The sequence below is a fragment of the Citrobacter sp. Cpo074 genome (assembly GCF_030332745.1).
Lineage (GTDB): Bacteria > Pseudomonadota > Gammaproteobacteria > Enterobacterales > Enterobacteriaceae > Citrobacter > Citrobacter portucalensis.
Genome location: NZ_JAOWHG010000033.1, coordinates 112,419 through 167,537 on the forward strand (window position 1 = coordinate 112,419; position 55,119 = coordinate 167,537).

Below are 55,119 nucleotides of genomic sequence, written 5' to 3' on the forward strand. Positions count from 1 at the left end.
GCCGCCGGGCATCATACCGGGAAAACACAATAAAACCACCCGTAGGTGGTTTACTGTTGTTCAATACGGTTGAGCGTTGCGGTATAGCCCGTTTTCGCTACCGCGTTAAGTAACGTATCGGTTGGGAAACCTTCTGGCACAATCGCTTCTGCTTGTCGGGTTTTTAGGGAGGATTTTGCTTTAATCACACCATCGGTTTCACGTAGCGCCTGATTGACCGAAATAACGCACAGCGAGCAGGTCATATTTTGTATATCCAGCACCACTTTTTGATTGGCCGCCTGAGCCCACAGCGGCAGCAACAAGCATGCAACTAATGTGAAGATTTTCATTCAAATACCTCATAAAACCAGGCAACGAGCGTTGGATAAAATAGCACCGGCAAAATCAACGCCAGCGCGCACCAGTAGAGAACGCGCGCTTGCTTCAACGTTAACCATCCGGAGCACCACAGCCGCCTGGAAAAATAGAGCCGCCAGAAGACGCGCAGTAATAAGCCCAATGACACCAGCATCAGGGGAATTCGCAAAAACTCAAACTGGGTGAAAACAGCAAAGCTCGCCGCCGAAATACCAAACAACAGATAGAGCAGCGGTCCAACGCAGCATAAGCCCGCGGTGACAGCAGCCGCAGCGGCCGTCAACAGGGTGAGTCCCGCCCCTTTAGCGTTGTTCTGTGGCGACATAGCTGTAGGAGAACGCTTTAGGATCATAGAAATTGATCGGGTCACCATCGACTTCAGCGTAAGGATAGCCAAAGTTGTTCATGGCTCCCTGCTCCGTTGCTGGATACAGCTCGAAATCACGCCCGTAGTTAAATCCAACCCAGTTCATTTCCCAGTTACCAAACAGGTAAGTGTTTACCGCCTGGACATCGGCGTCCTGATGCGACTTTTTCTCTGCCAGACGCATTTTGGTCACATCAGCAGGATCGCACGGTAACCAGCCGTAACCGGCCAGATAGAATTCGGCGCGGCAATGTTGTCCGCCGCTCACATCGGCGACGCCTGCACTGTCTGCTTTGCCAAAAGCGCTTTTCGAGTAACGTTCGAGCTTATTGGCTTTGCCCAGACGGATGCCAAACAGTTCGCGCGCCGGAATGCCGCTGGCCCGCGCCAGAGCCACAAAAACGGAGCTCATGTCGGTGCATTTTCCTTTGAGCTTACCGCTTTTTAAGATCTCCGCCACATCCCCCGTGCCGCAGCCAATGACGTCGTTATCGCGCTCCATATGGCTACTCACCCATTCGTAAATCAGGCGCGCTTTTTTCAGCGGATCCTGCTCATTACCGGTGATTTTACGCGCAGTTTCCAGAACAAGCCCATCAACTGGGGTATGTGTCGTCGGCAGCAGGTACGGTTTTACATCCAGCGGATAAATAATCTGCTCCGGCGCTTGCCAGGTTTTCAGCGCGTCCTGCTTCAGCGGCTCCCAGTCGGCGGTTTCAATGTCGATATCAACGTTAATCAACAGTTCGCCCTGCGAGTCAGGCCAGGTGGCAAACAGCGTTTTCGCGCCATAAGTATTATTAGTGGTAACGTACGCCTGCTTATAGTTTCCGCTAAAGGCAAGCGCCGTCATTTGTTGAAACGCGGTATCTACCGGAAGCGGGATCCACAGTTTTACCACGCCGCTCGATCCCTTAGGAGGGTTAAGTTTATACGTCTGGGATAACACAAAGCGCCGACGCGCGACTGGTGCAACGGATGGTTCAGCGGCTTGAACCGTCTGGCTAATAACCGCAGGACCGACTAAACCGGCGGCGGAAAGGAGAACGCTATTTTTGAGAAATTGTCGACGTTGCATTGCTGTCTGTCCATGTTGTAAGAGTTGGGCTACGGCTAAGAAGGCAAAAACCGTATGCGATCATCACAGCAGACAGACGCTGACATAAAAAGGTGAGCCGATGGAGGTTATTCATCAATAACAGACCTGTTAACTGTGAATGAAATAAGAAACTGCGCGACAGATAGTAAGCCATAGGCAGGCAAAAAGTACAGCAGTGAGGGCGAGTTCAGAAAATATAGACATTCGTTGCCAGTTTGCGGGCTAACCCTCTTGCCCCTTCGCGCATAACCATATCGTGATTCCAGCGAAAAACGGGTGCCGCCAGCGGAGCCAGGTAATTCATCCAGCGGATCGTGGTACGCACATTCCAGTCATATCTGACGATGGTTTCTGCGCCACTGGCAGAAAAAGACCACACGCCTCGCCCTTCAACCGCCCCGCTGGCTTGCCCCTCAAGCAGCGAGCAGGGCAGAATATTCAACACGTTGATATCAAAGGTTAAGCGATAAGGAAGCGCTCCTTTCCAGGTATAACGATGCAGCGCCCCAATGCCCTGTATATCACCTTTTTTAATCTCAACAATGCGTTCCAGACTTTCCCACCATTCTGGCCACTGATCGGGATGAGAAAAAACATCCCATACCTCCTGAATTGAAGCCTCAACCCGCCAGACGGTGGAAAACCGATAGTTAGCCATAATACAGACTCCCTCAAGGCGAGAAGAAATTGGCGGGAAAACGGATGTTAATGGCCATAGCATCCAGAAGCACGGTTTCTAATCGCTGCCCATCTGGCGCATAGCTGATCACTTTGGCAGGGAGTCCGTGATAATTATCCAGCCAGACGTCATAGCGGTGAACACCATCAACCGCCATTGTTCCTGGCCCAACCACAGATACGCGCGTCGTCGCCCGTCCTGCAAGGTTTTCATTACCAACTGTGGTTGTTGTCCCTTCGCGTTGCAGATGACGAATATTGCCCAACAACACGCCGATATCAGAACGATCCACCCGATGACCGCGCTCATCCTGGATCAATGAATTAGTAGGCGACAGGTGCAAAATGGGCAACGAACCCACACCAAATGGCCATAACGTCACTTTACCGCTGACAGGATTAAAAATAAGCACCGCACCTGAATGCGGTTGGGTAAAATCCATCCGCACATACCCAGGCTTTTGAAAGCTATAGCGAATAATTTTGCTTTCATCGGATGGCGACGAGGAGCGCATCATAACCTGATAAGATGTCAGGTTATTAAATGACTGTTGAGAAAACGCGATGGGATCCGTAGCCCTGGCATTCTGCGAAAAGATATCCCCTTCTTCCACCGAATATGCTGCACCACTAAAGGTAAGCAATGCTGCGAACATAACTATCGGAAAAGATGAAATGTTCATAGCAGCCCCCTGAATCAGCACTGTCTGCCAACAGAAGTAATCATCTGTTGGCTGTTTTTATTATAGTTCTTAACTGCGCGGCACTACTCTTCCGGACTTTTAAACACAGTATGGATAGCAGGTTTAAATTATTGGTTTTCTTTTCAGTTAAGATGACAACATAAAGCTATACTTTAATAGCCATGTTTTTTATAGGTATTAATCATGAAACTGCCATCGGTATTTTCATGCGCCGTTCTCATATTACTGCTGCTGGCGTCATCGTCTGCCACAGCCAGCGCGTTACAAAACCAGGCTGTCAGAGAGCAAGAGTTGAGCGAGGCACTTCGAGCTGGTAATGGCGTGATCATCATTGGCGGGACGGATGATTTTGTTTTCACGTTCAGGGCACGAAACCGAATCCACAGACAGCTGGCGATACAGGATGGCTTTGGCGATCCCATCCTGATGAATGGTTTCCAGGACCACAACTATAATCCCGCCCGCGATGGGTTTATCAACAACCCTGCCCGAGGGGGCTTTATGTTTAACGCGCCGATTCGGCGATAGATTGATTAGCAATAGTGAGTATATAGAGGGCAGTTTACGTTTCTGGCAGGTTGCTTGACGCAAGGTATCTATGCTTGTAAAAAAACAGGCACAAAAAAACCACCCGGAGGTGGTTTCACGACACTGCTTATTGCTTTGATTATTCTGTTCTTTCCCATGGTACCCGGAGTGGGACTTGAACCCACACAGCGCGAACGCCGAGGGATTTTAAATCCCTTGTGTCTACCGATTCCACCATCCGGGCTCGGGAAGAAATTGGAGGCGCGTTCCGGAGTCGAACCGGACTAGACGGATTTGCAATCCGCTACATAACCGCTTTGCTAACGCGCCGAAATCTTCTGGCTTTACAGCCGACATCCGCTATTGCCGATGTCTTAAATTTGGAGCGGGAAACGAGACTCGAACTCGCGACCCCGACCTTGGCAAGGTCGTGCTCTACCAACTGAGCTATTCCCGCATCATCAAGTAACTTTGTTAATCACTTGATTTTGTTATCGTCTGGCAATCAGTGCTGCCGTTCGATGCGTTGCATTCTACTTACCTGACGCAATGAGTCAACGATATTTTTCACCACTGACGATCGTTTGCTGAAATTTGCGTCGAAACGATCACTGATCAAGCAAATCTCCACGTGCAGCGCTCAAATACTGGAACATTGACCACAAAGTCAGTATCGCGGCGACGAAGAAAAGTGCGATCCCAGCATACTCTACCCAGATATTTGGACGCCACAGCAGCCAGGCCAGCGCGGCCATTTGCGAAGTGGTTTTTACTTTGCCGATCCAGGATACGGCTACGCTGCTGCGTTTACCCAGTTCGGCCATCCATTCACGCAGTGCAGAGATGATAATTTCACGCGCAATCATTGTTGCGGCAGGAAGCGTCACCCACCAGCTGTGGTAATGCTCTGTCACCAGGACCATCGCGATAGCCACCAGCACTTTATCAGCGACCGGATCGAGGAAGGCGCCAAAACGCGTGCTTTGGTTCCAGCGGCGCGCCAGAAAACCGTCAAACCAGTCAGTGACCGCTGCAATACAGAAGATCAGCGCACAAACAAAGGGAGCCCAGGTGAATGGCAGGTAAAAAGCCAATACAAAGAATGGGATCAGGATGACGCGAAACAGCGTGAGCAACGTAGGGATATTAAATTGCATATGACGGATAACTATCTGTTGTCAGTGAAATTACCCCTATGTTGCTACAGAGGGCCTAATGTTTCAACGAGTAGAAGATCTTTTCTGCCAGAGCTTGCGAAATACCCGGCACTTTTGCAATTTCTTCGATACTTGCGTTACGAAGGCCTTGCAAACCTCCCATATATTTCAACAACATCTGGCGACGCTTTGGCCCGACACCTTCGATGGTCTCAAGCGTGCTGGTGCTTTTCACTTTCGCCCGCTTTTTACGATGCCCGCTAATCGCATGATCGTGAGATTCATCGCGGATATGCTGGATAACGTGCAATGCAGGCGAATCCGGCGGCAGGCTAAAGCCCTCACCTTCCGGCTCAAAGAACAGCGTTTCCAGGCCTGCTTTACGATCGGCCCCTTTTGCCACCCCCAGCAAGAGTGGGTGCTGTTTGTCCCAGGGAACATCCAGCTCAGCAAAAACGGCTTTCGCCTGCCCTAACTGACCTTTACCGCCGTCGATCAATATGACGTCCGGAATCTTACTTTCTTCAATCGCCTTACCATAACGCCGACGCAAAACCTGATTCATCGCCGCATAATCATCACCCGGCGTAATGCCGGTAATGTTGTAGCGGCGATACTCTGCGCGCAGCGGGCCATTGGCATCAAAGACCACGCAGGAAGCTACCGTCTGTTCACCCATCGTATGGCTGATGTCGAAGCATTCCATACGCTTCACCGCAGGTAACTTCAACACCGATGCCAGCGCCGTCAGACGTTGCGTAATCGTCGACTGCTGAGAAAGTTTTGTGGTGAGCGCCACTGCCGCGTTGGTCCGCGCCAGCTTGAGATAACGTGCGCGATCTCCTCGCGGTTTCGTCTGCACGTTAATCTTTCTGCCGGCCAGTTCAGACAGAGAGTCTGCCAGCAGGGTTTTATCGCTAAGATTAAAATCGAGCAGGATCTCCCCGGGTAAGGTACGCATCTGGCTCCCCTGCAGATAAAACTGCCCGACAAAGGTTTCGACGACCTCGCCGAGTTCCGTGCCACCGGGTACTTTCGGGAAATAGCTGCGGCTGCCCAGCACTTTACCCTGGCGAATAAACAGAACGTGCACACAGGCCATACCGGCGTCAAACGCCACGCCAATGACGTCCAGATCATCTCCGGTATTAGAGACAAACTGTTTTTCTGTCACGCGGCGTACGGCCTGAATTTGGTCACGAATGCGCGCAGCCTCTTCAAACTCGAGATTTTGGCTGGCCTTTTCCATGCGGGTGATCAGCTGCGTTAATACCTGATCGTCTTTTCCGGACAGGAACAGACGAACATACTCGACCTGCTGAGCATACTCTTCCTCACTCACCAGACCCGCGACACACGGACCGAGACAGCGGCCAATCTGATATTGCAGACAAGGTCGAGAACGGTTGCGATAAACGCTGTTTTCGCACTGGCGGATAGGAAATATTTTCTGCAACAGCGCCAGCGTTTCACGCACCGCATAACCGTTAGGGAACGGTCCAAAGTACTCGCCTTTGGCATGCTTTGCCCCGCGATGCATCGCCAGGCGCGGGTGGGTATCGCCGCTAAGGAATATAAAAGGGTAGGATTTATCATCGCGCAGCAATACGTTATAGCGCGGCTGATACAGCTTGATGTAGTTGTGCTCAAGCAATAACGCTTCGGTTTCAGTGTGCGTCACCGTGACATCAATCTGCTGGATTTGCGTGACCAGCGCTTCGGTCTTGCGTGACGCAAGATTACTACGGAAGTAGCTGGAAAGCCTTTTTTTCAGGTCTTTCGCTTTCCCGACATAGATAACCGTCCCGGCGGTATCATACATACGATAGACGCCGGGCTGACTGGTCACGGTTTTCAGGAACGCTTTGGCATCAAACTGATCGGTCACTGGCTTGTTAATGTCTCCGCATTACACAGGCCATGGCGAATTGCCAGGTGAGTCAGCTCAACATCGCCATGAATGTTTAATTTACTGAACATTCGATAGCGATAGCTGTTCACCGTTTTAGGACTAAGATTCAGCTGTTCTGAGATCTCATTGACCTTCTGACCTTTGGTGATCATCAGCATAATCTGCAACTCGCGTTCAGACAAACTGGCAAACGGGGTTTCCGTTTTCTCAGGCTCAATCTGGCTGAGCGCCATTTGCTGAGCGATATCGGAGGCAATATAACGCTGCCCGGAATAAACCGAACGAATCGCACTCACTACTTCCTGGGGGGCGGCGCCTTTGCTGAGATACCCTGCCGCACCTGCCTGCATAACTTTTGCAGGTAATGGGTTTTCGGTGTGTACCGTCAGCATGATCACTTTAATGTCTGCCGTGGAACGCGCAATTTTGCGGGTTGCTTCCAGACCGCCAATACCGGGCATATTCATATCCATCAGCACAACGTCAACGGAATTTGAGCGGCACCATTTTACCGCATCTTCACCGCAGCACGCTTCGCCGACAACTTTTATGCCTTTTATATCTTCCAGAATGCGTCGTATCCCTGCGCGCACCAGTTCGTGGTCATCAACAAGAAAAACGTTGATCAAAGGAATATCTCCAGAATAGGGATAACGCTACCGATAGTTAATCGGCCCTATGTTAACGGGTTTTATCTCAACTTTGAAATGTAAAAAACGTCCGACTTTCGATTTTGCTCTCGTTTTTGGAAATTAGATTGTACGACGAGTGGAAACTTTCAGTCCTGACAGCCTTCTGCCACGGTTATATCTGCATAGCTGTTTCAGAATAGTGACAAAAAATTCATATTCCCCCGCTGAATGCAAAATAGGCAGTCAAAGTTGTAACAATAATTAACGAGGAAAATACTCGAAATAAACAACATGTGGAGAAAATATATGCACTGCAACATGTTGTTTATTTTAATGTCCACAACATTGGTCCGCGCAAAAAACAACCACAGATATTTTTAGCCTCGCTTATGGTATACTCCGCCGCCTTAAGATTTGACATCGCACTTTTTCATTGAAACATAACGAGGAAAATAAATGAGTACGCCTGACTTTTCCACTGCTGAGAATAACCAGGAACTGGCCAATGAAGTCACCTGCCTGAAAGCCATGTTAACGCTGATGCTGCAGGCAATGGGTCAAGCCGATGCAGGCCGCGTGATTCTTAAAATGGAAAAACAGCTCGCGCTGATTGAAGATCAATCACAGGCGGCGGTATTTTCCAACACGGTTAAGCAAATTAAACAAGCTTACCGCCAGTAAAAAGAAACCGGCTGATAGCAATGCTCTCAGCCGGTTTTGCGTCTGACACTCAGAACGATAATTTACTCAGATAAGCCCGGTTGCCGCGGCATAACAGGCTATCTGCGTTTTGTTTGGTGCATTGAATTTCTTTTGCATATTCTTCTGGTGGAAGTTTACGGTATTTTCAGAAATAGACAGAATGATGGCTATCTCTGAAGAGGTCTTCCCCTCCGCCGTCCATTTCAATATTTCCTTTTCCCGCTTGCTAAAGCGCATTTCTGGCGCCATAACCATGTCATCTTCCAGCCGCGTCAGTACAGACAGGCTTTCCCGCACCAGAAGCTGCATCCTGAGCTCCACTTCATCGCTCGCAAGGCGACTGTTACGGATACTTGCACGCGATACCGATAAAAAACCCAACGCCCGATTAGGCAACATTAAGCATTGCGTCATCCCTTTGCGTAAACCGTGATTGCGTGCGGCGTCCCACAAAGGTTGCGCATCGCGAAACAGAGTATCGTTCCAGGGTAAATGCCCCTGACTGAAGTTTTCAGGTTTCAGCACCGGATCAATGGCGAAATAATTTTCGGACTGATAATGCGCCACCCATGCTTTGGGATAGGTCGTATGAAGAGACGTTTTAGGTCGGGTAAAAGGTACCGGATGACGAACACAGAGCGCGTAAAAATCGAACTCTAAGTGCTGCGTCTGTTGTTGTAATTCCGTATAGACATCCTCTGCCGTCGCCATTTCCTGAAAGCGTAACAGCATGCTCCGTCGCCAGGTGAAGAAATCATGATCCTGCATACTAAGTGGTAATGCCCCTGAGATTGATAATCATCCAAACATATGAAACAAGCTAACACATAAATGTATTTTATATATGCAAATTATCGGACAAATGAAGAATTACTTGAGTATTACTCAACAGTGGAAGGAAGTAACAGATTCAAGCATTAATAATAAAGCAATAATTATAAATAGTTATGCGAACAGCACTCGCCTGAAACAATTCCGACGAGTGCTATATGCACTATTTATTGCATCAAAAACTTCTCAAGAAACTGACGGGTACGCGGCTGCTGCGGATGCGTGAATAAGGATTTTGCTGGTCCCTGCTCCACTATCCGTCCTTGATCCATAAATATCGCTCTATCGGCAACATCGCGAGCGAAGCTCATTTCATGCGTCACAATTACCATGGTGCGTTTTTCCTGCGCCAACTGGCGAATGGTATTCAGCACCTCGCCAACCAGTTCAGGGTCAAGCGCTGAGGTAGGTTCATCAAATAAAATAACCTCAGGTCGCATCGCCAGTGCCCGGGCAATCGCTACGCGCTGCTGCTGTCCGCCCGATAAACGCCGCGGATAGCTGGTTTCTTTACCTGCGAGCCCGACTTTCGCCAGCAATTCACGCGCACGACCTGTCGCTTCAGCTTTTGGTTCACCTTTGACTATCACTGGCCCTTCAATAATGTTTTCCAGCACCGTCCGATGCGGGAACAAATTAAAGTTCTGAAACACAAAACCGACGTGCTGACGTAACTGACGAATCAGCCCTTTCTGCTGGGTCAACGAACGCGCGGTATCAATGGTAATCTCACCCACTTTAATAGTGCCCGCCTCCGGTTGCTCCAGCAAATTAATGCTACGCAGCAGCGTGGTTTTGCCCGATCCGCTCGGCCCGATAATCGCTACTACTTCACCAGGTTTGACGTCAAGATCGATCCCATGCAGCACCGTTTGCCCATGAAATTTTTTGACCAGGTTTCTGACTTCGATAGCACTCATTTCGGCTCTCTCTCCTGGCGGTTCAGTTGTTCTTCAAAATAGTTTTGCAGCGCAGAAAGCACCGTCGCCATCACCCAGTAAATCAACGAGGCCGCCAGATACATCGTAAAGACTTCCAACGTACGCGAGGTAATCAGCTGCGCCTGACGGAACAGTTCCGGTACCTGAATAGTGGCGGCCAAAGAGGTATCTTTCACCAGACTGATAAAGCTGTTGCTCAGCGGCGGCAACGCAACGCGCGCAGCCTGCGGCAGGATTGCCCGGCGCATGGTCTGCCAGCGCGTCATACCAATACTGGCACCTGCCTCCCACTGCCCTTTATCGATGGAAGAGATTGCCGCACGCAGAGTTTCCGCAGCGTAGGCCGCCGTATTCAGCGACAAGCCAATCATCGCCGCCGGGATGGGATCAAGCTCAATACCAAACTGCGGCAGACCGTAATAGATCATGAACAGTTGGGCAATTAGCGGTGTTCCGCGAAAAATAGAGATATAAAAACGCGCCAGCCAGCGCACAGGCAACAGCGGCGACAGACGCATCAACGCCAGGATAAACCCCAGCACGAGGCCAAAAAACATCCCGCCGATACTCAGTTGCAGCGTAAAAACCGCGCCTTTGAGCAGATACGGCAGAGAATCAATTACCAGTTGGATACTTTCATGCATTAGCGTTTTTCGACCTGGTTGTTACACGTGAGGATGGTAGGCAAACAGTGCAGGTGCCCCACCGGTATGAATAAAGAGGATTGGTCCTTCGTCTTTAAAGCGCTTCTGGCTGATACCGTCAATCAAACCCGCCATCGCCTTACCGGTATACACCGGATCCAACAAAATGCCTTCCAGGCGCGCCAGCAGTTTTACCGCCTCCATGCCCTCTTCGTTTGGCGTACCGTAGCCCGGCGCAAAATAATCATCCCATAACAGGATATCCGCCGAGGCCGTCAGTTCCAGTTCGCGGGCAATATCCTGCTGCAACGTTACAACTTTGGGCTTTTGATCGGCAACGCTGCGCGAGACGGTCACGCCGATCAGCTCGACGTCTGGCATCAGTTGTTCCAGGCCCACGGCCAGCCCGGCGTGCGTTCCCGCGCTGCCCGATGCCACCACAACGGAAGAAAGCGCAACGGCCCCTTCACACTGCTGGGCAATTTCCAGCGCGCTTTCCACATAACCCAATGCGCCCAGGGCGTTAGAACCGCCAACGGGGATCACATACGGGCGGAAGCCCTGTGCTTCAATGCGCGTCGCCAGTTCCTGAAGCTGCGCATTCGGGTCTGTCAGCGCATCGCACATTTCGATTTGCGTATTAAACAGGTCCAGAAGCAGACGGTTGCCATTGGTGAGATAGTTTTCCGCAGTAGTGCCAATCGGATTTTCCAACAGCGCCACGCAGTGCAGGCCAAGCTTAGCCGCTACCGCCGCCGTCTGGCGAACGTGGTTAGACTGAATCGCACCTGCGGTTATCAGCGTATCAGCGCCTTCACGCAGTGCGTCTGCGGCCAGGAATTCCAGCTTACGCAGCTTATTGCCACCCATGGCCATCGGCGTGACGTCATCGCGTTTGATGAAAATATCGCGCCCAAGGTGGTCGGAGAAGCGTGGAAGATATTCGAGCGGCGTTGGCGCGCCAATAAATTCCAGACGTGGAAAGCGCGTTAAGTTATGCAGCGGCATACAGCCTCCGGTATTCGTTGTTGTGATGTTCTTTTTATTATGCACGCTCAGGCGCAATGAAATAAAAAAAGGCGCTGTTAAAGGCGCCTTTTTTCGTCGAATGCCGATTATTTCGTCACATCCGCTCCAAACCATTTTTCAGACAGAGCTTTCAGCGTACCGTCTTTCTGCATTTCAGCAATGGCCGCATCAACCGCTTTCAGCAGATCTTCATTGCCTTTGCGCAGCGCCACGCCGGACTCCTGGCGGGAGAATGCTTCACCGGTCACAGCCAGCGTATCCTTGGTTTTCTTGACCAGATCCAGCGCTGCCAGACGGTCAACCAAAATGGCGTCGATACGGCCTACACGCAGATCCTGGTATTTGGTCGGGTCATCATCATAGGTACGAATATCCACGCCCTGCACGTTCTGGCGCAGCCACTCTTCATAGTTGGTGCCCAGACCAACGCCGACTTTTTTACCTTTCAGATCGGCAGCGGTCTTAATAACGCCTTCATTACCTTTCTTCACCAGCGCCTGAATACCAGAAACCGTATACGGGGTAGAGAAATCGTATTTTTTCTTACGTTCGTCAGAGATGGTCACCTGGTTGATGACCACGTCAATGCGCTTGGAATCAAGAGAGGCCAGCATACCGTCCCACTTGGTCGGCTTCAGGTTAGCTTTCACCCCAAGGTGCTTGGCCAGTTCCTCAGCAAACTCCACTTCGAAACCGGTCAGCTTACCGTCGTCACCCTGAAAACTAAACGGGGGATAGGTCCCTTCCAGGCCCACCAGCAGCGTGCCGCGCTCTTTAACTTTATTTAACAGACCTTCATCTGCATAAGTCTTTACGCTCATTCCGGCGACAAGTGCAACAGCCATTACACCCATCAGAGCCTGACGTCCCAGAAGTGCTAATTTCATAGTTACCCCGAATATTGTCATTAGTGACTATCATTTATGACTACAGTGTAAAGCGTTTACTGTGTTCCATAAACACGACTCTGTTACACCTTATTCGTTTTTAATATATATCAGAACTGGCTGTCCAGGAGGATTTCTGCATATGTCCCATATGGGTATGGGCTTTGAACTGCTCATACTTACGTAAGGCGATGCGGTAATTGTTGGTGCTGGTTTCCGGCAGCCACGGGGCAAGGTTTTCGTCGAGGAACCCTTCCTGCAGCAGGTCATGAGAGATATTTTGTTCGGTCAGGTGATTCCCGAGGCGACGCAGGCGGACAACGTATTCACGTACCGTGCCGTGACTCATTTCGGTCTGCTCAAATAAAAATTGTTTAAAACCAATGATGTCGAAAAAGTCGCTCTGCTCTTTGCAATGCAAATCACCGCAAAAACGACACAGTGCCACCCACTCTTTTTTCTCCTGCTCCCACTCGGCTTCATCCAACAAAGTGTCCAGGCGGGCGATGGCGATTTTATTCACAATTTGCCCGCGACGAACCAGCGTGATCCGGTCGAGCAACTTAAAGCAATGGGCGCAATGCGTCTGGCTGTGTTTGAAATCTTTGAGGTAGCGGCTTAGAGGCCGTCTTTTTGATTGCTGCACCGTCATGAGAACTCCTGGTAGTCAATTCGTAATGCGGCATTGTTCAGGGGTAATAATGTACCCCTATAGCTTACCCAGCTTGGTGCGTAGACGTTTGATGGCCTGACTGTGCAACTGGCTGACCCGTGACTCCCCGACTTCCAGTACCGCGCCGATCTCTTTCAGATTCAGCTCTTCCTGGTAGTACAGCGTTAACACCAGCTTTTCGCGCTCCGGCAACGCCTCGATCGCGTCCATCACGCGCTGGCGGAGGTTACCCTCAAGAAGCTGTTGTAACGGGTTTTCCTGCTGATGTTCTTCCGTCACCAGCTCAATACTATCGCCATGCTCTTCCCGCCACTCGTCGTATGAGAAGAGTTGGCTGTTATTGGTATCGAGCAACATCTGACGATACTCTTGCACAGGAATAGCCAGACGCTCCGCCACTTCGGTTTCCGTCGCGTTGCGCCCTAATTCCTGCTCCAGTTGTCCCATCGCCTGTGCCACTTCGCGAGCATTGCGCCGAACGCTACGCGGCACCCAATCCCGGCTACGTAGTTCGTCCAGCATTGCTCCACGAATACGCTGCACTGCGTAAGTGGTAAATGCCGTTCCTTGCAAAGCGTCATATCGGTCAACGGCATTCAATAACCCGATGCCGCCCGCTTGTAGCAGGTCATCCAGTTCTACGCTCGCCGGCAAACGCACCTGAAGGCGCAATGCTTCGTGACGCACCAACGGTACATAACGCTGCCACAGCGAGTGTTTATCCATTACACCTTCAGCGGTATACAGTGAATTCACGATAAACAGCCCTGCGTTAAATGAGTTATCGGCATGATTATCCGTTTCTGCAGGGGGTTCTATCGGAGGAATAAGGCTATAAAAGAAGGGTTATTTCACTTATGTAGCTGATGGCGTTATTTCGCATCAGAAATAATCAAACATAAATCAAATGGTTAGCTTGCGAGGGATGCGATTTAACGCATCCCCGTTAAAATTATGTCAAGAGATGAATCATCGACAGGTCATCCCCTGTGCGCACGGTCTCGATATGCTTTTGAAAATTCTCATGTACGGTAGGGTTATGCTGACTTAACGAATGGAAGCTGTAGACGATATTGATGGCGTCCTCCTTCTCTAGGTATGTTCTTTCGAAGGCACTTGCAGCAATCAGCATTTTGATGAAATAGTATTCGACACTTATCATATATAACGTACGAAGCGGGTCTACGTTCTTTTGATTGGGAAAGTTGTTTTCCCACATTTTATACAAAATAAGATTTTTAAGATCGAATCCAGCCTCATCCTGTTGTTCGTAAACCTTCTGCCAGGTCGCCTCTAGTCTGACGAGCCTCTCATCTACAGACTGCGTATCGTCCTGAGTTAACGTTCTCAGTAAGCACTGAATATAATAATTCAACACACCACTCGATCTGCTCCCTGAATTACTGCGAAAATAGTCCTGCAACAAAAGCGCTAAGGATAATTTGATATTTCGATCAGCCGAGAAATCTGACAACTCTTTTCTTAACTCTCCCGATTGAAGTTGAGTCAACAGCGCATGATAAACGGGTTCAATCTCTGCCAATGCGGTATTATCAACCACCTTAAATTTCTCGATAAATAGCGTAAACTTAATCAGCGCATAAAGCCCGGCGTTGATATCACGCCCAGCCTGATCCACCAGGCTTAAACAAAAAAGATTCAACAACTTTTGCTGTGGTGTAAGCGCGGGTTTAACATTAGCCTGCGGTTTAACGATGTTTTTTTCGTTTAACATCATTGCATTAGGGTCTGTTAATACAATGCTAACAACCTCAGGGCAGGATAAATTTAGCGATTTTCTCACATCATTTCTATAAACGCGTTCAATACGCGGGAATGTCTGGCAGGTCGTACTTAACACCTGGGCTCCCAATGTTTTTTGTACCTGACACAGACTCTCTTCAGTGAGGTATGGGCAGTTCCCTGTGTCATCCGCAAGTTTAATTATCCCCCACTGCGTAATATCTTTCTTAAGCAGAATAATATTCTCTTTAGCAATGCTCTTAATGATCTCATTTTTACTGGAGACATACTTATTCACCGTTGCCTTATCCAGATGTATGTTCCAGCCTTTACAGCAATGGTCGCGACATTGCGTGCCGGTGCACTGAAAAGTAGTCACAAAATGGGGTTCAGTAACGGTAATTTCTTGCATTCTTCAGACTCCAGTATAGAAAAAAGGCAGCTTTCGCTGCCTTTATTGTCTCTAATGACTGAGTAACCCAATCGATGGATTAACGCAGTAAAGAGAGGACGTTTTGCGTCGTCTGGTTAGCCTGTGCCAGTACAGAAGTACCTGCCTGCTGCAGAATCTGCGCGCGAGACATGTTAGACACTTCGGTCGCGTAGTCGGAATCTTCGATACGGCTACGGGCAGAGGACAGGTTGTTCACGGTGTTACCCAGGTTGGTCACTGCAGATTCAAAACGGTTCTGCACCGCACCCAGGGAGCTACGGAATTTATCAACATCAGACAGCGCATCGTCGATTTTCTTCAGCGGGTCAAGGCTGATATCAGGAGTAACTACATTGGTACCTTTCGTTACAGCACCAGTATTTGCATTTATTGTTGCGTCTTTATAATCTCCATTAGATTCCTTAATCGCATACTTAGTCTCACCAGATTCTTTATATGAAATAAGGGTATCGCCAGCAGCCTTAAGAGCTTGCGTATCTAACGTTAAATCTCTACCTACTGTGGCCGGCTGTGCACCTGTGACTGTAACCTTATTAGCCGCAGTGCTGTCGAACGTAACTTTACCAGTTTTGTTATCAAGAGTTGCCGCGAAATAATCATCAGCGCCAGCGCCTGTTTTCACAAAATATTTGCCATTACCATCTTTAACTAATGATGTACCAGTAGTAATAGCACCACCATTAGTATCCGTAATATCAGCAGCCGATGGTGCGATCTGGATATTAGCTTTTGTTCCATTAGTGACAGTAGTTGCAATCTTTGTCACATCCAGATCGTTCAGCTTCAGCGTTTCACTATTGATTTTTTTCAGATCAATAGTAATAGTTTCACCATCTTTTGCACCGACCTGAATAGTCAGTTGACCATCCTGGTTCAGGACTTTTTTACCGTTGAAGTCGGTCTGCTGAGAAACACGGTTTATTTCTTCCAGGCGCTGATTAATTTCGTCCTGGATGGAAGACAGGTCGGAATCAGAGTTAGAGCCGTTCGCTGCCTGTACAGACAGTTCACGAACACGCTGCAGGTTGTTGTTGATTTCAGACAGCGCGCCTTCCGTGGTCTGGGCAACAGAGATACCGTCGTTGGCGTTACGGGAAGCCTGAGTCAGACCTTTGATGTTAGCGGTGAAACGGTTTGCAATCGCCTGACCAGCAGCATCGTCTTTCGCGCTGTTGATACGCAGACCAGAGGACAGACGCTCGATAGCGGAGCCCAGAGCGGACTGAGATTTGTTCAGGTTGTTTTGGGTCAACAGCGACAGGCTGTTTGTATTGATGACTTGTGCCATGATCTTTTCCTTATCAATTACAACTCGATGTTATTGGGCTGTTGCCCACGGTTTCTGACCGTAACCCATGTATCGGCACCTTAAATTCGAACTTTAGAAAATTTTTAGTTTCCGTCGTTTTTTTTCTTAGCCCGCGAAATACCCTCTATATGCACCACTATTCCAGGCATTATTTTCACAAAACTATCATTAAACTTTGCGCGCAAATTGCCGATAACCCGCATAACAATTGTTTGCAATCACAAGGAATCGGGCATGGCTTCATTTACATCATTAGGCGTAGGCTCAGGCTTACCACTGGACACGTTGCTAAACAACCTGACTATTGCTGAGAAAAAACGTTTAAATCCAATTACTCAGCAACAGACCGATAATACCGCCCGCCTGACGGCCTACGGTACGCTTAAGAGTGCGCTGGAAAAATTCCAGACGGCCAATACCGCGTTAAATAAACCGGAGCTGTTCAGAAGCAGTAATGTCACCAGCAGCACCGAAGACCTGAAAGTCACTACTGAAGCTGGTGCAGCACCGGGTATTTATACCATCAGCGTCACGCAACTGGCGCAGGCACAATCTTTAAGTACTGCAACGGTTGGCTCAAGTAAAGAAGCTCTGGGTGATGGTTCTGGTACTCGTACTATTATAATTGAACAGCCGGGTCGGAAAGAGCCGCTGGAGATTAAACTCTCGCAAGATAAGACCACGCTGGATGATATCAGCAAGGCAATTAACGATACCGACAGCGGTATCTCCGCCAGTATCGTCAAGGTGAAAGATGGCGAGTTCAAACTGGTGCTGACTGCAGCAGAAGGTATGGACAGTAAGATGACTATCTCCGTTGACGGCGACAGTAAGCTGAACGATCTGCTGGCCTACGACAGTAAGACCGGTACTGGAAAAATGACCGAGCTGGTTCAGGCCCAAAACTCCAAGCTCACGATGAACGGTATCGATATTGAACGTCAAAGCAACAAAGTCACCGATGCGCCGCAGGGCGTCACGCTGGAATTGACCAAGAAAGTCACTGATGCGCGCGTGACCGTGACCAAAAGCAATGACAAAGCGACAGAAGCAATTAAAGGCTGGGTGGATGCTTATAACTCGCTAATTGATACCTTCAATACGCTGACCAAGTATAAAGCGGTTGATGCCGGGGCTGAAGGTCAGGATAAAGATAACGGCGCGCTGGTCGGGGATAGCGTGGTAAGAACCATTCAGACCGGTATTCGCGCGCAGTTTGCTAACTCCGGTAGCGAAGGTGCCTTTAAGACCCTGAATGAAATTGGCATCAAACAAGATGGCAAAACCGGCAAGATGTCCATCGATGATACCAAACTGAAAAAAGCGCTGGACGAAAATACCGCCTCTGTTCGTGAACTGCTGGCGGGCGATGGAAAAGAAACCGGCATCACCACCAAGATTGCCGCTGAAGTAAAAAGCTATCTCGCTGATGACGGCATTATCGACAATGCGCAAGACAGCATTAACGCCACGCTGAAAAAACTGACCAAACAGTATCTGTCAGTTAGCGCCAGCATTGATGACATGGTTGCGCGCTATACGGCGCAGTTTACCCAGCTCGATAGCATGATGAGCAAGCTGAATAACACCAGTACTTATCTGGGCCAACAATTTACAGCGATGAATAAATCCTGATAACACGAGGTAAGCATGTATACCGCGAGCGGTACCAAAGCCTATGCACAGGTCAGCGTGGAAAGCGCCGTGATGAGCGCCAGCCCACATCAGCTGATTGAAATGTTGTTTGACGGCGCGAACAGCGCCCTGGTGCGCGCTCGCCTGTTTATGCAACAGGGTGATATCGTCGCCAAAGGTGAGGCCTTAAGCAAAGCCATTAACATTATCGACAATGGTCTGAAAGCAGGCCTGGATCAGGAAACTGGCGGTGAAATCGCCACCAACCTGTCCTCGCTGTATGACTATATGATCCGCCGTTTACTGCAAGCTAACTTGCGTAATGATTGTCAGGCCATTGAAGAAGTCGAAGGGTTACTCGGCAACATTGCAGATGCCTGGAAACAGATCTCACCGAAAGCGTCGTCCCAGGAGTCTCGTTAATGACCTCAGCCGTGGAGTTTATCAACCGTTGGCAGCGCATTGCGCTACTCAGTCACTCACTGCTGGAACTGGCGCAGCGCGGTGAATGGGACCTTTTACTGGAACAGGAAGTTACCTATCTGCAAAGTATTGAAGTGGTCATGGAAGAGCAAACTCCACCGGGCATTACGCGAAGTATTCAGGACTTAGTGGCCGGGTATATTAAACAGACGCTGGATAACGAACAGTTACTCAAAACGTTGTTACAGCAGCGCCTGGATGAACTCAGTAACCTCATCGGTCAGTCGACACGCCAAAAGACGCTGAATAACGCTTATGGTCGTCTTTCCGGCATGCTGCTGGTACCCGACGCCCCCACCTCGCCACAATAATTTCCCGTCTCGTCTGAATTATCTTCCATACTCCAGAGGTCGGCCAAACGACTTCTGGAGCACGGAAGATGAAAAATCCCACGTTATTGCAGTACTTCCACTGGTATTACCCTGATGGCGGTCAACTCTGGCCCGAACTTGCCGAACGCGCAGGCGGACTCAATGATATCGGCATCAATATGGTATGGCTGCCCCCCGCCTATAAAGGCGGGTCCGGCGGCTATTCCGTTGGCTATGACTCCTACGATCTGTTTGACTTGGGCGAATTCGACCAAAAGGGAACCGTCGCCACCAAATACGGTGATAAAAACCAGCTGCTGGCGGCGATTGACGCACTTAAGCACAATGATATTGCCGTACTGCTGGACGTGGTGGTTAACCACAAAATGGGCGCTGATGAGAAAGAAAAGATCCGCGTCCAGCGCGTTAACGCCGAAGATCGCACGCAAATAGATGATGAGATTATCGAATGTGAGGGCTGGACGCGCTATACCTTCCCTGCCCGCGCAGGCCAGTACTCGCAATTCATTTGGGATTTTAAATGCTTCAGCGGCATTGATCATATCGAGAACCCAACCGAAGACGGGATTTTTAAAATCGTTAACGACTACACCGGCGAAGGCTGGAACGATCAGGTTGATGATGAGTTGGGTAATTTTGATTATCTGATGGGCGAGAACATCGATTTTCGTAATCACGCGGTGACTGAGGAGCTCAAATACTGGGCGCGCTGGGTGATGGAGCAAACCCATTGCGATGGTTTTCGTTTAGATGCCGTGAAACATATTCCGGCATGGTTTTATAAAGAGTGGATTGAGCACGTGCAGGAGGTTGCGCCCAAGCCGCTGTTTATTGTGGCGGAATACTGGTCCCATGAAGTCGATAAGCTGCAAACCTACATTAATCAGGTGGAGGGGAAAACCATGCTGTTCGACGCCCCTTTGCAGATGAAATTCCACGAGGCCTCCCGTCAGGGCCGCGATTACGACATGAGCCAGATTTTCACCGACACTCTGGTGGAGGCCGATCCTTTTCATGCCGTCACGCTGGTGGCCAATCACGACACCCAGCCATTGCAGGCACTCGAAGCCCCCGTCGAGCCGTGGTTTAAGCCGCTGGCCTATGCGCTGATCCTGTTACGCGAAAACGGCGTACCGTCGGTGTTTTACCCTGACCTCTACGGAGCGCATTACGAAGACACCGGCGGCGATGGAGAAATCTATCCTATCGACATGCCGATCATTGAACAACTTGATGAACTGATCCTCGCGCGCCAGCGCTTCGCGCATGGGGTACAGACGCTCTTTTTCGATCATCCTAACTGTATCGCTTTTAGCCGCAGCGGTACGGATGAGGATCCCGGCTGTGTGGTGGTACTGTCTAACGGCGATGACGGAGAAAAGACCATCAATCTCGGTGCCAATTATGGCAATAAAACCTGGCGGGACTATCTGGGAAATCGTGAAGAAAGCGTGGTCACCGATGAAAACGGCGAAGCGACGTTTTTCTGTAACGGCGGTAGCGTCAGCGTGTGGGTGATTGAAGACGTGTTGTAATGTTCAACCCCGGTGGCCGCTGGCTACCGGGGCGTACGGTTTATGGCAGCGGTGTGGCCAGCGGCGTTTTCTTTAACGCGTCAGCACATTCCTGCGTCGGGCGATCCACCCGTTGCAGCGTCATACCGTCATATTCCAGCGTATTGCCTTCGCGCTCGATCTCGTACAGCTCGCGTTTCACCGTCACGTTGGTGAGATCGCCAGAGAGCATCGTCAGTTTCCCTGGCAGCGCGATCACCCGCTGCCACTGGCGACAATCCAGCGTATCGCCCTCTTTCGTTATCACCAGGCTGGCAATGGCTTCCGGACTCACCAGACTGCGTTGCGGACCTTTTGACTGCCAGTATCCTTCCAGACCGGCTGGCGCTGGCGTTTTCACCACGTCGTTATAATTTTCTACTTCGGCGCATCCGGTAAGCGCCAGAAATACACCAACGATTGCTAATTTTTTCATCATTCATCCTGCATGCGAAGAAAATGGGATTGTGGCATTAAAGGCCTGATGTCGCCAGCCTTTCGGCAGCGTTGAGAAAGATTGATCCAGACGGTGTTACCTCTTATTACTCATAGTCAAAAATTCTGAACGGTGTAGTATCCACACTTCTTGTTACATACCTTCTGAGTTCAGAGGCACAACGCATGTCATGGCAACACTTCAAACAGGCCTGGTTAATTAAATTTTGGGCCCCCGCCCCTGCGGTCATCGCAGCGGGTATTCTCTCTACTTACTATTTCGGCATTACGGGAACCTTCTGGGCCGTTACCGGTGAATTCACCCGCTGGGGTGGTCAAATCCTGCAACTGTTTGGTGTGCACGCCGAAGAGTGGGGATACTACAAGCTGATCCATCTCGAAGGCTCTCCCCTGACTCGCATCGACGGCATGATGATCCTCGGTATGTTCGGCGGCTGTTTTGCTGCCGCACTGTGGGCCAACAACGTCAAGTTACGCATGCCGCGCAGTCGGGTGCGCATTATGCAGGCGATAGTCGGCGGGGCAATCGCCGGATTCGGCGCACGGCTGGCAATGGGCTGTAACCTGGCCGCATTCTTCACCGGCATTCCGCAGTTCTCGCTACACGCCTGGTTTTTTGCGCTGGCCACGGCCATTGGCTCCTGGTTTGGTGCACGCTTTACCCTGCTGCCAATGTTTCGTATTCCGGTCAAAATGCAGAAAGTCTCCGCCGCCTCGCCGTTAACGCAAAAACCGGATCAGGCCCGTCGCCGTTTCCGCCTGGGCATGCTGGTGTTTATCGCCATGATCGGCTGGGCGCTACTCACGGCGATGGATAAACCCAAGCTCGGTCTGGCGATGCTGTTCGGCGTCGGGTTTGGTCTGTTGATTGAACGGGCGCAAATCTGCTTCACCTCCGCCTTCCGCGACCTGTGGATTTCCGGTCGCACCCATATGGCAAAAGCGATCATCTTCGGGATGGCGGTCAGCGCCATCGGTATCTTTAGCTACGTGCAACTGGGCGTCGAGCCTAAAATCATGTGGGCGGGTCCAAATGCGGTGATCGGCGGCTTGCTGTTCGGGTTCGGTATTGTTTTAGCGGGCGGATGTGAAACCGGCTGGATGTATCGCGCCGTTGAAGGCCAGGTGCATTACTGGTGGGTTGGTCTGGGCAACGTTATTGGCTCGACCATTCTGGCCTACTACTGGGATGATTTTGCTCCCGCGCTTGCCACCAACTGGGACAAAGTGAATCTGCTCAACACCTTCGGTCCGCTCGGCGGTCTGCTGGTGACCTATCTGCTGTTGTTTGCCGCGCTGATGCTCATTATCGGCTGGGAAAAACGTTTCTTCCGTCGCGCAGGGCTGACGCTTGCCAAGGAGTCTGTATGAAAAATATCGTGCCTGATTATCGCCTCGATATGGTCGGTGAACCGTGTCCATACCCGGCTGTAGCCACGCTGGAAGCGATGCCGCAATTGAAGAAAGGTGAAATTCTGGAAGTGGTGAGCGATTGCCCGCAGTCAATCAATAATATTCCACTGGATGCGCGTAATCACGGCTATACGGTGCTGGATATTCAGCAGGATGGTCCAACGATCCGCTATTTGATTCAGAAGTAACTGGTTGCCGGATGGCACTGCGCTTATCCGGCAAACATTCTCTGCATATTTTCCCTACACCTGCATCGACATCACTTCCTGATACGCCGACACCAGTTTGTTACGCACCTGAATACCCATCTGCATCGATACCGACGCCTTTTGCATATCGGTCATCACATCATTTAACGCAATACCCGGCTCACCCAGGGTAAATTTCTCCGCCTGCGTACGGGACGCGGTTTGCACATCGCTGATTCTGTCTAACGCCGCATGCAGTTGTCCGGCAAAACTCACGGTCGGTTGTGGCTGCATATCCTGCATTTTTGCTGACATCGCCGTGGCCTGTAACTGGCTGATGACCCCTTCAATCCCCTGTATTGCCGACATTCTGATCCCCTGGATGATTTTTTACGTAGCTGAGATTACCAGTTAGTCAATAAGATAAAGGCGTTAAATAACGATAAAAAACCACGGTTTTTAACGCATAGAAAAATTCGAAACCGCAAATAATGAGACCGTCAATTTTTCGAGTTTGCTGACCCGGGAGTGAGTCTTGTTCCACTTTGCAAAAAACGCCGTCCACGATAAGCCACGAGGTGCGAGATGAGTGCGACAGCATCGACTGCAACCCAGCTTAAACCTCTCGAGTGGTTAAACCGCCTGCGCGCGAATCCCAGAATTCCTTTGATTGTGGCGGGAGCCGCTGCCGTCGCTATCATCGTGGCGATGGTCCTGTGGGCCAAAGCGCCTGACTATCGCACGCTGTTCAGCAATCTTTCCGATCAGGATGGTGGCGCGATTGTCACCCAACTGACGCAGATGAACGTTCCCTATCGTTTTACTGAGGGAAGCGGTGCTATAGAAGTTCCTGCCGATAAAGTCCACGAACTGCGCTTACGTCTGGCGCAGCAAGGCCTGCCGAAAGGCGGCGCCGTTGGTTTTGAACTGCTGGATCAGGAAAAGTTTGGTATCAGCCAGTTTAGCGAGCAGGTCAACTACCAGCGTGCGCTGGAAGGTGAATTAGCCCGTACCATTGAAACGCTGGGACCGGTAAAACGCGCCCGCGTGCATCTGGCAATGCCGAAACCGTCGCTGTTTGTGCGTGAGCAAAAAGCGCCTTCAGCCTCCGTGACCGTTAACCTTGAACCGGGCCGTGCACTGGATGAAGGTCAGATCAGTGCAGTTACGCATCTGGTTTCCAGCGCTGTCGCCGGGTTACCGCCGGGCAACGTTACGCTGGTCGACCAGGCGGGTCATCTGTTAACTCAGTCGAATACCAGCAGCCGCGACCTTAACGATGCTCAGTTGAAATACGCCAGCGATGTCGAAGGCCGCGTTCAACGTCGTATCGAATCGATCCTGTCGCCGATTGTCGGCAACGGTAACGTACATGCGCAGGTCACCGCGCAGCTGGATTTCGCTAATAAAGAGCAAACCGAAGAACAGTACCGTCCAAACGGTGATGATTCCCAGGCCGTGCTACGTTCACGTCAGTTAAACGTCAGCGAGCAGATCGGAAGCGGAGCGCCAGGCGGCGTACCGGGCGCGTTGTCCAATCAACCAGCACCGGCGAATACCGCGCCAATCGCCAACCCTCCGGCTAATCAGCAAAATGCGCAAACCACGCAGACGGCAAATAACAGCAATAATGCCGGACCACGCAGTACGCAGCGCAATGAAACCAGCAATTATGAAGTCGACCGTACCATTCGCCACACCAAAATGAACGTCGGCGATGTGCAGCGTCTCTCGGTTGCAGTGGTGGTCAACTATAAAACGTTGCCGGACGGCAAACCGCTGCCGTTAACCGCCGATCAGATGAAACAGATTGAGGACCTGACCCGCGAAGCGATGGGCTTCTCCGACAAACGTGGCGATACCCTGAACGTGGTGAACTCTCCGTTCACGGCGACCGACGATTCCATAGGCGAGCTGCCGTTCTGGAAACAGCCGTTCTTTATTGATCAGTTGATGACAGCAGGCCGTTGGTTGCTGGTTCTGCTTGTTGCCTGGATTCTGTGGCGCAAAGCTGTTCGCCCGCAGTTGGTTCGCCGCAGCGAAGAAGCAAAAGCGGTACAAGAACAAACGCGGATCCGTCAGGAAACCGAAGAAGCGGTAGAAGTTCGCCTCAGCAAAGACGAGCAGACCCAGCAGCGTCGTACGAATCAGCGTCTGGGTGCAGAAGTGATGAGCCAGCGTATTCGTGAAATGTCAGATAACGATCCGCGCGTCGTGGCGCTGGTCATTCGCCAGTGGATGAGTAACGATCATGAGTAATGCCCTTACCGGTACCGATAAAAGCGTCATCCTGCTGATGACCATTGGCGAAGATCGCGCGGCAGAGGTATTTAAACACCTTTCCACGCGCGAAGTTCAGGCGCTGAGTACAGCGATGGCGAACGTACGCCAGATCTCCAACAAACAGTTGACGGAAGTGCTGGCCGAATTTGAGCAAGAAGCAGAACAGTTTGCCGCGCTGAATATCAACGCCAACGAATATCTGCGCTCCGTGCTGGTGAAAGCGCTGGGCGAGGAACGCGCCTCCAGCCTGCTGGAAGATATTCTGGAAACCCGCGATACTACCAGCGGCATTGAAACGCTCAACTTTATGGAGCCGCAAAGCGCCGCAGACCTTATCCGCGACGAGCATCCGCAGATTATCGCCACCATTCTGGTGCACCTCAAACGGGGCCAGGCCGCCGATATTCTGGCGCTGTTCGACGAGCGTTTACGTCACGACGTGATGCTGCGTATCGCCACCTTCGGCGGCGTACAGCCTGCCGCGCTGGCAGAACTGACCGAGGTACTGAACGGTCTGCTCGATGGCCAGAACCTCAAGCGCAGCAAAATGGGCGGCGTGAGAACGGCGGCAGAAATTATCAACCTGATGAAAACCCAGCAGGAAGAAGCGGTTATCACCGCCGTACGCGAGTTCGACGGCGAACTGGCGCAGAAAATTATCGACGAGATGTTCCTGTTCGAAAACCTGGTGGACGTCGACGATCGCAGTATCCAGCGCCTGCTGCAGGAAGTGGATTCCGAATCGCTGCTGATTGCGCTGAAAGGTGCCGAACAGCCGCTACGCGAGAAGTTCCTGCGCAACATGTCGCAACGTGCTGCCGACATTCTGCGCGACGACCTCGCCAACCGCGGCCCGGTACGTTTGTCGCAGGTGGAAAACGAACAGAAAGCGATTCTGCTTATTGTGCGTCGTCTGGCGGAAACCGGCGAGATGGTGATCGGCAGCGGCGAGGATACCTATGTCTAACGAACTGCCGTGGAAAGTCTGGACTCCGGACGATCTCGCCCCACCGATGGCAGAGTTCGTGCTGGCCGACCACAGCGAAACGCCGCTGTCCGAAGAGACGGAAGAACCCGAGCTTTCGGCAGAGCAACAGCTTGAACAACAGCTCGCACAGCTGCAAATGCAGGCCCATGAGCAAGGGTATAACGCGGGGCTGGCGGAAGGTCGACAAAAGGGTCATGAACAAGGCTATCAGGAAGGTCTGAGCCAGGGGCTGGAGCAAGGCCAGAACCAGGCGCGTGCGCAGCATGCGCCGATTCATGCCCGTATGCAGCAACTGGTGAGCGAGTTTCAGAATACGCTGGACGCACTGGACAGCGTCATTGCCTCGCGCCTGATGCAAATGGCGCTGGAAGCTGCGCGTCAGGTGATTGGTCAGACGCCTATCGTGGATAACGCTGCGCTGATTAAGCAGATCCAACAGTTATTGCAACAGGAACCGCTGTTTAGCGGTAAGCCACAGCTGCGCGTACATCCGGACGATCTCCAGCGTGTTGAGGAGATGCTCGGTGCCACTCTCAGCCTGCACGGCTGGCGGCTACGCGGCGATCCCACGCTGCATCACGGCGGTTGTAAAGTCTCAGCCGACGAAGGCGATCTGGATGCCAGCGTCGCCACTCGCTGGCAAGAACTCTGCCGTCTGGCAGCGCCGGGAGTCGTGTAATGACCACTCGCCTGACTCGCTGGCTCAATACGCTGGACAACTTCGAAGAGAAAATGTCGCTGCTGCCTGCGGTGCGTCGTTACGGTCGTCTGACCCGCGCCACCGGGCTGGTGCTGGAAGCCACGGGGTTACAGCTGCCGCTGGGTGCCACCTGCGTCATTGAACGCCAGGATGGCAACGAAACCCAGGAAGTTGAAAGCGAAGTCGTAGGCTTTAACGGTCAACGTCTGTTTCTGATGCCGCTCGAAGAGGTCGAAGGCGTCCTGCCCGGGGCGCGCGTGTACGCGAAGAACATTGCCGGAGAAGGTCTGCAAAGCGGGAAGCAATTACCGCTTGGCCCTGCTCTGCTGGGGCGTGTGCTGGACGGCAGCGGCAAACCGCTCGACGGACTGCCCGCCCCGGATACCACCGAAACCGGCGCGCTGATTACACCGCCGTTTAACCCGCTGCAACGTACCGCAATTGAACACGTCCTGGATACCGGTGTACGCCCCATCAACGCGTTGTTAACCGTAGGTCGCGGCCAGCGTATGGGGCTTTTCGCAGGTTCCGGCGTCGGTAAAAGCGTCCTGCTCGGCATGATGGCGCGCTATACCCAGGCCGACGTCATCGTCGTGGGCCTGATTGGCGAACGTGGCCGCGAAGTTAAAGATTTTATTGAAAATATTCTCGGCGCTGACGGTCGCGCACGCTCGGTAGTGATTGCCGCTCCGGCGGACGTCTCGCCGCTGTTACGTATGCAAGGCGCGGCCTACGCCACGCGCATCGCCGAAGATTTCCGCGATCGCGGACAGCACGTATTGCTGATTATGGATTCCCTCACCCGCTATGCGATGGCGCAACGTGAGATAGCCCTGGCGATCGGCGAGCCGCCGGCGACTAAAGGTTATCCGCCGTCAGTATTCGCCAAATTACCGGCGCTGGTTGAACGTGCCGGGAACGGTATTCACGGCGGCGGTTCAGTCACCGCTTTTTATACGGTACTGACCGAGGGTGACGACCAGCAGGACCCGATTGCCGATTCCGCGCGTGCGATTCTGGACGGCCACATTGTGCTGTCACGTCATCTGGCCGAGGCGGGTCACTATCCGGCCATTGATATTGAAGCCTCGATCAGCCGCGCCATGACCGCGCTCATTAGTGAAAAACACTACGCACGGGTGCGCAACTTTAAACAGTTGCTGTCCAGCTTCCAGCGTAACCGCGATCTGGTTAGCGTGGGGGCGTATGCCAAAGGCAGCGATCCAATGCTGGATAAAGCCATCGCCTTATGGCCACAGCTGGAAGCGTTTTTACAGCAAGGCATCTTTGAACGGGCTGACTGGGAAGATTCTCTACAAGCTTTAGAACTGATTTTCCCTGGTGTGTGATTAAGCAGGAGAGCATAGGTCATGGCACAACATGGTGCGTTAGCAACACTGAAAGACCTGGCTGAAAAAGAGGTAGATGACGCCGCTGTCTTATTAGGAGAGATGCGTCGTGGCTGTCAGCAGGCGGAAGAACAGTTAAAAATGCTGATCGATTATCAGCATGAGTATCGCAACAATCTGAATACCGATATGGGCCAGGGTATTACCAGCAATCGCTGGATTAACTACCAGCAATTCATTCAGACGCTGGAAAAAGCGATTGAGCAACACCGCCAACAGCTCAATCAGTGGACGCAAAAAGTGGACATGGCTTTGAACAGTTGGCGCGACAAAAAACAACGATTACAGGCGTGGCAGACGTTGCAGGACAGACAAACCTCGGCGGCGTTACTGGCCGAAAACCGTCTGGATCAGAAAAAAATGGATGAATTTGCTCAGCGCGCAGCTATGAGGAAACCCGAATGATTACTTTACCCCAACTGATTACCACCGACACCGACGTAGCCGCAGGTCTTCAGTCAGGCAAAGCGGTAGATTCACCCGAGGATTTTTTAGCGCTGCTGGCTGGCGCATTAGGCGCGGGAGACGCGCAGGGTAAAGACACTCCGCTGTCGCTTGCCGACTTACAGGCGGCCAGCAGTAAGCTGCAAAAAGGGTTACTGCAAAAAAATGGCGATGCCGCACAGTCGGTCAAATTAACCGATCTGTTGGCGCAACAGGAGCTACAAGCCGAGTCTTCTCTTGCCGACATGACAGACGCTCAGCAACTGTTGTCTGCTCTCACACCTTCACTGAAAGCTAATGCCCTGACGACGCTGGGCAAAGTTGCTCAGCAGGACGAAAAAAACACCACGCTGAGTGATGACGATCTCGCCAACCTGAGCGCATTGTTCGCCATGCTACCAGGACAACCGCTGGCTACGCCTGCCGTCGACAGCGCACCAGCCCCGGTTGATGCCACGCTTTCGGCGTTGTCACGTGGCGCTGCACTCGGCGCGACGACTGATAATGCAGACGAATTGCTGCCGGGTGATGCCAAAAAAGGCAAAGCGGATGTCACACTTGCTGGCGGTGGTGCTAATCAGGCAAACAATCCAGCACTAACCCCGCTGACGGCGGCGGCGAACGCCAGAGCTGAAATCGATAGCACCCCGTCACCGACCAGCATTGGCATGACTGCGGCCCCGCTAAGTGGTCCACAGACACATGCACAACCGTTACCGACGGCCGCGCCGGTGTTAAGCGCTCCGTTAGGTAGCCATGAATGGCAGCAATCGCTGAGCCAGCACGTCACATTGTTCACGCGCCAGGGCCAGCAAAGCGCAGAGCTGCGTCTGCATCCGCAGGACCTGGGTCAGGTACATATTTCCCTCAAGCTGGACGACAACCTCGCGCAGTTGCAAATGGTTTCACCGCACAGTCACGTGCGCGCCGCACTGGAAGCCGCATTACCGATGCTGCGTACGCAGTTGGCTGAAAGCGGCATTCAACTGGGGCAAAGCAACATCAGCAGTGAAAGCTTCGCTGGCCATCAGCAGTCTTCCGGGCAGCAACAGCAGGCTGGTCGCGCTCAAGGACAAGACATTTTTGCCGCTGAAGATGACGCAATACTGGCAACCCCAGCCTCGCTGCAAGCCGCTGCCCGCGGCGATGGCGCAGTAGACATCTTCGCCTAACGCCAGAGGTAGCATGATTATCCGCGTCTTTTCCACGCTTTGTCGTGGACAGGACACGGGATAATCAGCCCATAAGCTGTACCGAAACAGGAAGCCCGTATCTGATGACTGACTCCGCGATTAACAAAAAAAGTAAACGCGCTATTTGGATCCCTCTGCTGGTATTAATTACCCTCGCCGCCTGCGCAACTGCGGGTTATAGCTACTGGCGCATGCAGCAGCAGCCGTCCGCCAGCGTCAAAGCGGAACCGCCTCCACCGCCTGCCCCGGTGTTCTTTGCGCTGGATACCTTTACCGTCAATCTGGGTGATGCAGATCGTGTGCTGTATATCGGTATCACGCTGCGCATGAAAGATGAGGCGACACGTTCACGTCTTAACGAATATCTGCCGGAAGTGCGCAGCCGCCTGCTGCTGCTGTTCTCTCGTCAGAATGCAGCCACACTCGCCACCGAGGAAGGTAAGCAACAGCTGATTACCGCCATCAAAGAGACGCTGGCGACTCCGCTCGTTGTCGGGCAGCCGAAACAGGTTGTCACCGACGTTCTTTATACAGCTTTTATTCTGCGGTAAAGACATGGGCGACAGTATTCTTTCTCAGGCTGAAATCGACGCATTGCTCAACGGCGATAGCGAAACCAAAGACGAACCCATTTCAGGTATCGCAAAAGAAAGCGATATTCGTCCTTATGATCCCAACACTCAGCGTCGCGTGGTACGTGAGCGTTTACAGGCGTTGGAGATCATTAACGAACGCTTTGCGCGCCAGTTCCGAATGGGATTATTTAACCTGTTGCGCCGTAGCCCGGATATTACCGTGGGTGCGATACGTATCCAGCCATACCATGAATTTGCGCGCAACTTACCGGTTCCGACCAACCTGAACTTAATCCACCTGAAGCCGCTGCGCGGTACGGGTCTGGTGGTGTTCTCACCGAGTCTGGTATTTATCGCCGTAGACAACCTGTTTGGCGGTGACGGTCGTTTCCCGACGAAAGTCGAAGGTCGCGAATTTACGCACACGGAACAGCGCGTTATCAACCGCATGCTTAAGCTGGCGCTGGAAAGCTACAGCGACGCGTGGAAGGCCATCAACCCGCTGGAAGTGGAATACGTCCGTTCGGAGATGCAGGTGAAATTTACCAATATCACGACCTCTCCGAACGACATTGTGGTGAACACCCCGTTCCACGTTGAAATTGGCAACCTGACCGGTGAATTTAACATCTGTCTGCCATTCAGCATGATTGAACCGTTGCGTGAGCTGCTGGTGAATCCGCCGCTGGAAAACTCACGTAATGAAGATCAGAACTGGCGCAATAATCTGGTGCGTCAGGTTCAGCATTCTGAGCTGGAGCTGGTGGCAAACTTTGCCGATATCCCGCTGCGGCTATCCCAGATTTTAAAACTGAAACCCGGCGATGTACTGCCGATTGAAAAACCCGACCGCATTATTGCTCATGTGGACGGCGTGCCTGTGCTGACCAGCCAGTATGGCACCGTAAACGGTCAGTATGCGTTACGCGTAGAACATCTGATAAACCCGATTTTGAATTCGCTGAATGAGGAACAGCCCAAATGAGTGATATGAATAATCCGTCCGATGAGAACACTGGCGCATTGGACGATCTGTGGGCTGACGCGTTAAACGAGCAAAAAACCACGCCCACCAAAAGTGCGGCCGATGCGGTATTCCAGCAGTTAGGTGGCGGCGACGTTAGCGGTGCTTTGCAGGACATCGACCTGATCATGGACATTCCGGTCAAGCTGACCGTCGAACTGGGCCGTACCCGCATGACCATCAAAGAGCTGCTGCGTCTGACGCAGGGTTCGGTTGTCGCACTGGATGGTCTGGCAGGCGAACCGCTGGATATTCTGATCAACGGTTATCTGATTGCCCAGGGCGAAGTCGTCGTAGTTGCGGATAAATACGGTGTGCGTATCACTGACATTATCACCCCGTCTGAACGTATGCGCCGCCTGAGCCGTTAATCATGAATACCCAGGCTACCGTTTCTCAACCCGCCGCCGTTCCCGGCTCACCGCTGGTGCAGGTAAGCGGCGCGCTGCTCGGGATCATCGTCTTGATCCTGGCGGCGGCCTGGGTCATTAAACGTCTGGGGTTTGCCCCCAAAAGTGCCGGTACGCGTGGGCTGAAAGTCACGGCCAGCACCTCACTGGGTCCACGTGAGCGCGTGGTGATTGTCGAGGTCGAAGATGCCCGTCTGGTACTGGGCGTCACAGCCTCGCAGATTAATGTCCTGCATACCCTGCCCCCGGCACCTGCCGATGCAGAAGAAAAAACGGCCTCCCCTGCGGATTTCCAGGCCATGATGAAGAGTTTGCTGAAGCGTCCTGGGAGATCCTGATGCGCCGTTTGTTATCCCTTACGCTGGCAGGCTTGTGGCTTTTCAGCCCCGTTGCCCTCGCCCAACTCCCGGGTCTGGTCAGTCAGCCGTTGCCGGGCGGCGGACAAAACTGGACGTTGCCCGTGCAGACGCTGGTGTTCATCACCTCGCTGACGTTCCTGCCTGCAATTTTGCTGATGATGACCAGCTTCACCCGCATCATCATCGTTTTTGGTCTACTGCGAAATGCGCTGGGTACCCCCTCAGCACCACCTAACCAGGTGCTCCTGGGCCTGGCGCTCTTTTTGACCTTTTTCATCATGTCGCCGGTGATCGATAAAATCTACGTTGACGCATACCAACCGTTCAGCGAAGAGAAGATCTCCATGCAGGAAGCCATGGAGAAAGGCGCCCAGCCGCTGCGTGAGTTTATGTTGCGCCAGACCCGTGAAGCCGATCTGGCACTCTTCGCGCGCTTAGCAAACAGCGGTCCGTTACAGGGACCAGAAGCCGTGCCGATGCGAATTTTGCTGCCCGCTTATGTCACCAGTGAGCTGAAAACAGCATTCCAGATAGGCTTTACCATTTTTATTCCGTTTCTGATTATCGACCTGGTGATCGCCAGCGTGTTGATGGCGCTCGGGATGATGATGGTCCCGCCCGCCACAATCGCGTTGCCGTTCAAGCTGATGCTGTTTGTGTTGGTAGACGGTTGGCAGCTACTTGTCGGCTCGCTGGCACAAAGCTTTTACAGTTAGAGGCGCGAAATGACTCCTGAATCGGTCATGATGATGGGCACAGAGGCGATGAAAGTCGCTCTGGCCCTTGCCGCGCCTTTGCTGTTGGTCGCTCTCATCACGGGTCTTATCATCAGTATTCTGCAGGCGGCGACCCAGATTAACGAAATGACGCTGTCCTTCATCCCCAAAATTGTCGCGGTGTTTATTGCCATTATCGTTGCTGGCCCGTGGATGCTTAACCTGCTGCTCGACTACGTGCGTACGCTGTTCAGCAATATCCCCTATATCATCGGGTAGACAACGTTATGTTGCAGGTGTCCAGCGTTGAGTGGCTCCACTGGCTGAATTTATACTTCTGGCCTTTGCTGCGCATACTGGCGCTCATCTCAACGGCCCCCATCCTCAGTGAACGAGCCATCCCCAAACGGGTAAAGCTGGGGCTGGGGTTGATGATTACCGTCGTTATCGCCCCATCGATTCCCGCCGTTGACGTCCCCATCTTTTCTGTTGGCGCGCTTTGGCAGGCAATGCAACAAATCCTGATCGGTATCGCATTAGGCTTCACCATGCAGTTTGCGTTTGCCGCAGTACGTACCGCCGGGGAATTAATTGGCCTGCAAATGGGCCTTTCCTTCGCGACGTTCTTCGATCCCGGTAGCCGACTGAATATGCCGGTTCTGGCACGACTGATCGACATGCTCGCCATGCTGCTGTTCCTCACCTTTAACGGCCATTTATGGCTGATTTCGCTGCTGGTAGATACTTTTCATACTCTGCCCATCGGCGGCAATCCGGTGAACAGCAATGCGTTTCTCGCGCTGGCACGGGCAGGTAGCCTGATTTTCCTCAACGGACTAATGCTGGCCCTGCCGGTAATGACGCTGCTGCTCACGCTAAACCTCGCACTTGGTTTGTTAAATCGCATGGCACCACAGCTGTCGGTTTTCGTCATCGGCTTTCCTCTCACTCTGACCGTAGGTATTTCACTAATGGCGGCGCTAATGCCATTAATTGCGCCATTCTGCGAACGATTATTCAGTGAAATTTTTAATTTACTGGCCGATATCGTCAGCGAAATGCCAGGAAAATAATAACCCTTAATTTTTATCCTGTTTTACTAAGGATTGTCCTAAATTTAAAAAGTGACAACATCCACCAGGATATCTCTGTCGCGGCTTATTTGTTTTTGCCTCACTCACATAACGCAACATTCACTTTACTTTAAGATGTTTCCTGGCAAATTATACGCAACTTTACGGGATAGTAAATTCGCCTGAAAAACAGCGAAAGCGTCATCTTGGGTCGTTATTATTCCGTTTAGTTGTGATGAAATAATCAGGTAAGGGGAATTATCGTTACGCATTGAGTGAGGGTATGCCATGTCAACGATTATTATGGATTTATGCAGTTACACCCGACTAGGGTTAACCGGATATCTGGTAAGTCGGGGAGTGAAAAAAAGGGAAATCAACAACATTTCCAACGTTGATGAACTCAGCCTCGCCTGTGTCTCTCAACAACCCGCTGTGGTGTTTATTAATGAGGACTGCTTTATCCACGATCCTGCTAATAGCCAGCAAATAAAGCAAATCATTAATCAGCATCCCAGCACATTATTTATTGTGTTTATGGCAATTGCCAACGTGCATTTTGATGAATATCTACTCGTCAGAAAAAATTTATTGATTAGTTCTAAATCAATTAAACCTGACTCACTGGATAAACTACTTGGCGATATTCTGAAAAAGGAAGTAGATATTGCTATTGATGTGAACCTGCCAACATTATCATTAAGTCGAACCGAATCCAGCATGCTGCGTATGTGGATGGAGGGTCAAGGAACAATACAGATATCAGATCAAATGAATATCAAAGCCAAGACGGTGTCATCCCATAAGGGGAATATAAAACGAAAGATTAAAACGCATAATAAGCAAGTTATCTATCACGTTGTAAGGCTTACGGATAACGTCACCAATGGTATCTTTGTGAATATGCGCTAAGACGTTCTGACTGGTGGCGACCCCACCAGTCAGAATCAAACAGCGAAACTCATCTCACTCCACTTTTTCCACAAAGATACCATCCTGATGACCTGATTCATTAAAGAACCAGATACCGAGCGGGTAGTCTTCCAGCGAAACCAGGTACATGGTGCCTTCACTAAACTCTTCGATTGCCAGTACCACGCCCGGTCGACGAGGACCGCCGTCCGTTTTGACTGTGACCCGATCATTCACCTTCATAGTTTTCCTCCTGTGGCTTTGTGCCAGTGTAGAACAAATTCCTTTTTCTGGCAGCGCTGTGCACGCGCGATTGCGGGTTTTATCGACGGTCTATACTTAAGTTGTGCGTATCTGATGTTTGGGTACGCTCCCCCGGTATCCTTAACGGTTGAGAGGTATGAGGATGAAAACCGCGAAAGAGTACAGCGATACGGCCAAACGTGAAGTCAGCGTCGATGTCGACGCGCTGCTAAAGGCAATCAACGAAATCTGCGAGAGTGAAATTCATCGCAGCCAGGATGACCCGGAGCGCGTCAGCGTTGACGGGCGTGATTACCATACATGGCATGAACTGGCCGATGCGTTCGAGCTTGATATCCATGACTTTAGCGTGTCGGAGATCAATCGCTGACTGAGGGCGAAAAAAATCCCGGCCCTTATCGGGTCGGGATCAAGCTTGCTTATGCAAGAAGCACTTGTAAATTCGTTACACCAGGAAATCTGATGTGAACCAAACCTTATCTGCAATTTTTTTGCCTGACAAGTAAATAATTCTCACCGGAATGATAAATATAACTAATGGGTGAGAGATCACCAGGTTACGGTCGAGCCAAATGTTCAGGCATCCTGACAGAGCTGTCTTCGCTCGCCAGGCACCACCAGTTCATCTTCACGGAATGCTTCCCGTTTAACGCCAAAGCCGTCGTACCAGCGACACTCCACCATTCCGCTGGCATACCCGGTAACGATCATACGTGGGCCACCCTCTTTGGAGGTGACTTCCTCACTGACAGAAAAGACCATACCTGCCTCCTGTATCAAGAGAAACCTTTACACCTTAGATGACAAGGAGGCTTTTTGCGTAATCAGTCCTGTAACAATTAGTGCGAAATCCCGCGCACTCTGGCGACAGCTTTTACCAGCAAAACGACAATCCCACCGATGATAAAGCCGAGCACCAGGTTAAGCAGGGTCGGAAGCATTAGCGAAATCAATGTACTTTGCTGCTGAGCAAAATGTTCAATCGCATGATGCAGCGGCGATATTCCGTGTACCACAATGCCGCCTCCCACTAAAAACATCGCCAGTGTGCCGACCACAGAAAGTGTTTTCATAAGCCAGGGGGCAACCACCAGTAACCCTTTGCCCAACGACTGGGCAAGCAGGCTACGCTTTTCTGCCAACCAGTACCCAATGTCGTCAAGCTTAACGATAATCCCGACCAGGCCATACACGCCCACGGTCACCACTAACGCGATACCTGATAGCACCAACACCTGATTCAGCAAGGGTGCGTCCGCTACAATACCCAGCGTAATTGCGACAATCTCGGCAGACAAAATGAAGTCGGTACGTATTGCCCCTTTGATTTTATCTTTCTCAAAGGTGAGCGGATCCTGCGCCGCCAAAGATGTCAGACGCTGCTGACGTTCTTCCGGAGTTTCTTTGTGCTTCCGCGCCTCCAGGGTATGCAGAACCTTTTCCACCCCTTCAAAACAGAGAAACGCCCCGCCTACCATTAATAAGGGGGTGATCGCCCAGGGAATAAATGCGCTTATCAATAGCGCCAACGGCACCAGAATAACTTTGTTAACAAACGATCCTTTCGCCACACTCCAGACCACCGGGAGTTCGCGGTTCGCCCGCACGCCCGACACCTGCTGCGCATTAAGCGACAGATCATCCCCCAGCACGCCCGCGGTTTTTTTCGCGGCCAGTTTTCCCATCACTGAGATATCATCCAGCAGCGTGGCGATATCATCGAGTAAGGTCAGTAAGCTACTTCCTGCCAAAATTTTCACCCTCAATATTATTTTTTTGCAGTCATAAGTATGAAGTAAAACACGCCATGCTGAAACTGACCTTTCTGGTCAACAAGTTTTTAACATCAACACGTAATTATAAATCTCGCCAGTAAGATAGTTTTGACGTTTACTATGTTGCACCTTTTTATTTCCACCGTGAGGGATTATGCGTTTCAGGCAATTGTTACCGCTTTTCAGTGCGCTATTCGCGCTGTACATCATTTGGGGTTCCACGTACTTCGTTATTCGCATTGGCGTTGAAAGCTGGCCGCCGTTAATGATGGCAGCCGTACGTTTTCTCTCCGCGGGAATTTTATTAACAAGTTTCTTACTTATTCGTGGGCATAAGCTGCCCCCCTTACGCCTAATCCTGAACGCCGCGTTAATTGGTATCCTGCTGCTGGCTGTGGGTAATGGTCTGGTCACCGTCGCAGAACACCAAAATGTCCCTTCCGGTATTGCCGCCGTGGTGGTCGCCACCGTCCCGTTATTTACGCTGTGTTTTAGCCACTTTTTTGGCATCAAAACGCGCAAGCTGGAATGGTTGGGGATAGCGATTGGGCTAGCAGGGATCATCATGCTGAACAGCGGAGGCAATTTAAGTGGCAATCCGTGGGGCGCTATTTTAATCCTGATCGGTTCAATAAGCTGGGCGTTTGGCTCGGTGTACGGTTCACGCATTACGCTACCCGTTGGCATGATGGCCGGAGCCATTGAAATGTTAGCCGCCGGTATTGTGCTGATGTGCGCATCGCTACTCTCCGGGGAAAAACTGACCACCATGCCAACATTTTCAGGCTTTATGGCGGTGGCTTACCTGGCCCTGTTTGGCTCCATTATTGCCATTAATGCGTATATGTTCCTGATCCGCAATGTCAGCCCGGCGCTAGCCACCAGCTATGCCTACGTCAATCCGGTTGTTGCCGTGCTGTTAGGTACCGGTCTGGGGGGTGAAAGACTGGCCCCTATCGAATGGCTGGCGCTCGGCGTGATCGTGTTTGCTGTGGTGCTGGTAACGTTGGGGAAATACCTGTTCCCTGTTAAAGCGGATGCCGTTGCTACCCCGTCGGAAAAAACGTTACAGTAAATGAATACCGAGTGTGTCGATCTGCGCGGTGTCGCCACCGCCGCAGACCCACTCGATGACACGTTCAGATAACGCTTCATCGTCCAGCTTTTCACGACCACGCAGGGCGCACTCCCAGACAATCAGTACGCGCCAGCCCAGAGCCTGCAACTTTTCACAATCCCGCGCATCGCGCTGGACATTTTTGCCTATTTTTTCCAGCCAGAATTCCGTTCGTGTCGCGGGGACTTTAAACAAATAGCAATCGTGGTGGTGCCAGAAACAGCCGTGAGTAAAAATCACACAATGATAATCATCCACCACAAAATCGGGGCGACCGGGTAACGTCGCATCCTGCACGCGAAACGTTACCCCCTGCTCTGTCAGCACGCTGGCAAGGCGTTTTTCAATTGCGGTATCGCGGGTAGCTATCGCCCGCATATTTTTACTGCGTGTTGCTTTATCGTGAACGTCTGCCACGCTGGTTCTCTTTCTCGCGAATAGCAACTGCCTGCCTGATTTTCGGCTCCAGCAGCCTGGCCACCGCCGCAAATGCCGGAACGACCACCGAATTACCAAACTGGCGATAAGCCTGAGTATCTGACACAGGGATCCTGAACTGATAGCCCTGCGGAGATTCAAACCCCATCAGACGCGCGCACTCTCTGGGCGTAAGTCTGCGTGGGCGGTGGCGCTGATTCTGCGGATCGTCAAAATCTTTTTCACCCAGCGCCATATCCCAACCACGGTCAATCAGGATCTCCGCTCCATCCTTATAATAACGCGCAGATAACGTGCGCGTTACACAATCAGGGTTACCGGGATACACCATGCCATAGCCAAATCCATTGCCCCGCGCCTGATGCTTTTTCGCATAGCGATAGAGGTATTTCCACAGCACCGGCGTCAGTACATATTTCGCATCGACGGTCGGCTCAAGCAGTTCCGCCAGCGTGGTACGCCGCGGCGGATAACGCGTGACAATATCCCGCAGCGTGAAGTCTGATTTCAAATTCAGATCGCGTCGGAAGCCGACAAGCACGATACGTTCGCGATGCTGAGGCAAAAAATGTTGCCCATCGATAATTTTCGGATCGTCCGGGCCGTTATCCGCCGCATCCGCTACGTCATAACCCAGCTCGTCCAGCGTTTGCATAATGATGCGAAACGTTTTGCCCTGATCGTGACTCTTCAGGTTTTTGACGTTTTCGAGCACAAATATGGCGGGCCGACGCGCATCGATAATGCGCACCACGTCAAAAAATAGCGTGCCTTGCGTATCACAGGCGAAACCATGTGCCCGCCCTAACGCATTTTTCTTTGATACACCAGCCAGAGAAAATGGCTGACAAGGGAATCCGGCTAACAGCACGTCATGTTCAGGAACATGCTGGCGAATATGGTCTGCCGCCTGCTGGTCACTCACCCCATCGTGATGGCTGAGTGTGATATCACGAATATCTTCATTAAAGTTGTGCTGGAGCGGATCGCAGTAGTTGTTCGCTTTATAGGTGCGCACCGCATGCTTGTTCCACTCACTGGTAAACACGCACTGCCCGCCAATCGCTTCAAAGCCGCGACGAATACCGCCAATGCCAGCAAAAAGATCGATAAAGCGAAAGGCATAATGCGGATGATGCGCAGGTGGTTTCGGCAACAAAGTATTCAGATGAATGAGCTCGCGGTCGCTGAGGCGATGCCATGTTTCATTAGCAACCACTCGTTTAAAAATGGCCGGGCTCCAGCGGTTCTCGCCAACGCCATTCAGATGAGCAACCAGCGTTTTCACGTCATATATTTCAAGCAACTTGGCCAACATCACCTGCACGTCGGTCTCGTTTTCATCTGTCATCGGGTTCATGGAGCCTGCTACTGAAAAATTATCCTGCATACATTTAACCGGCAGAAATGGATAACCGACAGATTAACATAAATTAGCACGGTTGACGTTTCAGCCGTATTGGCGACTAGCGCGCTTTAAAGGGTTGAATCGCGTCAAGATCCAGCATTTCGTATTCTCCTTTTAGCTCCGCACTCAGCTTCGCCATATACGTCAGTAAAAAATCCGCATTATGTTGTGCCAAATGCCGCCCTTGCTCGGTTTGCATCGTCAACGGCAACGTCAATAACTTGGTCTGGAAGTGATCGAGCGCGTACTGTTTATCGTCTAGGCTACGCTTTCGGGCAAACGGATCTTCCGCATCAAACAGCGCAACCCCTAACGCCCCTGAAACGGCAAATACGCGCGCTAAACCAATTGCACCCAGCGCCTCAAGCCGGTCTGCATCCTGCACGATTTTCGCTTCAAGGGTTTCTGGCGCGATTTTGGCGCTAAAACTGTGCGCCTCAATGGCATGACACACTGCCGATAACCGCTGTTGTGGAAAATCCGGAAAATCGCGTATCAAAACACGACGTGTTTCCTTGGCTGCCAGTACCGACGAACAATGACGCTCAGGATGGTTCTTTGGCAGGCTGACGAGATCGTGGAAGTAGCACGCGGTCAACACCACCAGCCAGTCTACGGTTGCATCTGTACTCAGCTTTTGCGCCGTTATCCACACACGTCGAAAGTGAAAGATGTCATGTGCAGCATCTTGTCCAGAATGGTTATCAGCTAACCAGGCTTCAAATCGCGACTGCCAGTCGTGCAGTTTCATGCTATCTCCCTTTGTAGAAAGAAAATCACCTTAGCAACAATTTTCATTGCAGACCACTGCCCGCCCCATTACATAATCATCTTTTATTATTGCACTAAAAATAAAATCCACATGAATTTATAAAGCCCACCACGCCAATATCGAAAAATAATTTATATGAATATTAAAAACAAACATCTAAAACAAATAAAATACACATAACAAATAAATAGATAAACACATATAACTAACTGATTAAAAACAATTCACATGGCGAATACCAATGTAATTAACACATACGCATAATTATATAAAGATGCAAAAGAAACATTTTGAAATATTTTAAATACATTTGTTACATGTTATATTTTAAATTAAATGAACTTCATAGATAGTATCCAAATGTAGTCACTCGGATAGTACTACATATTCATTTTAATTATCATGCAAAGGGAATACATAATGAAAAGAAAAGTATTGGCACTGCTTCTCCCTGCTTTATTAGCTGCAGGCGCAGCAAATGCGGCTGAAATCTATAATAAGAACGGCAATAAACTGGATCTGTACGGTAAAGTCGACGGTCTGCGTTATTTCTCTGATAACCCTGGCGACGATGGCGATCAGACCTATGCCCGTCTGGGTTTTAAGGGCGAAACACAAATTAACGATATGCTGACTGGTTATGGTCAGTGGGAATACAACATCCTGGCTAACGGTACCGAAGGTGAAGGCGCAAATTCCTGGACTCGTCTGGCCTTTGCCGGCTTAGGTTTTGGCCAGAACGGTACCTTCGACTACGGTCGTAACTATGGCGTGGTCTACGACGTAGAAGCCTGGACCGATATGCTGCCAGAATTTGGCGGTGACACCTACACCCAGACCGACGTGTATATGACCGGTCGTACCAACGGCGTAGCCACCTACCGTAATAAAGGTTTCTTTGGTCAGGTTGATGGCCTGAACTTCGCACTGCAATACCAGGGTAATAATGAAAGTGCAGGAGCAGGCGAAGGTACTGGTAACGGTGAGAACCGTAAATTGTCTAGAGAGAACGGCGACGGTTTCGGTCTGTCAACCTCCTATGACTTCGACTTCGGTTTAAGCCTCGGCGCAGCATACTCCAGCTCTGACCGTTCAAATAACCAAGTTGCTAAAGGTTATCAGGATGGAATTAATCATCGCAGCAGCTATGCAGGTGGTGAGACAGCAGATGCCTGGACCATTGGTGCGAAGTATGACGCTAACAACGTGTACCTGGCTGCTATGTACGCAGAAACCCGTAACATGACATCATACGGTAGTGGAAAAAATGATGATGGCTCCGCGAAAGGCGGTATTGCCAACAAAACGCAGAACTTTGAAGTTGTTGCACAGTATCAGTTCGACTTCGGTCTGCGCCCTTCCGTCGCTTACCTGCAATCTAAAGGTAGCGATTTAGGTGGTCAGGAAGTCAGTCGTGGTAACTGGCGTTATGTCGACAAAGACCTGGTCAAATATGTTGATGTGGGTGTGACTTACTACTTCAACAAAAACATGTCCACCTATGTCGATTATAAAATCAACCTGCTGGATGAAGACGACAGCTTCTATGAAAGCAATGGTATCGCAACTGACGACATCGTTGCGGTTGGTTTAGTCTACCAGTTCTAATTGACGCAAAAACAAGCAAGCCCGCTTCATATGAAGCGGGCTTTTTATTTATCCGAAACGTATTTTTTTTATCACACGGGCATTACAACGATAAACTTGTGAGGATACTCAAAGAAAAAAACATCCATGAGAACTGTCGTTGAAAGCGAGGCGTGCAAGTGCTTGAATAGTGGCGGAGAGAGGGGGATTTGAACCCCCGGTAGAGTTGCCCCTACTCCGGTTTTCGAGACCGGTCCATTCAGCCGCTCTGGCATCTCTCCGTTTTGGCGGTTGCCATGATGCCAGGTAATTTGGCATTTTAACAGACCCCGTTCCGTCAATTTCGTTCAAGTGACGAGTTTGCGAGCAAAACGATGATTAAGTGGCCCTGGAAAGAGCAAGAAACAACCCGGAGTGACGACTGGCCGTGGGACGACGCCCTGGCTATTCCTCTTCTGGTGAATCTCACCGAGCAAGAACAAGCCAGGCTTATTGCCCTGGCCGAGCGCTTTTTACAGCAAAAAAGATTGGTAGCGCTTCAGGGGTTTGAGCTGGATCCACTAAAAAGTGCGCGCATTGCGCTGCTTTTCTGTTTGCCTGTTCTGGAATTGGGGATCGAGTGGCTCGACGGGTTTCATGAAGTTCTCATCTACCCTGCCCCGTTTGTCGTGGACGATGAATGGGAAGACGATATTGGGCTGGTACATAATCAACGTGTTGTACAGTCCGGGCAGAGCTGGCAGCAAGGTCCAATAATCCTCAACTGGCTCGACATTCAGGATTCTTTTGATGCCTCCGGCTTCAATCTGATCATCCATGAAGTGGCACATAAGCTTGATATGCGTAATGGCGACCGCGCCAGCGGTATTCCGGCGATCCCTCTGCGAGATATTGCCAGTTGGGAGCACGACCTGCATGCCGCAATGAATAACATTCAGGATGAAATTGATCTGGTCGGTGAAACCGCGTGCAGTATAGATGCCTACGCAGCGACCGATCCTGCCGAATGCTTTGCCGTTCTATCGGAGTATTTCTTCAGTGCCCCTGAATTATTTGCACCACGTTTTCCGGCATTATGGCAACGTTTCATTCAGTTTTACCGCCAGAACCCCATGGAGCGGTTACGCGATACCCGCTAAGGTGGCCATTGTCGCTCACCAAATGTGCATTAACGCTGAATTTGAAGATTAATTAACCAATTGAAATGACGCGCTAATTTTACTGTTGACACCTCATGGTGAGGTCAGTAATATGCGCCTCGTTCAAACGATTCCTCTGTAGTTCAGTCGGTAGAACGGCGGACTGTTAATCCGTATGTCACTGGTTCGAGTCCAGTCAGAGGAGCCATATTTAAGAAGCCTGCTTAGGAAACTAAGCAGGCTTTTTGCTTTTCAGGTCGCTATAAAATCCCTCTCATAAGCCCCCTGCCTGCTCTGCACCGCTGTTACATGCCGCATCACAACGTTGATTAAAGTTATGTAAATGTAAATCGTTTAAACTTTGCAATTATTGTAAGTGCTAGTGATTATCATTTATTGTACGCGAGCCAAAGGAACGAGCCCCCCGCTCGGTTCACTGTACGTTCCAATTACTCTGGGATATAAACGATGAATTCTCTGCCTCGCGCCGGACTGCGCCGTATCACCCTTGCCTCTGCCCTGGTCTTCTCTGTTAGCCTACCGGCTTTCGCTCAGGAAACGTTAACGCTCTATACCACCCGTGAACCGGGTCTGATCCAGCCTTTGCTTGATAGCTGGACCAAAACCAGCGGCATCAAAGTCAGTACGGTCTATATCAAGGACGGTATGCTTGAGCGCGTTAAAGCTGAAGGTAAAAATTCACCTGCTGACCTGCTGATGACCGTTGATGCCGGTAACCTCATTGATTTAGTGGAAGCGGGTGTAACTCAGCCAGTAGAGTCAGAAGCACTGAAAACCGCTATTCCGGCTAATCTGCGCGGCGCAGATAATCAGTGGTTTGCGCTGTCGATGCGTGCCCGCGTGCTGTATGCCGAGAAGTCACTGCCAATCGATAACTGGCATTACGAACAACTCGCCAGCCCTGAGTACAAAGGTAAAGTTTGTATTCGTTCCGGACAGCACCCGTATAACACAGCGCTGATCGCCGCAATGATTGCTCATCACGGTGAAGCAAAGACCGAAGAATGGCTGCGCGGTGTGAAAGCTAACCTGGCGCGTAAAGCTACCGGTGGCGACCGCGATGTAGCTCGCGATATTCTCGGTGGCATTTGCGATATTGGTCTCGCCAACTCCTATTACGTCGGCCATATGAAAAACGCCAAAGAAGGCAGTGATGCACGTCAGTGGGGCGATGCGATTAAAGTCGTTAAACCCACCTTTGAAAATGGCGGTACACACGTCAACATCAGTGGCGCAGCTGTAGCCCGCTATGCACCAAATAAAGCCGATGCCGTTAAGCTGATGGAATATCTGGTTTCCGCACCTGCCCAGCAGCAGTATGCAAAAGCGAACTTCGAATACCCGGTACTGAAAGGCGTGACGCTTGACCCGGTTATTAGCGCAACCATTGGTGAAATCGACGTCGACAAAACGCCGTTAACCGAAATCGTTAAATATCGTAAACAAGCTAGTCTGCTGGTAGATAAAGTTGGATTCGATCAATAAACCTCTGCAGTTTCCGACGTTACGCGGCCTGGTTTCCGGGCCGCAGTCATTATTAACGCCGCTACATCTTGGCGCGCTGTGCGTAGCGCTTGGCGTTCTGACACCGATCATTGCGCTGATTTGGCAGGCTACCCAGGCCGATTTATCTCACTGGGATAATCTCCTGACGTATGTACTGCCTGCCGCACTAAAAAATACCGTGCTGTTATTAGCCGGTGTCGCGGTGATGGTCGGCGTGATTGGCGTAGGCAGCGCATGGGCGGTAACGGCATGGGATTTTCCTGGACGTAAAATTCTTAGCTGGGCGTTACTGTTGCCGCTGGCGATGCCGACCTACATTGTGGCCTTTGCGTGGCTCGATCTGCTGCATCCGATTGGCCCTCTGCAAACCTTTATCCGTTTTTTATTGGGTTTTGACAGCCCAAGACAGTTCCGACTGCCTGATTTACGCTCACTTTCCGGCGCAATCATCCTGCTCGGATTAGTGCTGTACCCATACGTGTATCTGACAACCCGCGCCATGTTTATTAGCCAACCGGCTCATTTACTGGAAGCCGCACGCACGCTGGGATGCAGCGCAACCGGAACCTTCTTTCGTGTTGCTTTGCCCATGGCTCGTCCGGCGTTGGCCGTTGGGATCAGTCTGGCACTGCTGGAAACGCTCAACGATATTGGCGCATCGGAGTTCCTCGGGGTACAGACGTTAACCGTTACCGTGTACACCACATGGATCTCGCGTTCTGATTTATCTGCCGCGGCACAAATTGCCTGCATGATGCTGATGTTTATATTCCTTATTCTGACGCTGGAATTTTATGGTCGCAGAAAACAAGGATTCAGCAGCCGCAGCCTGCGGGAAATTCAACCAACGCGCGTGCAGGGCTGGCGTGGTTGGCTGCTCGGTGGCGTTATTTCACTGCCGGTTGTGCTGGGTTTTCTGGCTCCGGTACTGTTTTTAATGTGGGAAAGCGCCAAACGTATAGGTGATGAGAACCCCCTTTCCTCTTCGTTACTGTCAGCATTGCAAAATACGCTATCGCTGGCAGCGGGAACTACGCTAGTGGTGGTTTGCGTCAGTATGCTGGTGGCCTGGAGCGCGCGTCATAGCGCCGCAGACAACGCCATGCCGGGATTTCGTCGCGGCGTGATGCGTCTGGCCTCTTTAGGCTATGCGGTTCCCGGCACAATTCTGGCGATTGGCTTTTTAACCCCCGCCATGGCTGTCGACCGCTGGCTGGCCGATTTACTGGATGTTCGCGGCCTGCCGCTGATGTCCGCCGGGATCCTGCTGGTAATTTGTTGTGCCATGCGATTCCAGGCGATTGCCATTGGCGCGCTGGATTCTGGTCTGGGCCGCATTCCACCTTCACTGGAACAGGCGTCTCGTCTGTTGGGTGAGAATGGTGCGGGGACGTTTGCACGAGTCCATTTTCCCCTGCTGCGCCCGGCGTTAGTCAGCAGTGCCCTGCTGGTTTTTGCTGATGCCATGAAAGAGCTGCCAACAACGTTGCTTTTGCGCCCGGTCAATTTTGAAACGCTGGCAACGTTGCTGTATGCGGAAGCCGCCCGTGGAACCTATGAAGAAGGTGCTATCGCCGCGCTAATGATTGTTTTAGCTGGCACGCTACCGGTTATTTTGTTGGTGCGTCACCAAATGACTCGCCGTGGTTAAGAGAGCAACAATGTCAGAAATTGCATTACGACTCCAGGATGTACACGTTGCTTATGGCAACAGCCAGCAATCGGTACTGAGCGGATTTTCAATGTCAGTACGTAAAGGTGAAATTGCCTGTCTGCTGGGCGCTTCAGGCTGCGGAAAAACCACGGTGCTACGCGCAGTTGCCGGATTTGAACGCCTGCAAAACGGAGAGATCTATGTGTCACAGCGATGTGTTGCCGGTCCCGGCGTTCATCTGCCACCGGAAAAACGTCATGTCGGCATGGTCTTCCAGGAATATGCGTTATTTCCCCATCTGACCGCGCAGCAAAATGTGGCCTTTGGATTGCGTCGCATGCCGCGTGAGGAACAACAGGCCAGAGTGACTGAGTTGTTGAAAATGGTGGAGTTACACAGCCATGCCAACCGCTATCCGCATGAGCTTTCCGGCGGGCAACAACAGCGTATCGCCCTTGCGCGCGCGTTGGCGCCACATCCGGAAATCCTGTTGCTCGATGAACCCTTCTCCAGCCTGGATAAGCGCACGCGTGAGCGTCTTGGCAACGAGGTACGGGATATTTTGCGCGCCGCCGGGCAAACGGCGCTGTTGGTTACCCACAGTGAACACGAAGCCCAGCTAATGGCTGACCATATTGGCGTGGTAAAAATGGGGCAGTATCAAATTAAAAAAGCGACCCATCCGACCTGAAGGTAAACAGGGTCGCCCTGAAAATTAATAATGCTTCTGTACCAGGCTGATGTTCACCGGCATACCGGAACGTCTTTCCAACGCCTGGCTCCCGCGGCTCACATCCACGTCATTCCCGCTGATAAAGGTGCGCAAAGCGGGAGTGACTGGCAAAGGCACCTTTCTGTCAGACTCGTATTCCGAACGGTTTCGTGACAGCGGCTCATGTACTTCCACCCAGCGACTACCGTCCGGCTCTTCGCTGTATTTCACCGGTCGGTCAATTAATTGTACACGCGTCCCTACAGGCACCGTATCAAACAGGTACTTGATGTCGTCATTCCGCAAACGGATGCACCCCTGACTTACCCGCAGACCAATACCGAAATTGGCATTTGTCCCGTGAATGGCATAAAGCCTGCCGATATAAATTGCATACAGGCCCATCGGATTTTCTGGTCCGGCAGGAACAAATGCCGGCAAGCTTTCCCCGCGAGCGGCGTATTCACGTCGGGTATTTGGCGTCGGCGTCCAGCTTGGTGCTTCCTGCTTACGTTCTACCGCTGTCACCCAGTTACGCGGCGTTTCTCTACCCGCCTGACCAATGCCAATGGGTAAAACCTCAACCGTATTGCTGCCAGCAGGATAATAGTAAAGCCGCATCTCGGCGACGTTGATGACAATCCCCTCACGCACGGTATCCGGAAGTATCAGTTGCTGTGGCACAACCAGCGTTGAACCCGATTTAGGCAGAAAAACATCGACGCCCGGATTGGCTTCAAGCATATTGCTCAAACCCTGCCCGTACTGAGCGGCAAATGCCTCCAGCGGCTTGGTGTTTCCTTGTGGAACCGTAATAGTCAAAGTGCTACCCACCAGGCGACTCCCCTCTGGCGGCAGCGGATAACTCACCGCCTGCGCTCCCTGACTCGCAAGCAGCATAATGAGTGAACAAAGCAGTTTTACACGACGCATCTTTTTCCTTTCCTTCGTCGCAACAGATATCCGTAAAGTATAGCTTTTATTATCTGTTTTAGTGGCTTACGACATATTTGCGCATAAAAAAACCTCGCCATCAGGCGAGGTTCAGGTTGAGCGGTAACTACGCTTCCTTACCATCTGGAAGCACGATGTTACTGGCGGCGAGCTGCCCCATATTTTTGTACATCGCACAGGCAGCTTCAATAATCGGCATCGCCAACGCGGCCCCGCTACCTTCGCCTAAACGCATCCCCATATTCAGATAAGGATCCAATTCAAGATGCGCCAGCGCGGTGCGGGCGCCCTTCTCAGCGGAGAAGTGTGACGGAATTAAGTAGGGTTTAATTTGTGGTGCAATCTGGCTGGCCGCCAGAGCAGCAGAATACGAAAGAAAACCGTCCAGCACCACAGGCAGACCACAGGAGGCCGCCCCAAGCATCACCCCCGCCATACCGACAAGATCAAACCCGCCAACCTTAGCCAGCACATCGACACCGTCATGGCGATCCGGTTGATTGACGGCAATTGCCCGGCGCACAACGTCTACCTTATTCCCCACCCGAGAAAGAGGAAGGTTAGCGCCAATACCCACGACTTCCTCAGCATCACTGCCGGTCAGCACGCTGACAATGGCCGCCGCAGGTGTGGTATTTGCCATACCAAGCTCCCCGACGCCAAACAGCGTTACACCGTCTTTTGCCAGTTCATGGGTATAGCGGATGACTTCCAGCAACAGCTCCTCGGCCTGCGAACGGCTCATTGCCGGACCTTCGGCTATATTGCCGCAGCCGCGTGCCACACGCATATTCACCACACCGGGAATAGGTTCAGCATCAATCCCAACATCTATCACATGAACCTTCGCCCCAGCCTGAGCGGCCAGGACGCAGACGCCGGTCGTTCCACGCGTCATATTGGCAGCCTGTATAGCCGTGACAACTTTAGGCGAAACGGCAACCCCTTCATCCCACACGCCGTGATCGGCGCACATCACCAGCATCGCTTTGCCATTCACATGCGGCACACCCTTCAGGCCAGGCATCCCGGCCAATTGTACGGCGAGAGATTCGAGTCGCCCTAAACTTCCCGGAGGCTTAAGCAAGCCGTCAATATGCTGCTGTGCACGCAGCATCGCGGCACTGTCGGGTGATGGGATCGTGCGGAGTAAAGAGGTTAAAGTCTGCATAAGGGTTCCAGTATGTGGGCTGACTCAGAGCAGAGCCAGCAAGAAAATCAACTCGCCAAGTTCAATGGCAGCGCCCAGCGTATCGCCGGTTTGCCCACCCAACGTGCGTTTTAATAACTGCCCAAGAATAAAAATCGCCACTATTGTGACAACCAGCGCTGCCACGCCGCGCATGCCGGGAAGTAGCACGGCGGCAAGGATCGCCGCTAATCCCAACGTAACGCAGGTTTGACGCCCGGTGACTTTGCCAATAAAAACGTTGCCCAGTCCTTCTTCGCGGGCATAGCGATGCCGATACATCAGCAACACCGCCGTTCCTCGCCCGGCAACACATGCCGCTGCCAGCGCGGCCAGCATTGGCGTGCCACGCAAAGCCAGTTCACTCACCACCAGTACCTTCGCCAGTAAAACGAAAATTAACGCCAGTCCACCGTGGGTGCCCAGACGACTGTCGCGCATGATTTCCAGCATCCGCTCGCGTCGGCGCGCCGAAAAAATGCCGTCACAGGTATCCGCCAGACCATCCAGATGAAATCCCCCGGTCAGCAATGCCAGTGTCAGCACCGCAAAAAGGGCCGCCAACGGAATACCGCACCAGGGCTGGAGCGCCATAAAGACCAGCCCCGTCAGCCCTCCCAACACGACGCCAATCAGGGGAAACATTACAATACCGCGGGAATAGTGCTCGAAATCCAGTCCTTGCGACCAGCGAGCAGGAACGGGCAAGCGACTGATAAAAGAGAGCATTGCCCAGAACAACTTACTCATTTAATTTTGACTCCAATTCCTGATACCACCAGCCAGACCTCATCAGCTGCCGCCGCCAGTCGCTGGTTCACGCGTCCTGCAATATCACGAAAATGCCGCGCCAGACGGTTCTCCGGCACAATCCCCATTCCCACTTCGTTAGTGACCAACACGATCTTTGCCGGGCAGCGCTGACAGGCTGCGATCAGCGAACGGATTTCACCTTCGATAGACTGCTCCATCGCCGCGTAATCCCAGCTGTCCGGATCGCTTTCACCGCCCAGCGCAAACAGCAAGTTGGTCACCATCGTGGTGATGCATTCCAGCAGAATAGCTTCCTGAGGATCGTTCGCTGTAGTGATCAGTTCATCAAGATGTTGCCAACGTTCGGCTGTACGCCAGTGCGCAGGACGCCCATCGCGATGATGCTGAATTCGCGCAGCCATCTCCTCATCAAAAATCTGCGAAGTCGCAATATACAAAACGTTTGGGGAATCAGCGATCAGCGCTTCCGCATGCCGACTCTTGCCGCTTCGCGCGCCGCCAGTAACCAGAATCATCATACTGGCTCCCGGTGTTGCTGCATGATGGTATAAATTTTTTCAATATCGATGTGTTGCCGCATCGCATCCGCCAGCAGATCAAACTGCTGCGATTTATATTGCGCGTAATGGAAGGTGGAATCCAGCGGAGCTAACCCTTTACGTTCTCGCAGGCCATTGACCAACGCACGGGTGAAATCATCGCTGTCGAAAAGACCGTGAAGATAGGTGCCGAACGCCAGGCCATCCGAAGTGACCGCACCGTCAACAACGTTGCCACCGTCTTTGTGCAACGTCATCACCGACTGGCATTCATCGGTTAATGCTGTTTCGCCCATATGAATTTCATAACCGCGAACGGATAACCCCGCCGTGCCCGCCAGCCAGTCAGGCAGCGATGAAGACATTTGTCCCTCAACCAGGGTCGTGGTTTTGTGCTGGGCAAAATGGGTGACTGTATTGAGTAAGCCCAGACCCGGCAACGTACCGAGGCCCGACTCTACTTCATCAATGATAGTGTCGCCGAGCATTTGATAGCCGCCACAAATCCCCACCACCGGTACGTTATTACGATGTAATTGCACGACGCCATGCGCCATCCCACTTTCACGCAGCCATACCAGATCGCCAAGGGTATTTTTGCTGCCCGGCAAAATCACCAGATCGGCTCCCACCAGCTCTTCAGGCTGGCGAACATAGCGCACGCGCACATCCGGCTGCGCAGCAAGCGCATTGAAATCAGTAAAGTTAGAAATGTGCGGTATTTGAACAACGGCGATATCGATGTCGCGTTTGTCAGTGCGCAAATACTTGCCCTTTTGCAGCGCAACGCCATCTTCATCTTCCAGATCAACATCCAGCCATGGCATCACGCCCAGTACCGGAACGCCGGTCAGCGCTTCAATTTGCTCGATACCGGAGTGCAGCAGCGTCACATCACCGCGAAACTTGTTGATGATCACCCCTTTTACCCGTGCGCGTTCGTGATCGTGCAACAGCGCCAGCGTGCCGTAAATGGAGGCGAACACCCCGCCACGATCGATATCCGCCACCAAAACGACAGGGCACTGCGCCATCTCGGCCATACCCATATTGACGATATCGCGATCGCGCAGGTTAATCTCTGCCGGGCTCCCCGCTCCTTCCAGCACCAGCACATCGAACTCCTGCGCCAGGCTGTTATAAACTGACAGGATCTGTTCCCGCAGACGTGGCTTGTACTCGTGGTAACTCACCGCGTCCATATCGGTTGCCACTTTACCCATCAGCACTACCTGCGCTTTTCGATCGCTGGTCGGTTTAAGCAACACCGGGTTCATACGCACATCTGGCGTAATGCCTGCGGCTTCGGCCTGAAAAATTTGCGCGCGGCCCATTTCTTTTCCCTCTGGCGTAATGCCAGAGTTCAGCGCCATGTTCTGCGATTTGAACGGCGCGGTATGCAGTCCATCCTGATAAAAAATACGACACAGCCCGGCGACCAATACGCTTTTACCCACATCAGATGCCGTTCCCTGCAACATTATTGCCTGCGTCATGACGCCTCCTTCAGTGCGTTCTCTCGCATACAGCTAAAAAATTCAGCCTCTGTTTTACACAGCGGGAAGCCCAACTCTGTATGCAGCTTCACCAGCCAGGGCTGAGTTAATCCCGCTTGTTCAATAAGATCCGTACGGGCGAAAACGTCGCCTGGCGTACCGTGCGTGAGCACTTCGCCCCGGCGTAAAACGTACACCGCATCGCTGACTTCATAGATAAGATCGATATCATGGCTGGAAATTACGACGTGGTTTCCTTGCGCAACGATGCGTTTGATTATCTCAATCATCTGCGTGCGGCCTGACGGGTCGAGGCCCGCAGTAGGTTCATCCAGCAGCAGATACTGCGCCTGCAACACCAACGCCCCGGCAATCGCTACGCGTTTTTTTTGCCCATGGCTTAAACACTGAATGGGCTGATGGCGAAAATGCTGGGCGTCGACCAGCGTAAGCGCATCTTCCACGCGGCGAGCGATTTCAGCTTCATCCACCCCAAGATTGCGCAGGCTAAAGGCGATATCGCTGTCGATATCGGTATAAAAGATTTGCTGGTCGGGATCCTGAAATACCGTTGCCACCTGTTGACGCAGCGCCAGCAGGCCGCGCTTGCTGTAATCCAGCGGTTTGCCCTGCCACATCACCGCGCCTTGCTGTGGGCGCAGTAAACCACTCAGGTTCATGAACAGCGTAGATTTCCCGCAGCCATTAGCCCCTACCAGTCCGGTGACGGCATGCGTCGAAAAATCCAGCGTTAGCCCTTTGAGGATCGGGTCATCCTGATAGCGAAACCAAAGCGCTGAGGTGGCAAGCATACTTTTCCTTACAGGTGAAAATCACCCTGATACAGTTTGATATCCAGTGTGGTGGTCATTTGCTGGTAGCGGATCAACACACGGGTAAACAGCAATCCCACCAGCATTGCCAGAGAGCGGTAGCCCAACGGCAAGCTACGATAACCAAAACGCAGCGTTTGTGCGCGATGAATAGCCAGCGCCTCGTCTAACAGGATAAAAATAAACCGCCAGGTCAGCAGGATCTGCTCAGTTAGCAGGCGAGGAACATGCGCGCGTTTGAGTAAGATAATTAATTGCGGAAACGGCAGATTCAGCACCAGCCAGAAAGTTGCCGCCAGCGCGGCAAGGCTGCGCCAGAAGGTTTCATTGGCGGTTACCACACCTGGTGCACTGATCCCCAACCAGTAACTTCCCACAGGTATGCTGGCCAACAGCGTCTGTGGATCGCGGCTGATGCTAAACAAAATGGTCACCACGCCAACCGTGAGAAAACCAAACGGTAATGCCATCCAACGGCACCAGCGCCAGAAGGAAATACGCAGCAGCCAGCAGCTCAGCGCGGCAATAAGTAAAAGCTCAATACCCTGCCCCAATGGGGGCAGAGTAAACGCCAGAATCATCATCACCAGCCAGAGCAGAAATTTCCGCACCGGCGAGACATGAACCCAACGGCTTTGATAGCTAAGCCTGTCAAGCCCGGTCATCACGGCGTTGCCTGCCCTTGGTATAACCCAGGATATAGAAAATCACGGCTGCGCCAAGCGATCCCTGGAGTGTAAACAGCAGACTTTCAATTTCACCGCTTGCGGGTTCATACAACGGCTGGAACCAGGGTTCATAATGCGGGGCAATAGCCTGAATCTGGCTTTCCGCCTCACCATCTGAACCGCCGTACTCCCCACCGTGGTTGATAAAGAACGGCAGGATCACCAGTGCTACTACCATGCCCAATATAATCAGCGTCTTTTTCATCGTTAATGCCCTTGTGCGGTTATCAACTGGCGTTTGGTTAGCTGATCGTAAATCAGCACGGTAAGTAACCCTTCCGCAATCGCAATTGGGATCTGCGTCAGGCAGAAAATCCCCATGAACTTAATGATTGAGCCGGTAGCGCCAGCAGAGGGATCCGGGAACGCAACGCCCAGCTGTACAGAAGTCACGAAATAGGTGACGAGATCCGCCAGCATCGCACACAGGAAGACGCAGACATCACGACGCAGCCCTGCGCGGCAGGCCATTTTCCACACCATGTAACCCACTACCGGGCCAATTACTGCCATCGACATGCCGTTCGCGCCGAGCGTTGTTAAACCACCGTGTGCCAGCAGCAGAGCCTGGAACAGCAGGACAATCGCCCCAAGGATGGCTACCACGCCCGGTCCAAACAGGATAACCGCCAGGCCTACACCGGTAGGATGTGAGCAGCTTCCGGTAACGGAAGGAATTTTCAGCGCCGACAGCACAAAAATAAAAGCGCCACACAGGGCCAGCAAAACCTTCTGGTGGTTATCCTCCTGCACAATTTGGCGCAGACGTACCAGTCCGTACCACAGGCAGGGTAAAAACAGCAGCCACCAGGCCAGCGCCCACATCGGCGGCAAGAAACCTTCCATAATGTGCATGGCGAACGCTTGTTCAGGAACAATCATCAGTAATAGCGCCGCAGCCAACCCGCTGAAAGACAGCTGTTTTAGCTGTTGTTCAAGCTTCATTGTGCATACTCCCACTGTTTATTGACCAGAATGGTCGAGAAATAAGGCAGCGGCTGATCGTCGCTCACCTCATCGAGATGACGCCAGCACTGTTCACCTGGCAGCGTGGCTTCAGACATCATTAATGCACAGTCCAACAAACCTTCTTGTTGTAGCAGCGCTTTGATACGTGCAAAACGACCGTACACTTTCATCAACACCAGACTGTCATGCTGTTGTAACGCTTGCTGGATTTCCGCTTCCGGTGCGGTACAGGAGACCACCGCCAGTGACTGCTGCTCCATAGCGAGCGGCGTTTTGGAACGCGCGGCAATCGCGGCGAAAGACGTGACGCCAGGAACGATTTCCAGCCATTCAGGACAACCAATACGCTGAAGTAAAAAGACCCAGGTGCTGAACAGCATCGCATCGCCGAGAGTGATAAACCCCACCTGCTTACCGGCCTCGACTTCCTGAACCAGCGCGGCAGCAA

Annotated in this window: 64 protein-coding genes, 5 tRNA genes and 1 pseudogene (1 of these 70 cut by a window edge); 31 read left to right on the forward strand and 39 right to left on the reverse strand. The window is 51.7% G+C overall.

Annotated elements, in window-relative coordinates; all coding sequences use genetic code 11:
• Positions 1 to 50: 50 nt before the first annotated feature.
• From OGX83_RS14805 to OGX83_RS14825, 5 genes are all read right to left on the reverse strand, one after another.
• Positions 51 to 332, reverse strand: a complete 282-nt coding sequence (locus tag OGX83_RS14805; protein WP_003833910.1) for a heavy-metal-associated domain-containing protein — start codon at positions 330 to 332, stop codon at positions 51 to 53.
• Positions 329 to 685 (reverse strand): mercuric transporter MerT family protein, encoded by a 357-nt coding sequence (locus OGX83_RS14810; RefSeq protein WP_003833912.1) that lies wholly within the window; start codon positions 683 to 685, stop codon positions 329 to 331. The genes OGX83_RS14805 and OGX83_RS14810 overlap by 4 nt, the downstream gene beginning before the upstream one ends.
• Positions 663 to 1,805, reverse strand: coding sequence for a transglutaminase-like domain-containing protein (locus OGX83_RS14815; RefSeq protein WP_286588398.1), 1,143 nt, complete (start codon positions 1,803 to 1,805; stop codon positions 663 to 665). The genes OGX83_RS14810 and OGX83_RS14815 overlap by 23 nt, the downstream gene beginning before the upstream one ends.
• A gap of 208 nt (positions 1,806 to 2,013) precedes the next feature.
• Complete coding sequence (locus OGX83_RS14820) at positions 2,014 to 2,484, reverse strand: SRPBCC family protein (RefSeq protein ID WP_003833916.1); 471 nt, start codon at positions 2,482 to 2,484, stop codon at positions 2,014 to 2,016.
• 13 nt (positions 2,485 to 2,497) lie between these two features.
• Entirely contained in the window at positions 2,498 to 3,187 is a 690-nt protein-coding gene (locus tag OGX83_RS14825) for a LolA family protein (RefSeq protein WP_286588400.1), read from the reverse strand.
• Between the two features lie 204 nt (positions 3,188 to 3,391).
• On the opposite strand from OGX83_RS14825, the gene OGX83_RS14830 reads away from it, so the two are divergent.
• Positions 3,392 to 3,736 (forward strand): hypothetical protein, encoded by a 345-nt coding sequence (locus OGX83_RS14830; RefSeq protein ID WP_032943821.1) that lies wholly within the window; start codon positions 3,392 to 3,394, stop codon positions 3,734 to 3,736.
• A 157-nt stretch (positions 3,737 to 3,893) separates the two neighbouring features.
• On the opposite strand, the gene OGX83_RS14835 is transcribed toward OGX83_RS14830, so the two are convergent.
• The 6 genes from OGX83_RS14835 to uvrY form a co-directional block, all read right to left on the reverse strand.
• A tRNA-Leu gene (locus OGX83_RS14835) sits at positions 3,894 to 3,980 on the reverse strand.
• A gap of 12 nt (positions 3,981 to 3,992) precedes the next feature.
• A tRNA-Cys gene (locus OGX83_RS14840) sits at positions 3,993 to 4,066 on the reverse strand.
• A gap of 51 nt (positions 4,067 to 4,117) precedes the next feature.
• Positions 4,118 to 4,193: transfer RNA gene (locus tag OGX83_RS14845), tRNA-Gly, on the reverse strand.
• A 151-nt stretch (positions 4,194 to 4,344) separates the two neighbouring features.
• A complete protein-coding gene (pgsA, locus tag OGX83_RS14850) occupies positions 4,345 to 4,893 on the reverse strand; it encodes a CDP-diacylglycerol--glycerol-3-phosphate 3-phosphatidyltransferase (protein WP_003030490.1) in 549 nt (182 codons plus the stop codon).
• A 55-nt stretch (positions 4,894 to 4,948) separates the two neighbouring features.
• The gene (gene uvrC / locus OGX83_RS14855) at positions 4,949 to 6,781 is read right to left on the reverse strand and encodes an excinuclease ABC subunit UvrC (protein WP_286588403.1); all 1,833 of its coding nucleotides are present in this window, start codon (positions 6,779 to 6,781) and stop codon (positions 4,949 to 4,951) included.
• Complete coding sequence (gene uvrY, locus OGX83_RS14860) at positions 6,778 to 7,434, reverse strand: UvrY/SirA/GacA family response regulator transcription factor (protein ID WP_006684079.1); 657 nt, start codon at positions 7,432 to 7,434, stop codon at positions 6,778 to 6,780. Before uvrY ends, uvrC begins: the two co-directional genes overlap by 4 nt.
• 296 nt (positions 7,435 to 7,730) lie before the next feature.
• On the opposite strand from uvrY, the gene OGX83_RS22890 reads away from it, so the two are divergent.
• Positions 7,731 to 7,874: a hypothetical protein gene (locus OGX83_RS22890; protein WP_418219448.1), complete on the forward strand. Its 144-nt coding sequence runs from the start codon at positions 7,731 to 7,733 to the stop codon at positions 7,872 to 7,874.
• A gap of 19 nt (positions 7,875 to 7,893) precedes the next feature.
• Complete coding sequence (locus OGX83_RS14865) at positions 7,894 to 8,118, forward strand: DUF2594 family protein (protein WP_003030482.1); 225 nt, start codon at positions 7,894 to 7,896, stop codon at positions 8,116 to 8,118.
• Between the two features lie 66 nt (positions 8,119 to 8,184).
• On the opposite strand, the gene sdiA is transcribed toward OGX83_RS14865, so the two are convergent.
• From sdiA to OGX83_RS14910, 9 genes are all read right to left on the reverse strand, one after another.
• Positions 8,185 to 8,907, reverse strand: a complete 723-nt coding sequence (gene sdiA, locus OGX83_RS14870; protein ID WP_008785095.1) for a quorum-sensing transcriptional regulator SdiA — start codon at positions 8,905 to 8,907, stop codon at positions 8,185 to 8,187.
• Between the two features lie 230 nt (positions 8,908 to 9,137).
• The gene (tcyN, locus tag OGX83_RS14875) at positions 9,138 to 9,890 is read right to left on the reverse strand and encodes an L-cystine ABC transporter ATP-binding protein TcyN (protein ID WP_286588406.1); all 753 of its coding nucleotides are present in this window, start codon (positions 9,888 to 9,890) and stop codon (positions 9,138 to 9,140) included.
• A complete protein-coding gene (gene tcyL, locus OGX83_RS14880) occupies positions 9,887 to 10,555 on the reverse strand; it encodes a cystine ABC transporter permease (protein WP_003030474.1) in 669 nt (222 codons plus the stop codon). Before tcyL ends, tcyN begins: the two co-directional genes overlap by 4 nt.
• A gap of 21 nt (positions 10,556 to 10,576) precedes the next feature.
• Positions 10,577 to 11,563 carry a D-cysteine desulfhydrase gene (gene dcyD / locus OGX83_RS14885; protein ID WP_118262559.1) on the reverse strand — a complete coding sequence of 329 codons (987 nt, stop codon included), beginning with the start codon at positions 11,561 to 11,563 and terminating at the stop codon, positions 10,577 to 10,579.
• Between the two features lie 107 nt (positions 11,564 to 11,670).
• Complete coding sequence (gene tcyJ, locus OGX83_RS14890; protein ID WP_003030469.1) at positions 11,671 to 12,471, reverse strand: cystine ABC transporter substrate-binding protein; 801 nt, start codon at positions 12,469 to 12,471, stop codon at positions 11,671 to 11,673.
• A gap of 100 nt (positions 12,472 to 12,571) precedes the next feature.
• Complete coding sequence (gene fliZ / locus OGX83_RS14895) at positions 12,572 to 13,123, reverse strand: flagella biosynthesis regulatory protein FliZ (protein WP_003030467.1); 552 nt, start codon at positions 13,121 to 13,123, stop codon at positions 12,572 to 12,574.
• A gap of 57 nt (positions 13,124 to 13,180) precedes the next feature.
• Positions 13,181 to 13,900 carry an RNA polymerase sigma factor FliA gene (gene fliA / locus OGX83_RS14900; protein WP_016153479.1) on the reverse strand — a complete coding sequence of 240 codons (720 nt, stop codon included), beginning with the start codon at positions 13,898 to 13,900 and terminating at the stop codon, positions 13,181 to 13,183.
• A 196-nt stretch (positions 13,901 to 14,096) separates the two neighbouring features.
• Positions 14,097 to 15,299, reverse strand: a complete 1,203-nt coding sequence (gene fliB / locus OGX83_RS14905; protein ID WP_286588408.1) for a flagellin lysine-N-methylase — start codon at positions 15,297 to 15,299, stop codon at positions 14,097 to 14,099.
• A 79-nt stretch (positions 15,300 to 15,378) separates the two neighbouring features.
• Positions 15,379 to 16,629 carry a FliC/FljB family flagellin gene (locus OGX83_RS14910; RefSeq protein ID WP_212025383.1) on the reverse strand — a complete coding sequence of 417 codons (1,251 nt, stop codon included), beginning with the start codon at positions 16,627 to 16,629 and terminating at the stop codon, positions 15,379 to 15,381.
• A 255-nt stretch (positions 16,630 to 16,884) separates the two neighbouring features.
• Here OGX83_RS14910 and fliD point away from each other — a divergent pair, with 255 nt between their 5' ends.
• The 4 genes from fliD to amyA all read left to right on the forward strand — a co-directional run bounded on the left by fliD (position 16,885) and on the right by amyA (position 20,635).
• Positions 16,885 to 18,285: a flagellar filament capping protein FliD gene (gene fliD, locus OGX83_RS14915; RefSeq protein WP_286584804.1), complete on the forward strand. Its 1,401-nt coding sequence runs from the start codon at positions 16,885 to 16,887 to the stop codon at positions 18,283 to 18,285.
• Between the two features lie 15 nt (positions 18,286 to 18,300).
• Positions 18,301 to 18,708, forward strand: a complete 408-nt coding sequence (fliS, locus tag OGX83_RS14920) for a flagellar export chaperone FliS (RefSeq protein WP_019077068.1) — start codon at positions 18,301 to 18,303, stop codon at positions 18,706 to 18,708.
• On the forward strand, positions 18,708 to 19,079 hold the full coding sequence (gene fliT, locus OGX83_RS14925; protein ID WP_008785101.1) for a flagella biosynthesis regulatory protein FliT: 372 nt from the start codon (positions 18,708 to 18,710) through the stop codon (positions 19,077 to 19,079). Before fliS ends, fliT begins: the two co-directional genes overlap by 1 nt.
• A gap of 68 nt (positions 19,080 to 19,147) precedes the next feature.
• On the forward strand, positions 19,148 to 20,635 hold the full coding sequence (amyA, locus tag OGX83_RS14930) for an alpha-amylase (RefSeq protein ID WP_286588410.1): 1,488 nt from the start codon (positions 19,148 to 19,150) through the stop codon (positions 20,633 to 20,635).
• Between the two features lie 40 nt (positions 20,636 to 20,675).
• Here the strand turns inward: amyA and yedD are convergent, their stop codons facing one another.
• Positions 20,676 to 21,089 (reverse strand): lipoprotein YedD, encoded by a 414-nt coding sequence (gene yedD / locus OGX83_RS14935; protein WP_003030454.1) that lies wholly within the window; start codon positions 21,087 to 21,089, stop codon positions 20,676 to 20,678.
• A 185-nt stretch (positions 21,090 to 21,274) separates the two neighbouring features.
• Between yedD and yedE the strand changes: the two genes are divergently transcribed.
• Entirely contained in the window at positions 21,275 to 22,480 is a 1,206-nt protein-coding gene (yedE, locus tag OGX83_RS14940; RefSeq protein ID WP_286588412.1) for a selenium metabolism membrane protein YedE/FdhT, read from the forward strand.
• A complete protein-coding gene (yedF, locus tag OGX83_RS14945; RefSeq protein WP_000790504.1) occupies positions 22,477 to 22,710 on the forward strand; it encodes a sulfurtransferase-like selenium metabolism protein YedF in 234 nt (77 codons plus the stop codon). The genes yedE and yedF overlap by 4 nt, the downstream gene beginning before the upstream one ends.
• Before the next feature lie 54 nt (positions 22,711 to 22,764).
• Here yedF and fliE read toward each other — a convergent pair whose 3' ends face one another.
• The gene (gene fliE, locus OGX83_RS14950) at positions 22,765 to 23,079 is read right to left on the reverse strand and encodes a flagellar hook-basal body complex protein FliE (RefSeq protein WP_003030448.1); all 315 of its coding nucleotides are present in this window, start codon (positions 23,077 to 23,079) and stop codon (positions 22,765 to 22,767) included.
• A 216-nt stretch (positions 23,080 to 23,295) separates the two neighbouring features.
• Here fliE and fliF point away from each other — a divergent pair, with 216 nt between their 5' ends.
• The 14 genes and pseudogenes from fliF (at position 23,296) to rcsA (ending at position 34,796) form a co-directional block, all read left to right on the forward strand.
• The gene (fliF, locus tag OGX83_RS14955) at positions 23,296 to 24,969 is read left to right on the forward strand and encodes a flagellar basal-body MS-ring/collar protein FliF (protein ID WP_071445475.1); all 1,674 of its coding nucleotides are present in this window, start codon (positions 23,296 to 23,298) and stop codon (positions 24,967 to 24,969) included.
• Complete coding sequence (gene fliG / locus OGX83_RS14960) at positions 24,962 to 25,960, forward strand: flagellar motor switch protein FliG (protein WP_003030443.1); 999 nt, start codon at positions 24,962 to 24,964, stop codon at positions 25,958 to 25,960. Before fliF ends, fliG begins: the two co-directional genes overlap by 8 nt.
• A complete protein-coding gene (gene fliH, locus OGX83_RS14965) occupies positions 25,953 to 26,660 on the forward strand; it encodes a flagellar assembly protein FliH (RefSeq protein ID WP_003834049.1) in 708 nt (235 codons plus the stop codon). Before fliG ends, fliH begins: the two co-directional genes overlap by 8 nt.
• Positions 26,660 to 28,030: a flagellar protein export ATPase FliI gene (gene fliI, locus OGX83_RS14970; RefSeq protein WP_003030440.1), complete on the forward strand. Its 1,371-nt coding sequence runs from the start codon at positions 26,660 to 26,662 to the stop codon at positions 28,028 to 28,030. Before fliH ends, fliI begins: the two co-directional genes overlap by 1 nt.
• A gap of 21 nt (positions 28,031 to 28,051) precedes the next feature.
• Entirely contained in the window at positions 28,052 to 28,495 is a 444-nt protein-coding gene (fliJ, locus tag OGX83_RS14975; RefSeq protein WP_003834052.1) for a flagellar export protein FliJ, read from the forward strand.
• Positions 28,492 to 29,706, forward strand: coding sequence for a flagellar hook length control protein FliK (gene fliK / locus OGX83_RS14980; protein ID WP_286588414.1), 1,215 nt, complete (start codon positions 28,492 to 28,494; stop codon positions 29,704 to 29,706). The genes fliJ and fliK overlap by 4 nt, the downstream gene beginning before the upstream one ends.
• Positions 29,707 to 29,810: 104 nt before the next feature.
• Positions 29,811 to 30,278 carry a flagellar basal body-associated protein FliL gene (gene fliL / locus OGX83_RS14985; RefSeq protein ID WP_003834054.1) on the forward strand — a complete coding sequence of 156 codons (468 nt, stop codon included), beginning with the start codon at positions 29,811 to 29,813 and terminating at the stop codon, positions 30,276 to 30,278.
• 4 nt (positions 30,279 to 30,282) lie between these two features.
• On the forward strand, positions 30,283 to 31,287 hold the full coding sequence (fliM, locus tag OGX83_RS14990; protein ID WP_003030434.1) for a flagellar motor switch protein FliM: 1,005 nt from the start codon (positions 30,283 to 30,285) through the stop codon (positions 31,285 to 31,287).
• Positions 31,284 to 31,697 carry a flagellar motor switch protein FliN gene (fliN, locus tag OGX83_RS14995; protein WP_003030433.1) on the forward strand — a complete coding sequence of 138 codons (414 nt, stop codon included), beginning with the start codon at positions 31,284 to 31,286 and terminating at the stop codon, positions 31,695 to 31,697. Before fliM ends, fliN begins: the two co-directional genes overlap by 4 nt.
• Positions 31,697 to 32,074, forward strand: coding sequence for a flagellar biosynthetic protein FliO (fliO, locus tag OGX83_RS15000; protein ID WP_103014243.1), 378 nt, complete (start codon positions 31,697 to 31,699; stop codon positions 32,072 to 32,074). The genes fliN and fliO overlap by 1 nt, the downstream gene beginning before the upstream one ends.
• Positions 32,074 to 32,811: a flagellar type III secretion system pore protein FliP gene (fliP, locus tag OGX83_RS15005; protein WP_003834056.1), complete on the forward strand. Its 738-nt coding sequence runs from the start codon at positions 32,074 to 32,076 to the stop codon at positions 32,809 to 32,811. The genes fliO and fliP overlap by 1 nt, the downstream gene beginning before the upstream one ends.
• Positions 32,812 to 32,820: 9 nt before the next feature.
• Positions 32,821 to 33,090 carry a flagellar biosynthesis protein FliQ gene (gene fliQ / locus OGX83_RS15010; protein ID WP_008785117.1) on the forward strand — a complete coding sequence of 90 codons (270 nt, stop codon included), beginning with the start codon at positions 32,821 to 32,823 and terminating at the stop codon, positions 33,088 to 33,090.
• A gap of 8 nt (positions 33,091 to 33,098) precedes the next feature.
• Positions 33,099 to 33,894, forward strand: a pseudogene (gene fliR / locus OGX83_RS15015) (flagellar biosynthetic protein FliR).
• Between the two features lie 278 nt (positions 33,895 to 34,172).
• On the forward strand, positions 34,173 to 34,796 hold the full coding sequence (rcsA, locus tag OGX83_RS15020) for a transcriptional regulator RcsA (protein WP_003030421.1): 624 nt from the start codon (positions 34,173 to 34,175) through the stop codon (positions 34,794 to 34,796).
• Between the two features lie 54 nt (positions 34,797 to 34,850).
• On the opposite strand, the gene dsrB is transcribed toward rcsA, so the two are convergent.
• Positions 34,851 to 35,039, reverse strand: a complete 189-nt coding sequence (gene dsrB / locus OGX83_RS15025; RefSeq protein WP_003030419.1) for a protein DsrB — start codon at positions 35,037 to 35,039, stop codon at positions 34,851 to 34,853.
• Between the two features lie 163 nt (positions 35,040 to 35,202).
• Here dsrB and yodD point away from each other — a divergent pair, with 163 nt between their 5' ends.
• Positions 35,203 to 35,430 carry a YodD family peroxide/acid resistance protein gene (gene yodD / locus OGX83_RS15030; protein WP_003030417.1) on the forward strand — a complete coding sequence of 76 codons (228 nt, stop codon included), beginning with the start codon at positions 35,203 to 35,205 and terminating at the stop codon, positions 35,428 to 35,430.
• Between the two features lie 206 nt (positions 35,431 to 35,636).
• On the opposite strand, the gene OGX83_RS15035 is transcribed toward yodD, so the two are convergent.
• Entirely contained in the window at positions 35,637 to 35,822 is a 186-nt protein-coding gene (locus OGX83_RS15035; RefSeq protein WP_003030415.1) for a YodC family protein, read from the reverse strand.
• A 77-nt stretch (positions 35,823 to 35,899) separates the two neighbouring features.
• Positions 35,900 to 36,814, reverse strand: coding sequence for a DUF808 domain-containing protein (locus tag OGX83_RS15040; protein ID WP_172111214.1), 915 nt, complete (start codon positions 36,812 to 36,814; stop codon positions 35,900 to 35,902).
• 175 nt (positions 36,815 to 36,989) lie between these two features.
• On the opposite strand from OGX83_RS15040, the gene yedA reads away from it, so the two are divergent.
• Positions 36,990 to 37,910, forward strand: coding sequence for a drug/metabolite exporter YedA (yedA, locus tag OGX83_RS15045; RefSeq protein ID WP_003834062.1), 921 nt, complete (start codon positions 36,990 to 36,992; stop codon positions 37,908 to 37,910).
• On the opposite strand, the gene OGX83_RS15050 is transcribed toward yedA, so the two are convergent.
• From OGX83_RS15050 to OGX83_RS15060, 3 genes are all read right to left on the reverse strand, one after another.
• Complete coding sequence (locus tag OGX83_RS15050; RefSeq protein ID WP_286588416.1) at positions 37,902 to 38,369, reverse strand: very short patch repair endonuclease; 468 nt, start codon at positions 38,367 to 38,369, stop codon at positions 37,902 to 37,904. The genes yedA and OGX83_RS15050 overlap by 9 nt on opposite strands.
• Positions 38,350 to 39,780: a DNA cytosine methyltransferase gene (locus OGX83_RS15055; RefSeq protein WP_502873519.1), complete on the reverse strand. Its 1,431-nt coding sequence runs from the start codon at positions 39,778 to 39,780 to the stop codon at positions 38,350 to 38,352. The genes OGX83_RS15050 and OGX83_RS15055 overlap by 20 nt, the downstream gene beginning before the upstream one ends.
• A 76-nt stretch (positions 39,781 to 39,856) precedes the next feature.
• Positions 39,857 to 40,549 carry a phosphohydrolase gene (locus OGX83_RS15060; protein WP_286573415.1) on the reverse strand — a complete coding sequence of 231 codons (693 nt, stop codon included), beginning with the start codon at positions 40,547 to 40,549 and terminating at the stop codon, positions 39,857 to 39,859.
• A 441-nt stretch (positions 40,550 to 40,990) separates the two neighbouring features.
• On the opposite strand from OGX83_RS15060, the gene ompC reads away from it, so the two are divergent.
• Positions 40,991 to 42,178, forward strand: a complete 1,188-nt coding sequence (gene ompC, locus OGX83_RS15065) for a porin OmpC (protein WP_128612320.1) — start codon at positions 40,991 to 40,993, stop codon at positions 42,176 to 42,178.
• A gap of 170 nt (positions 42,179 to 42,348) precedes the next feature.
• On the opposite strand, the gene OGX83_RS15070 is transcribed toward ompC, so the two are convergent.
• Positions 42,349 to 42,438 (reverse strand) — tRNA-Ser (locus OGX83_RS15070).
• A gap of 93 nt (positions 42,439 to 42,531) precedes the next feature.
• Here OGX83_RS15070 and mtfA point away from each other — a divergent pair.
• The 5 genes from mtfA (at position 42,532) to OGX83_RS15095 (ending at position 47,168) form a co-directional block, all read left to right on the forward strand.
• Complete coding sequence (gene mtfA, locus OGX83_RS15075) at positions 42,532 to 43,296, forward strand: DgsA anti-repressor MtfA (RefSeq protein ID WP_032943883.1); 765 nt, start codon at positions 42,532 to 42,534, stop codon at positions 43,294 to 43,296.
• Between the two features lie 132 nt (positions 43,297 to 43,428).
• Positions 43,429 to 43,504, forward strand: a tRNA-Asn gene (locus tag OGX83_RS15080).
• Positions 43,505 to 43,764: 260 nt separating this feature from the next.
• On the forward strand, positions 43,765 to 44,802 hold the full coding sequence (locus tag OGX83_RS15085; RefSeq protein WP_003834073.1) for an extracellular solute-binding protein: 1,038 nt from the start codon (positions 43,765 to 43,767) through the stop codon (positions 44,800 to 44,802).
• On the forward strand, positions 44,786 to 46,474 hold the full coding sequence (locus tag OGX83_RS15090; protein ID WP_032943884.1) for an ABC transporter permease: 1,689 nt from the start codon (positions 44,786 to 44,788) through the stop codon (positions 46,472 to 46,474). The genes OGX83_RS15085 and OGX83_RS15090 overlap by 17 nt, the downstream gene beginning before the upstream one ends.
• A 10-nt stretch (positions 46,475 to 46,484) precedes the next feature.
• Positions 46,485 to 47,168: an ABC transporter ATP-binding protein gene (locus OGX83_RS15095; protein WP_174771393.1), complete on the forward strand. Its 684-nt coding sequence runs from the start codon at positions 46,485 to 46,487 to the stop codon at positions 47,166 to 47,168.
• A 24-nt stretch (positions 47,169 to 47,192) separates the two neighbouring features.
• Here OGX83_RS15095 and ldtA read toward each other — a convergent pair whose 3' ends face one another.
• The 10 genes from ldtA to OGX83_RS15145 all read right to left on the reverse strand — a co-directional run.
• Positions 47,193 to 48,122, reverse strand: coding sequence for a L,D-transpeptidase (ldtA, locus tag OGX83_RS15100; protein WP_008785129.1), 930 nt, complete (start codon positions 48,120 to 48,122; stop codon positions 47,193 to 47,195).
• 127 nt (positions 48,123 to 48,249) lie between these two features.
• Positions 48,250 to 49,314 (reverse strand): nicotinate-nucleotide--dimethylbenzimidazole phosphoribosyltransferase, encoded by a 1,065-nt coding sequence (cobT, locus tag OGX83_RS15105; protein ID WP_008785130.1) that lies wholly within the window; start codon positions 49,312 to 49,314, stop codon positions 48,250 to 48,252.
• A 24-nt stretch (positions 49,315 to 49,338) separates the two neighbouring features.
• Entirely contained in the window at positions 49,339 to 50,082 is a 744-nt protein-coding gene (cobS, locus tag OGX83_RS15110) for an adenosylcobinamide-GDP ribazoletransferase (RefSeq protein ID WP_003834082.1), read from the reverse strand.
• Positions 50,079 to 50,624 (reverse strand): bifunctional adenosylcobinamide kinase/adenosylcobinamide-phosphate guanylyltransferase, encoded by a 546-nt coding sequence (cobU, locus tag OGX83_RS15115; protein WP_008785131.1) that lies wholly within the window; start codon positions 50,622 to 50,624, stop codon positions 50,079 to 50,081. The genes cobS and cobU overlap by 4 nt, the downstream gene beginning before the upstream one ends.
• Entirely contained in the window at positions 50,621 to 52,141 is a 1,521-nt protein-coding gene (locus tag OGX83_RS15120; RefSeq protein ID WP_060683617.1) for a cobyric acid synthase, read from the reverse strand. Before OGX83_RS15120 ends, cobU begins: the two co-directional genes overlap by 4 nt.
• Complete coding sequence (locus tag OGX83_RS15125; RefSeq protein ID WP_003839037.1) at positions 52,138 to 52,953, reverse strand: energy-coupling factor ABC transporter ATP-binding protein; 816 nt, start codon at positions 52,951 to 52,953, stop codon at positions 52,138 to 52,140. Before OGX83_RS15125 ends, OGX83_RS15120 begins: the two co-directional genes overlap by 4 nt.
• Before the next feature lie 8 nt (positions 52,954 to 52,961).
• Positions 52,962 to 53,639 (reverse strand): energy-coupling factor ABC transporter transmembrane protein, encoded by a 678-nt coding sequence (locus OGX83_RS15130; RefSeq protein ID WP_008785133.1) that lies wholly within the window; start codon positions 53,637 to 53,639, stop codon positions 52,962 to 52,964.
• Complete coding sequence (locus tag OGX83_RS15135) at positions 53,626 to 53,907, reverse strand: energy-coupling factor ABC transporter substrate-binding protein (protein WP_003030289.1); 282 nt, start codon at positions 53,905 to 53,907, stop codon at positions 53,626 to 53,628. The genes OGX83_RS15130 and OGX83_RS15135 overlap by 14 nt, the downstream gene beginning before the upstream one ends.
• A 2-nt stretch (positions 53,908 to 53,909) precedes the next feature.
• On the reverse strand, positions 53,910 to 54,647 hold the full coding sequence (gene cbiM, locus OGX83_RS15140) for a cobalt ECF transporter S component CbiM (protein ID WP_003834098.1): 738 nt from the start codon (positions 54,645 to 54,647) through the stop codon (positions 53,910 to 53,912).
• Positions 54,644 to 55,119 carry the 3' portion of a cobalt-factor II C(20)-methyltransferase gene (locus tag OGX83_RS15145; RefSeq protein ID WP_234096303.1) on the reverse strand. Its footprint extends 238 nt past the window's final position, so 476 of the gene's 714 nt are visible here — the last part of the coding sequence; its start codon lies beyond the right edge, outside the window — the gene reads right to left on this strand; its stop codon occupies positions 54,644 to 54,646. Before OGX83_RS15145 ends, cbiM begins: the two co-directional genes overlap by 4 nt.

Bases quoted from the DNA above. Each gene is read 5' to 3' on its own strand.
- OGX83_RS14910 (WP_212025383.1), bottom strand. From the start codon at position 16,629: ATGGCACAAGTCATCAATACAAACAGCCTGTCGCTGTTGACCCAAAAC.
- OGX83_RS14815 (WP_286588398.1), bottom strand. From the start codon at position 1,805: ATGCAACGTCGACAATTTCTCAAAAATAGCGTTCTCCTTTCCGCCGCC.
- ldtA (WP_008785129.1), bottom strand. From the start codon at position 48,122: ATGCGTCGTGTAAAACTGCTTTGTTCACTCATTATGCTGCTTGCGAGT.
- tcyN (WP_286588406.1), bottom strand. From the start codon at position 9,890: ATGAGTGCTATCGAAGTCAGAAACCTGGTCAAAAAATTTCATGGGCAA.
- ompC (WP_128612320.1), top strand. From the start codon at position 40,991: ATGAAAAGAAAAGTATTGGCACTGCTTCTCCCTGCTTTATTAGCTGCA.
- rcsA (WP_003030421.1), top strand. From the start codon at position 34,173: ATGTCAACGATTATTATGGATTTATGCAGTTACACCCGACTAGGGTTA.
- cobS (WP_003834082.1), bottom strand. From the start codon at position 50,082: ATGAGTAAGTTGTTCTGGGCAATGCTCTCTTTTATCAGTCGCTTGCCC.
- sdiA (WP_008785095.1), bottom strand. From the start codon at position 8,907: ATGCAGGATCATGATTTCTTCACCTGGCGACGGAGCATGCTGTTACGC.
- OGX83_RS14820 (WP_003833916.1), bottom strand. From the start codon at position 2,484: ATGGCTAACTATCGGTTTTCCACCGTCTGGCGGGTTGAGGCTTCAATT.
- tcyJ (WP_003030469.1), bottom strand. From the start codon at position 12,471: ATGAAATTAGCACTTCTGGGACGTCAGGCTCTGATGGGTGTAATGGCT.
- OGX83_RS14805 (WP_003833910.1), bottom strand. From the start codon at position 332: ATGAAAATCTTCACATTAGTTGCATGCTTGTTGCTGCCGCTGTGGGCT.
- OGX83_RS15135 (WP_003030289.1), bottom strand. From the start codon at position 53,907: ATGAAAAAGACGCTGATTATATTGGGCATGGTAGTAGCACTGGTGATC.
- fliK (WP_286588414.1), top strand. From the start codon at position 28,492: ATGATTACTTTACCCCAACTGATTACCACCGACACCGACGTAGCCGCA.
- tcyL (WP_003030474.1), bottom strand. From the start codon at position 10,555: ATGCATGAAAGTATCCAACTGGTAATTGATTCTCTGCCGTATCTGCTC.
- yedD (WP_003030454.1), bottom strand. From the start codon at position 21,089: ATGAAAAAATTAGCAATCGTTGGTGTATTTCTGGCGCTTACCGGATGC.
- OGX83_RS14830 (WP_032943821.1), top strand. From the start codon at position 3,392: ATGAAACTGCCATCGGTATTTTCATGCGCCGTTCTCATATTACTGCTG.
- dsrB (WP_003030419.1), bottom strand. From the start codon at position 35,039: ATGAAGGTGAATGATCGGGTCACAGTCAAAACGGACGGCGGTCCTCGT.
- fliP (WP_003834056.1), top strand. From the start codon at position 32,074: ATGCGCCGTTTGTTATCCCTTACGCTGGCAGGCTTGTGGCTTTTCAGC.
- OGX83_RS15060 (WP_286573415.1), bottom strand. From the start codon at position 40,549: ATGAAACTGCACGACTGGCAGTCGCGATTTGAAGCCTGGTTAGCTGAT.
- yodD (WP_003030417.1), top strand. From the start codon at position 35,203: ATGAAAACCGCGAAAGAGTACAGCGATACGGCCAAACGTGAAGTCAGC.
- amyA (WP_286588410.1), top strand. From the start codon at position 19,148: ATGAAAAATCCCACGTTATTGCAGTACTTCCACTGGTATTACCCTGAT.
- OGX83_RS15035 (WP_003030415.1), bottom strand. From the start codon at position 35,822: ATGGTCTTTTCTGTCAGTGAGGAAGTCACCTCCAAAGAGGGTGGCCCA.
- cobU (WP_008785131.1), bottom strand. From the start codon at position 50,624: ATGATGATTCTGGTTACTGGCGGCGCGCGAAGCGGCAAGAGTCGGCAT.
- mtfA (WP_032943883.1), top strand. From the start codon at position 42,532: ATGATTAAGTGGCCCTGGAAAGAGCAAGAAACAACCCGGAGTGACGAC.
- OGX83_RS15120 (WP_060683617.1), bottom strand. From the start codon at position 52,141: ATGACGCAGGCAATAATGTTGCAGGGAACGGCATCTGATGTGGGTAAA.
- fliZ (WP_003030467.1), bottom strand. From the start codon at position 13,123: ATGACGGTGCAGCAATCAAAAAGACGGCCTCTAAGCCGCTACCTCAAA.
- fliN (WP_003030433.1), top strand. From the start codon at position 31,284: ATGAGTGATATGAATAATCCGTCCGATGAGAACACTGGCGCATTGGAC.
- fliL (WP_003834054.1), top strand. From the start codon at position 29,811: ATGACTGACTCCGCGATTAACAAAAAAAGTAAACGCGCTATTTGGATC.
- fliQ (WP_008785117.1), top strand. From the start codon at position 32,821: ATGACTCCTGAATCGGTCATGATGATGGGCACAGAGGCGATGAAAGTC.
- fliS (WP_019077068.1), top strand. From the start codon at position 18,301: ATGTATACCGCGAGCGGTACCAAAGCCTATGCACAGGTCAGCGTGGAA.
- OGX83_RS14825 (WP_286588400.1), bottom strand. From the start codon at position 3,187: ATGAACATTTCATCTTTTCCGATAGTTATGTTCGCAGCATTGCTTACC.
- OGX83_RS15130 (WP_008785133.1), bottom strand. From the start codon at position 53,639: ATGACCGGGCTTGACAGGCTTAGCTATCAAAGCCGTTGGGTTCATGTC.
- fliG (WP_003030443.1), top strand. From the start codon at position 24,962: ATGAGTAATGCCCTTACCGGTACCGATAAAAGCGTCATCCTGCTGATG.
- fliM (WP_003030434.1), top strand. From the start codon at position 30,283: ATGGGCGACAGTATTCTTTCTCAGGCTGAAATCGACGCATTGCTCAAC.
- fliE (WP_003030448.1), bottom strand. From the start codon at position 23,079: ATGTCGGCAATACAGGGGATTGAAGGGGTCATCAGCCAGTTACAGGCC.
- yedA (WP_003834062.1), top strand. From the start codon at position 36,990: ATGCGTTTCAGGCAATTGTTACCGCTTTTCAGTGCGCTATTCGCGCTG.
- OGX83_RS15125 (WP_003839037.1), bottom strand. From the start codon at position 52,953: ATGCTTGCCACCTCAGCGCTTTGGTTTCGCTATCAGGATGACCCGATC.
- OGX83_RS15085 (WP_003834073.1), top strand. From the start codon at position 43,765: ATGAATTCTCTGCCTCGCGCCGGACTGCGCCGTATCACCCTTGCCTCT.
- OGX83_RS14865 (WP_003030482.1), top strand. From the start codon at position 7,894: ATGAGTACGCCTGACTTTTCCACTGCTGAGAATAACCAGGAACTGGCC.
- fliF (WP_071445475.1), top strand. From the start codon at position 23,296: ATGAGTGCGACAGCATCGACTGCAACCCAGCTTAAACCTCTCGAGTGG.
- fliT (WP_008785101.1), top strand. From the start codon at position 18,708: ATGACCTCAGCCGTGGAGTTTATCAACCGTTGGCAGCGCATTGCGCTA.
- OGX83_RS15055 (WP_502873519.1), bottom strand. From the start codon at position 39,780: ATGCAGGATAATTTTTCAGTAGCAGGCTCCATGAACCCGATGACAGAT.
- fliJ (WP_003834052.1), top strand. From the start codon at position 28,052: ATGGCACAACATGGTGCGTTAGCAACACTGAAAGACCTGGCTGAAAAA.
- OGX83_RS14810 (WP_003833912.1), bottom strand. From the start codon at position 685: ATGTCGCCACAGAACAACGCTAAAGGGGCGGGACTCACCCTGTTGACG.
- fliI (WP_003030440.1), top strand. From the start codon at position 26,660: ATGACCACTCGCCTGACTCGCTGGCTCAATACGCTGGACAACTTCGAA.
- fliD (WP_286584804.1), top strand. From the start codon at position 16,885: ATGGCTTCATTTACATCATTAGGCGTAGGCTCAGGCTTACCACTGGAC.
- yedE (WP_286588412.1), top strand. From the start codon at position 21,275: ATGTCATGGCAACACTTCAAACAGGCCTGGTTAATTAAATTTTGGGCC.
- OGX83_RS15095 (WP_174771393.1), top strand. From the start codon at position 46,485: ATGTCAGAAATTGCATTACGACTCCAGGATGTACACGTTGCTTATGGC.
- dcyD (WP_118262559.1), bottom strand. From the start codon at position 11,563: ATGCCGCTGCATAACTTAACGCGCTTTCCACGTCTGGAATTTATTGGC.
- fliH (WP_003834049.1), top strand. From the start codon at position 25,953: ATGTCTAACGAACTGCCGTGGAAAGTCTGGACTCCGGACGATCTCGCC.
- pgsA (WP_003030490.1), bottom strand. From the start codon at position 4,893: ATGCAATTTAATATCCCTACGTTGCTCACGCTGTTTCGCGTCATCCTG.
- yedF (WP_000790504.1), top strand. From the start codon at position 22,477: ATGAAAAATATCGTGCCTGATTATCGCCTCGATATGGTCGGTGAACCG.
- cbiM (WP_003834098.1), bottom strand. From the start codon at position 54,647: ATGAAGCTTGAACAACAGCTAAAACAGCTGTCTTTCAGCGGGTTGGCT.
- cobT (WP_008785130.1), bottom strand. From the start codon at position 49,314: ATGCAGACTTTAACCTCTTTACTCCGCACGATCCCATCACCCGACAGT.
- fliB (WP_286588408.1), bottom strand. From the start codon at position 15,299: ATGCAAGAAATTACCGTTACTGAACCCCATTTTGTGACTACTTTTCAG.